Raw genomic sequence first — 57,671 nt, 5'->3', positions numbered from 1 at the left:
GAAAGAAAAGCATCACTCCGCCAAATGCGCATAAAATAAACCAGAATGCAATTTTCAGTTCAAAAGACATTCCTCCTGAAGCGGTGTACCAGATGCCATTAAACAGTTCCCCTGTATTTTGGAGAAAATAATGCATCCCCAAAATGCCACCTGCAGCTACAAAATTGATCATGTAAAAGGCACCCATTGTACGAAGATACTTTTGCATGCTGCCAAATCCAAAAGCCACCAGCAGCATTATGACCGATAATGCCAGTTTGATCAGGAACGTAAATAAAAAGGACAGTTCCGGCACAAACATCATGACCACGTACATTGCGCCGATTCCAGCTGAAGCCATCAACCTCCACCACACCGGACGGATTTTTCTCATCCAAGCGGTGACCATCAGCAGCACAGCATCAATGAACAAATTGGCCAAAAAAATCAAGTCGATATAAACAACCAAGGCTTCACCCGCCCAGCGTTTGCAGGATAGGCTTAAGTATAGTAGTCATGCTGTTCAAAGTCTGTCTAACGGTGGGGACGGTGACCGACTAATTTTGTCGGAAAGAGGAGAAGCACCTGAACTGCAGGATACGGAAAACAGAAAGAAGCCCGCATCTCCAGGGAGAATGCGGGCAGTCTGAATTGAAACTAGTTATCGTTATTATTATTGCGCGAACGGTTACGTAAAAATGTAGGAATGTCTAATTGATCACTGCTTTGAGTGTTACCAAATGGACGCAAGTTAGGAGAGCCTTTTTCCGCCGATTCGGAAGTAGCTGGGTTAGCTGCCGGTTTACGTCCCGGTGCCGGTTGACTTGGCTTGCCTTCAAAGCCAGTGGCAATGACGGTAACCTTGATCTCTTCTTTCAACTCTTCGTCAATGATAGCACCAAAAATCATGTTTACTTCCGGATCGGAAGCCGATGTTACAATTTCAGCTGCCTCATTAACCTCATACAGAGACAGGTTGTTGCCGCCAGTGATGTTCATAATCACACCACGAGCACCTTCAATGGATGTCTCCAACAACGGGCTCATAATCGCCTTGCGTGCAGCTTCAGCCGCACGATTTTCACCAGTTGCTTCGCCAATCCCCATCAAAGCGGAACCACGCTCCGTCATGATCGTCTTAACGTCAGCAAAGTCAAGGTTGATTAGACCCGGTACAGCGATCAAATCTGAAATACCTTGTACCGCCTGACGCAGAACATTGTCCGCTTCACGGAATGCTTCCAACATCGGGGTTTTCTTGTCCACAATTTCAAGCAAGCGGTCATTCGGGATTACAATCAAAGTGTCTACTTTTTCTTTTAATCCCTCAATACCAAGTTCAGCTTGATTGGAGCGCTTACGCCCTTCAAACGTGAACGGTCGGGTTACCACGCCTACAGTCAGCGCGCCGCATTCCTTGGCAATTTCAGCAATGACAGGAGCCGCTCCGGTTCCTGTACCGCCACCCATTCCCGCCGTTACGAATACCATATCCGCACCTTTGAGCGTATTCATAATGAGCTCACGCGACTCTTCAGCCGCTTTTTTACCCACATCTGGGTTAGCGCCGGCACCCAGACCGCGGGTCAGCTTATCGCCAATTTGAAGCTTATGCTCAGACTTCGCTAAATGAAGTGCTTGGGCATCTGTATTGACTGTAATGAACTCCACACCCTGAACACCATTTTCGATCATTCGGTTAACCGCATTGCTGCCGCCGCCTCCGACGCCGATCACTTTAATTTGAGCCAAGCTCTCCATTTCAAAATCAAATTCCAACATACTATTCCATCTCCCCCTCAATGTGCATGGATGGCCCGTCCATGATTGGCATAATTAGCAATGAACGTTATATAAATTCACTGAACATATTTTTTAATCGTTCAATCAACCCCTGCTTTTGCTCACCTTCCGCAACGGGACTACTGCTTTTGGTTCGGTTAGTCGGCTTCTTGGCACTTCCGCCACTGTTGCTAACGCTAGTCGATCTTCCGCGATAGTAACGAATAGCATTATGCAAGATTCCTACTCCGCTCGTGTAGCCCGGATCCCTTACACCGATAAAATCAGGTACGGCGATCCTTACGGAAGCAGCCAGTTCGCTTTGTGCCACCTGAAGTACACCAGGCATGGAGACGGTGCCTCCGGTAAGTATATAACCTCCCGGAAGCTCTGTGTAACCCAAGCGCTTAACTTCCGCCTGAATGAGTTGAAAAATTTCCTGCACTCTCGGCTCAATAATAGCAGCCAAATCCTGCTGGTTAAACTCCTTATCCACATTACTGCCGATACGTGTCACTTTAAAGACGACATCGACTGCCGCATCATCATACCATGCGCAGCCGTATTTAAGCTTTACTTTTTCGGCTTGATCGGTAAGGGTTCTCAGTCCGTAGGCAATATCATTGGTTACAAACTCTCCACCAATCGGAAGTGTTGATGTGGCAACAATCGTTCCTTCCTGGAAAATGGCAACATTCGTAGAACCTGCACCAATATCCACCAGAACTGAACCCATCACCTTTTCATCCTTCGAAAGAGACAATTGTCCGGCTCCAAGAGGCAGCAAGACCAGATCTTTAATCCTCAAGCCAGCTTTCTCAACGCAGCGCAACAGATTATGTATCGGGGTCTTGCCTCCAGTAACAATCGTAGCCTCTACTTCGAGACGAACTCCAATCATACCGCGAGGGTCCTGAATGCCTTCAAGGCCATCTACGACGTACTGCTTGGCTACCACGTCAATAATTTCTCTCTCCGGTGGTACGGCAATAACTTCAGCTGCCTTCAGTACACGCTCAATGTCCTCCTCACCGATTTCACGGTCCTCGTTGGACACAGCTACTACGCCATGACTATTTTGCAGGCCAATATGATTGCCTGAAATCCCCACATACACTTCTGTTATTTGAATACCAACCATGCGTTCTGCGTGATCCACGGCGTTACGGATTGATTGCACGGTTTGATCAATGTCTACAATTGCACCTTTGCGAATCCCTTCCGAGTCGGCAGATCCAACTCCAATAATATTAAAGGTTCCATTATTCATTTCCCCAATAATAGCCCGAACTTTGGATGTACCGATGTCCAAACTAACAATGATGTCATTGTTGCTCAAGTCTGTGGCACCTCCTGACTCCAAAATGAATTTCGTTCTTTAAACACACTCTGTACATATTCAACAAACTCCATGCTTTCCCTCTTTTTTCTACAAATTTTTTAGAAGCCAATTTATGGTTGCAGTCACATAAAAATTTGAAGAAAAAAGAAGGAGGCAAGTCTATTACCCATAAAATCAATTCTAGCATTTTTTCACATCACTGAGTAGTATCTTTTTCTTGGCTCTCTTCACTCGTATCTGGTTTGAACGGAACGTAGGAATCCGCCTCCAACATGGTGATCAAACCTGGATCTTCTGTTTCTAGCACCTGATTCAAATAGCTGATTTTAGAATTCAGTAGAGAAACGGTTGTTATAACCTCAAACTGGGAACGTGTGTACATTTTGATGCGGTCCGGAAAAGAAGGAATCGGCGCAGGAATGATTTCCGAAATATCGGCAGTCCATTCCCCCGGAATGCGTGATAAAGCATCACACAGCTTTGCTTTGTACGGATCATCAGATTTCCATTTGGTCAAAATAGGCTTCTCAACGGCTATTCCGCTACTCCCCACGCCCACGCTTGTCCCATTCGCTAGAATAGCACGAAGGCTCCCGTCACTCTGCAACTCGTAAGCGACCGTAGCAAACTCTTTAATGTGAATAGCAATAATACCCGGAAACTGCTTGTCCACTGTGACTTGCTGTATCGATTGAATTTCCCGCAACTTCTCAGAGATGTCAGATGAACTGACTCCGAAATACTGATCTCCAACAGCCAGACCGCTTCGGTTAAGAAGCTGGTCTCGGGTCGAAAATACATTACCATCAAAACGAATTTCAGAAACCCGACTCAACGAAGAACGGAAAAAGAGAACAGCGAGCAATACGATAAACAACAAAATGAGAAGAATAGCAATCTTTCGGCTTGTTCTTTTTTTCGTTCTGTTCTTTTTAAGAACAGGTATTTGAGCATTTGGCATAGCTTCTCTCCACAAAAGCCCTTTTGTCCCCCCGTTAATGGAGGGACATTACAGGCATTAATTTACGAAATCCAGTTGCTCCGGCACCGGAGACTGACGGCTCATTCGGGCACCCAGTCCCTGAAAAAGACGCTCGATCCGGTCATACCCTCTGTCAATATGATGAACCTGCTCGACAACGGTACGTCCTTGAGCCGCTAGACCCGCTATGACCAGCGCAGCCCCTGCCCGCAGATCGGTAGCCTCTACCGTAGCCCCGTACAGACGTGAAACTCCTCTTATAAAGGCAGCATTTGCATCAACCGTAATATCAGCACCCATTACATTTAGTTCATCCACATGTTTGAATCGGCTTTCGAAGACGGTCTCTTTCATGACACTGAATCCGTCCGCCAAAGAAAGCAGAACCATGACCTGAGATTGCAAATCCGTCGGAAAAGACGGGTAAGGGGAGGTAACGATCCTCTCCACTGCTTTGGGACGACTCATACAACTTACGGTCATTATATCATTCAAGATGCCGACTTGAACACCAGCCCGCCTGAGGACATGAATCAGAGCAGACAAGTGGGATGGATTGCAGTGTGTCAACGACACACTTCCTCGTGTAGCTGCAGCTGCGATCATAACCGTTCCAGCAACTATGCGGTCAGGAATGACCTCATACGTACACGGATTGAGGCAACTGACCCCCGTAATTGTAATCGTGTCGGTTCCAGCACCGATAATGCGGGCTCCCATGGCATTCAAGAAGTTTTGTAAATCCTGAATCTCCGGTTCCCTCGCTGCATTGGTGATCGTTGTTCGTCCTTCAGCCAACGCAGCGGCCATCATAATATTTTCCGTTGCACCTACACTCGGGAAATCCATGTGGATGTCCGAGCCGATCAGCTTGTGGGCTCGAAACGTAATTTGCTCGTCTTTTTCCTCTATCTCTGCGCCAAGAGCTTTTAAGCCCTCTAGGTGAAGATCAATTTTGCGCTCGCCTATGGCACAGCCTCCGGGCTGGTAAATAGAAACTTCTCCATATCTGGCGAGCAGCGGTCCCATCAGAAAGATAGATGAGCGCATTTGCTTCATCAAATCTTCCGGAATTTGGAACGTTCGGACGGACGACGTATCCACGTATACCGTTTCCTCTTCATGTCGGCATGTACAGCCGAGTCTTTCAAGGATGTGCAGCATGACCTTAATGTCTAAAAGATGGGGCACATTCCGAATTTCTACCTTACCTTGTGCAAGTAAGCTCGCTGCAAGAATAGGTAGTGCCGCATTTTTTGCCCCATGGATACGTATGGTGCCTGACAGGGGACGGCCTCCCTCAATCACCAATTTGTCCAATGTATCACCTCCGAGTTTACCGCTCACCCACTACGAAAACCTCCGGAACTAGCTTGATGCCGGTTTGAGATGATATTGTACTTTGAATATGCTTCATTAGGGTAAGCACGTCCTCTGCTGTCGCTTGACCGGTATTTACAATGAAATTGGCATGCTGTACAGATACCTCTGCGCCTCCCGCCTTCAAGCCCTTGAGACCTGCGCTCTCAATAAGACGGGCAGCATAGTCTCCTGGAGGATTGCGGAACACGCTTCCTGCACAAGCTAACTGTAGCGGCTGAGTCAGCCGACGGCGGTCTTTAAAAGCCGCAAGCGCTGCTGAAATTTCCTCGCGGTCGCCCCGCTTCATCCGAAACACTGCCTCTGTCACCATTCCACGTTGCTCATGCAACACGGAGTGACGATAGCTGAAATGCATATTCTCGGCATCGTACACAGCCAATTCCCCTGTATCCAGCACAATCTCAGCGGACTGGAATATTTGTGACACATCAGACCCATGGGCACCGGCGTTCATGTAGACAGCCCCACCGACCGATCCTGGGATACCACCAGCAAATTCAAGACCGGATAGGCCCTGTTTGCTGGCCATAACGCACAGTTTGACCAGTGAAACGCCTCCTCCAGCAACGATCTGTTCATCTTCAAAATGAACATAATCAAATCCTGGTCCCAGCTTGATCACAAGTCCCCGTATCCCTTTGTCAGAGACGAGCATGTTGGAGCCCCGCCCCAACTGCATCCAGGGAATTCCGTGCTCGCTAGCCAGCTTCAAAACTCTTGCCAGCTGCTCTTTGGTATCCGGGATGACAAGTGCATCCGCAGGGCCTCCAATCTTCCATGTCGTATATTTGGACAGCGGCTCATGCTCCAGCACTTTTCCGATATCATGCTCCGCTAATAATGGCATCCATTGCTGCATTGTACTGAAACCTCCTTGTTGCTTGCCCCGCATGGTTATAAGGCTCTCACCTGACAACCGGCAGCCTGAGTGATGGTCACAATCTATAGGGTATCCTATGTAAATACCATCCGGTGTGTGACAACCGCCCAATTCTACGCTGCAAACTACCTTTTACGGGCAAGACGCTCCATTTCTTTTACTAAAATATCCGCTGAGTCAGGCTTGCCAAGCGCAGACGCCGACTCCGCCATGCGACTCCGCCATGCCTTATCCTTCATAATTCCCGCTATAGATTGAAACAGGGCCGGGCCACTCAGTTCCTTTTCTACAATCATGACGGATGCGCCTGCCTTTTCAAGGGTACGAGCATTAGCCTCCTGATGGTTATTCGTCACATTAGGTGATGGGATCAGAATGGACGGAATGCCGAGCGATGTAATCTCTGCCAAGAAGGACGCACCTGCACGATTAACAATTAAAGAAGTACAGGCCAGCACCTCTGGCATATTGTGAATATAGGGAAGCACATGTAGATGATTGGGCAATGAGCCGATCTGATTCCGTATGCTATCCAGCGTTTGCTCGTAATAAGATTCTCCGGTTACATATACAAAATGGACGTCTTTCAGTTGCGAAAGTTGCGGAGCCATTGCAATCATGGCGTCATTAATGGCCTTCGCTCCCCTGCTGCCACCAACCACAAGAACAACTGAGCTGTCCATCGGAACCCCAATCGTAGCAAATCCCCGATCCCGGTTAGCCAAACGAACTGTTGTAGCACGTGGGTTTCCGGTGTACAGTACATTTTTAGCTTTGGGAAAAGCTCCTTCTGAGCCTTCAAAGCTAACAGCCACTGTATCCACATAGCGACTCAGAAATGTATTAGTCAGCCCTGGAATTGCATTTTGCTCATGAATAATGCTGGGAATTCCCAACTTGGAAGCTGCATAAACGACGGGGCCACATACATATCCCCCAGTTCCAATAACGACATCTGGCTTAAATTTCTTTAATAATGCTTTGGATCTGCGAACCCCTTTGAAAAAACGCATGATCGTTTTTATATTTTCCACAGACAAGCTGCGACGAAATCCTGTGATATCAATAGCCTCAAATGGAATTTTTTCCTGAGGAACCAACTTACTTTCGAGTCCTCGTTGACCGCCAATGTATAAAAATTCAGCGTCTGGATCAATCTCTTCGCACTGTCTGGCTACGGCCAACGCCGGATAAATATGCCCTCCGGTGCCGCCGCCGCTCAACACGACGCGCATAAACGTTCACCTCGCATAACGTGATAAATTTAGTAAAATGCCCAGAGCAGTTAGCATTAAGGTCAGAGAAGAACCTCCATAGCTGATTAAGGGCAGTGTTATTCCTGTCACCGGCATTAAACCGATAACGACACCAATATTAATGACGACCTGTACGGCGACCATTGCGACAATACCCACCGCAAGCAAACTACCATAGGTATCCGGAATGGTTATAGCGACACGCATTCCTCTCCACACGAGAACCAAAAAGAGCCCCAGCACCGTCATTCCACCGATAAAGCCAAGCTCCTCCGCCAAAATGGAAAAAATAAAATCAGTCTGCGGCTCAGGAACGTAGCTATATTTTTGTCGACTCATTCCGAGTCCCAAGCCCGCCAGCCCGCCAGGACCAATCGCATATAGCGATTGAATAATTTGATAGCCTGCGCCAAGCGGATCGGACCAAGGGTCCAGAAAAGCTGTGATGCGCTGGAGTCGATAAGGCGCAGCTGCAATCAGTGCAGCAAACCCCGCTGCTCCCGACAGAGCTAGCAGACCGAGATGCTTCATACGCGCGCCTGCCGTAAATACGATGAGCATGGACGCTCCCATCATTACCGTACCTGTGCCCAAATCGGGCTGGAGCATAATAAGCCCAAAAGCCAGTCCCATGAGTCCAAGCGGCGGCAACAGGCCGCGCGTAAAAGAGCTAATATCATAATCAGGACGACTGAGCCAACGAGCGAGAAAAAGAATCATACCCAGCTTCATAAACTCGGAAGGCTGAATGCCGAAAGAGCTAATACCGAGCCAGCTTCGTGCCCCGCCTCTTACTACACCAATGCCGGGAATTAATACGGCAACCAGCAGCGCTAGACAGATCAACAATACGACCTTGGCATATTTCTGCCAGACCCGGTAGTCCGTTCTGGCAGTAAAGTACATCGCTACTAGGCCGAGCCCCGCAAACAGCAATTGTCGCTTAACAAAATAGTAGGAGTCCCCGTACTCGTGAAAAGCGAGGACGGCGCCCGCACTATATACCATAACCATGCCGATGGCTAATAAGCTTACAATACAAACGAAAAGCCATAGATCCGGCGCTGGACGAGACTGCTTCATCAGGAGGCCACCCCTTGCATAAAAGTAGGGGCTTATCCAACCCCCCTACTTACAATTTATGCGCCGCCTCTTTAAAAATACGTCCACGCTCTTCATAGGATCGGAACATATCCCAGCTTGCACAGGCGGGTGAGAGTAATACCACATCTCCCGTCTCAGCAAATTCAGAAGCCTTGTTCACAGCCTCCACGAGCGTAGCGGCGGCATCCTCCCCATTATCGACGACCTTGACATGCTCTATTCCGGCCTGCTTGGCCCGCTCAGCCAGCTTATGCCGTGTCTCACCCAGGAGCACAACGGCTTTCACACCTTCCTGTAAAGAAGGTACGAGCTCTGTATAATCAGAGCCACGATCCAATCCTCCGGCAATGAGTACAATAGGCTGCTTAAAGGAAGATAAGGCCATCATCGTTGCTTTCGAATTGGTTGCTTTGGAATTATTGTAATAAGCTACACCAGCGTGTTCTAAAACATATTCAAGCCGATGTTCTACGCCGCGAAAAGTACTTAATGGTTCCGCCAAATTTGCTGGTTCTGCGCCTGCAGCAATGGCGATTGCGCAGGCAGCAAGAGCATTTTCTACGTTAAAACGACCCGGAAGTCCAATCTCAGCTATGCCTATAATGGGATGCAGCACACCATTTCCATCGCGGTATACGATGCTACGTTCAATATCGTCCGTCACATCCGGTATGTATGGCGGATCAGCAAACAACCCTTCCTGCAAACGTTCTGTCGTAGAGAACGGAAGCAGCTTCGCTTTTATATAGGGTACCAGCTCCCGGCAGACGGGGTCGTCCCAGTTCACCACCGCAGTATCCGCCGCCGTTTGATTGGCAAATAGACGCGCCTTGGATGCAACGTAGTCCTCCATGCCTCCGTGGTAGTCCAAATGGGTCTCTGCTACATTGAGCAGGCAGGCCACAGCGGGCTTGAAATCCTTTGTTCCTTTTAACTGAAAGCTGCTCAGCTCCACAACCATCCACTCATCCGACTTGGCGTCCACAGCCGCCTCACATACGGGCGTACCGATATTACCAGCCACGATTGGATTCATGCCGGATGCCTCCAACAGCTTGCCTACCCAAGTGGTCGTGGTCGTCTTTCCGTTGGAGCCAGTAATTCCGATGATCGGAGCTTTACATAGATGGTAGGCGACCTCAACCTCGGTCACAACCTCAATGCCGAGCTCGACAGCTTTCTGTACGGGAAGGGCCGTATAAGGAATGCCTGGATTTTTGACAACCAGCTTCACTCCAGGATGAATCAACCCCTCTGGGTGACCCCCGCATAAAACGGAAATTCCCAAAGCCTCTAATTCAGAAGCTTCGGGACATTGTTCCCTATCTTTTTTATCATTGACTGTCAGCTTCGCTCCGGCCTGGTGCAGCACCTTGGCAACTTGCACACCGCTTTTGGCCAGACCGATAATGACGACTTCCTGATCTCTGTATGCGTCTGGATGATTCATTAGTCTACAACCCCTTGTTGAGATAAAGTCCGAGTCCTGCCAACAGCAGTCCTACAGCCCAGAATGTAATAACTACGCGCCATTCGGACCAGCCGGACAGCTCGAAATGATGATGAATAGGGCTCATTTTGAAAATACGCTTGCCACGTGTTTTAAAGGAAGCTACCTGCAAGACCACGGACAGCATTTCAATTACGAATACACCGCCGATAATGAGAAACAAAATTTCGCTTTTCGTAACGATGGCAATGGCACCTATGGCGCCGCCGATTCCCAGCGAGCCTGTGTCACCCATAAACACCTTGGCAGGATGAGCATTATATACAAGAAATCCTAGTACAGCGCCGATCATAGCTGCTGAGCATACTGCTGCCGGAAGCGAGGTTGCCTGAATCGCGACAATGGCATAAGCAGCAAAGGCAATGGCACTTGTACCGGACAGCAGCCCGTCCAGCCCATCCGTGAAATTGACAGCGTTGCTAATTGCCAGCATCATGATAATAATGAACGGATAATAGAACCAGCCGCCCCAATCAAATGACCATGACGTTCCAGGGATGCCGATCGCAGTACTATGATCATTGCTAAGCAGAAGCCAGCACATGATCGCGCCAAACAATAATTGTCCAAACAGCTTTTGACGCGCCGTCAGGCCTAACGAGCGTTTGAATACAATTTTGATATAGTCATCCAAAAAGCCGATCAGCCCAAAACCGAGTGTAGCAACCAGCAGAACGTAAAAGTCCGTATTTTTGATAGCTGAAAACTTAAGAAAGGTCAGCGTAAAAGCCACCAGAATCACGATACCGCCCATTGTAGGCGTACCTATCTTTTTAAGATGGCTTTGTGGCCCGTCATCCCGGACCTGCTGGCCAAATTTCATTCGCCGCAGCAGCGGAATGAGCAGTGGAGCGGCAATGACCGCCAGTATAAACGATACGACGATCGTCAGCAGTAATAATTGAATATCCATGGGAGTCTCCCTCTCGTCAACATCAGTTCTGTAGCGGACCGTTTTTCAGCGCATCCACAATTTCTTCTAGTCGCATCCCTCTGGATGCCTTAACCAGCACAATATCATTGGCGTGGAGATGAACCCGCAAATGCTGGATCAACTCTTGCTTATCTGTATAGGCGTGCACGTTAACAGCTGGCATCAACCCTTGCGCGCCCTGTGCAATCGAAGTGCCTAACGCACCGTAGGTAAACAGTACCTCTACGTCGTGCTTTGCCGCGAAAATTCCAATTTCCTCATGGAATTGCTTTTCCTCAGGTCCCAGCTCCAGCATGTCACCAAGTACGGCGACTTTACGTCCATCCGTTTTATACGCAGACAACGTCTGAATTGCAGCCTTCATAGAAGCCGGACTGGCATTATAAGCGTCGTTTAGCACAGTAAGTCCATTAGGACAGTTCACGACCTCAATACGCATGCCCGTCAGTTTTAAAGACGACAACCCTTTACGTATATGGTCTGCATCGACATTGAAATGACGCGCTACCGCCAGTGCTGCCAAACCATTTACAACATTGTGCTGTCCAAGCAAGGGAAGTCGGAAAGCCTCTTTGCCAGATTGGGCTGTTATGAATAAGCTACCTTCTCCATCCGAAGTGATTTCAGTTGGATAGTCATCGTTGCCTGCAGCTAGCCCGAACGTAAATAATTTTAAACCTTCAGGCTTGACCGTTTCAGACTCCGCCAACACTTGTGAAAGCAGTGGTTCATCCCCGTTGTAGATCAGCAAACCACCGGGCTTAAGGCCACTTGTGATTTCCAACTTTGCACGAGCGATTTCCGCACGAGAACCAAGCTGCAGCAAGTGCGATTCGCCTATGTTCGTTATGATAGCTACATCTGGTTGGGCAATATTAGCCAGCAGACGAATCTCTCCACGTCCACTCATGCCCATCTCCAGAATGAGAATATCTGTATCCTGCGGCATGGACAGTACCGTTAAAGGCAAACCGATATGATTGTTATAATTTCCTTCGGTTTTGTGTACTTTAAAAGTCGTGCCCAGCAGAGCGTTTACGATGTCTTTCGTTGTCGTCTTGCCGTTGCTTCCCGTGATCCCAACGACAGAAACGCCAGTTTCGCGTAAGTATGCAGCTGCTAGATGCTGAAGGGCTTCTAACGTATCCTCTACCTCAATAGCGTTCTCAGCCGGAGGTACGCCATGATCCTTTTGCCATAAAAATGCAGCTGCACCTGCCTCACTTACGATCTGCTGCACATAATTATGCCCATCAAATCGTTCGCCCACGAGTGGAACAAACAACCCTTGGCTCTGCGGCCTGCGAGAATCTGTAAAAACGCCTTCGACTATCTGTTCGGCGTCCGCTTCTCCGTGAAGTGTTCCTTCACACATAGATGCAATCTGACCGATTGTTCTTTTCATCACTTGGATAAACCCCTTATCGCTTCTTTGGCTACGATGCGGTCATCGAATTCATGCACCGTTTTTCCGATCAACTGGTAAGTCTCATGACCTTTTCCCGCAATCAATACTACATCGTCAGGGCTTGCCATTTCAACAGCTTTATGAATTGCAGTTCTTCGATCCACGATCAATTCGTATCGTTCTGCGGGTATACCTTCATCAATCAGCCCTTGTTCGATGTCTTTCAAAATCACTTTCGGGTCCTCTGTTCGCGGATTGTCGGAAGTAATAAACGAATGATCACTGTAACGCGCAGCAATTTTCCCCATCAACGGACGTTTCGTACGATCCCGGTCACCGCCGCATCCAAATACACACCATACTTTACCGACCGCAAATTCCTTTACGGTGCGAAGGACATTTTCCAATCCGTCCGGTGTATGGGCATAGTCTACAATAACAGCAAAGGGCTGACCCGCATCTACAGGCTCTACCCGCCCATCTACGCCCGCGATAGACTCTAGACTCCTCTTGATATCCGCCAGCGAAATTCCCTCCAGCAGAGCTGCGGTAATGGCCGCCAGTGCGTTGTACACATTGAACTTGCCCACCATTCGAAGCTCAATATCGGTATCTCCTTTAAAAGTGGACACATGGAAGAAGGTTCCCTTGGCACCAATAGTGATACGAGATGCCTGCACATCAGATTCCTTTTCCACGCCGTATGTAATCACTTGGGCCGCAGTTTGAGCCTGCAAATAGGAAGAAGCCGGATCGTCTGCATTCAGAACAGCATATTTGCTATCTGATGCATCACGCGAGAAAGCATTTCCCAACCTAGAGAACAAAAGTCCTTTTGCAGCACGGTACTCCTCCATTGTGTTGTGGTAGTCCAGGTGGTCCTGCGTCAGGTTTGTAAATATAGCTGTGCGAAAATCAGTTCCCTTGACGCGACCCTGCTCCAACGCATGTGAGGATACTTCCATGACACAGCATTGAACCCCCTGCTCTGCCATATTTCCCAGATAACGTTGAAGTTCCACCGCTTCGGGCGTAGTGCCAGACATTGGATAAGACTGACCACCGTAACGCATTTGAATCGTACCAATCAGTCCGGTGTTCACCCCGGCGTCCTTCATGATCTTTTCAATCAGATAAGTTATCGTTGTTTTACCGTTGGTTCCGGTTATGCCGATCATGCGCATGCGTCGGCTCGGTGAATCAAACATATAATCCGCCAAAACCGCCATGGCATGTCGTGCATCCTTAACTACAAGCTGCGGAACAGGTACATCCAGTTCCCGTTCAACGACCAAAGCTGCCGCTCCGGACGCAATTGCCTGCTCGGCATATTCATGTCCGTCCACTGTAAAACCTGGCAGACACAGAAATAAATCTCCCGGTTGCACTCGACGTGAATCCGCCCCGATTCCTCGGCAATCCACTGTACCGTCACCCACGACACGGGAGACGGCCAGCAGTGAAGCCAATTGTTGAAGCTGCATCTTTCATTCCTCCATTGCTCTCTCGTTATTCATAGTATGGTATAAAATGAACCTATCAATCCCCCATGTAAATACGGATCGTTGATCCCCGCTCCAATCTGGAGCCCGGCTTCGGCGCCTGACTCACGACCGTCTTGCCTGACCCGGATTTTACGAGCATAAAGTTCATATTCATATCTTCGTACAAATCAGCTGCAGTAGCACCTACCAGATCAGGTACCGTTTCGATCGGATTTTCTCCATACTTGTACTCTTTGGCAATTTGATTGGTGCGAGGTGGTATTTTTAAGGCAATCAGCGCGTCCTTTAAAATATTTTGCACGATTGGCGCAGCAACAACCCCGCCGAATTGAATGCCCTTCGGGTTATCGACAGCGGTATAGACGACGATTTGCGGATCATCTGCCGGTGCAAAACCAATAAAGGATACAATATGCTCCGAGGAAGAATAACGCCCGTTAATCACCTTTTGTGCTGTCCCCGTTTTACCTCCCACCCGGTAGCCTTCAATAAAAGCAGGACGACCTGTACCTTTAGCAACGACACTTTCCAGCGCTTCCCTTACCTGTCGGGAGGTGTCCTCTGAAATGACCCTACGTACCAGTTCTGGTTCTACTTTTTCCAGCACTTTTCCGGTTCCCGGCTGAACCCAACCTTTTGTAATGTGAGGCTTGTAAAGATTACCGCCATTGATTGCCGCTGATACAGCCGTAACCTGCTGGATCGGGGTGACAGACACCCCTTGACCAAAAGCGGTCGTCGCCAGTTCTACAGGACCTACCTGAGGTAGCTTGAACAAAATGCCGTTGCCCTCACCAATCATGTCGATCCCCGTTTTGCTGCCGAAGCCAAAATTGCGAATGTACTTGAACAGTGTTTCTTTGCCTAACCGCTGCCCCAATGTTACAAAACCAGGGTTGCAAGAATTCTCCACCACTTGAAGGAAAGTTTGGCTCCCATGTCCGCCTTTCTTCCAGCAACGCAGACGTGCTCCACCGACTTCAATATATCCCGGATCAAAAAAACGGTCATTTTTGAGATTGACCTTCTTTTCTTCCAAGGCAGCCGCCAATGTAATAATTTTAAAAGTAGACCCAGGTTCATATGTCATCCAGATAGGCAGATTTCGATTGTAGATTTCAGGCGCATATTGCTTGTATAGCGCTGGCTCATAGCTTGGTCGTCCAGCCATGCCTAATATTTCACCCGTCTTGGGGTTCATAGCTATAGACAACGCGGACTTCGCCTGAAATTTGACCATGGCTTGGTCAAGCTCCCGCTCCATAATGGACTGCACAGACTTATCAATGGTTAATTGTAAATTCAGTCCATCCTTCGGTTCAATGTATTTTTCGGAAGAACCTGGCATCAGACGACCACCTGCATCTGATAAATATGCAATACTTCCGTCAATTCCCCGAAGCTTACTGTTTTGCTGCTTCTCTACGCCTGTCAGCCCTTGATTATCAATTCCTGTAAACCCAAGAATATGAGCGGCTAGATCACCATAAGGATAATAACGTTTGTTGTCTTCAGCAACAACGATACCCGGCAGCTTCAAATCACGAATTTGCTGCGCTTTCTCCATCGTAATTTTTCGTCCGCCGGGCTGAAGTTTTTGGCTTGCTGTTCGTTTGGTAATCAGCTTGAGCACTTTATCCTCACTCATATCCAGCAAGGGCGCCAGCCTGCGTGCCGTTTCTTCCGGCTTCTTAATCTGTACTGGTATCGCCATGACTGTGGGCGAACTGACATTGTAGGTCAGCGCCGTACCCTGCCGATCCAAAATTTCGCCACGCTTGGCGGCAAATGGAATATTGCGGCGCCACGAATCCTCAGCCTTGGCCGAGAGCTCGCCTCCTTTACCCAATTGAACATAGGCGAGCCGGATCGACAAGGCCGCAAACAGTACAAATAATCCCATTAGCCCCCATACCAGCCTTCGCCGCATGGTCACGTTAGATTTTTTCAAACGCGCTCCCTCCGTTCCTCAAATACTCATGACATGTCTTACCTCATGAATATTCAAAAGAACGAACATTAGAACAAGCTATCAGTTATCCTCGCCTTTAATCTCAGCAGCACTTTTCTCATCTGCAACAGCCGATATTCCTCTCTTAGGAGCTCCCGCATCTGTTCCAGCTTCGGCAGTAGTACCGGATTCGTTTTTATTATCGGCCTCCGTTTTTGTTGCGCTCCCAATCTGGTTAGCTGCAACTCCATTGGTCGAGTCCTGTGTATCCTCCGGTTTCACTCCGGTCACCGTTTCTTTGGCCGGCTGAAGCATCACACTGACGATTCGCTTTCCATTTACCATTTGCGCCTTTTGAGAGACGACATAACCTTCGCCGCTTACCTGCACACCAACCCTCATAAGGGTTAGAACTTGAAGTGTGTCACGCAACGAAACACCTGTAAAATCAGGGATAGTCATGTTGGCACTATCCTCAGTCAGCAAGTAAATGCGTTGTCCGGGTTTCATTTTGACGCCTGCTTCAGGATACTGGCGAACAATTTTGGAGCCTTTGCCTACCGTTTCATAGGCAATCCCCTGTTTGAGCAATGCGTTTTGCGCATCCTTCTTCACCTGACCCGTTAATTGTGGTACCGTTGGCAAATTCACTGTTTTTACAACAGCGCTGCCTGATTTATTCGTTTTAGTTCCCGTTTTTGGAACACCCATATATTGCAACGATTGGGATACGATTTTTTTAAATACAGGCGCTGCTGCTGTACCGCCGCCTACCGATTTGTTAGGTTCGTCCATAACAACCAAAACAGCCATTTTCGGATCATTTACCGGTGCAAAACCTATAAAGGACACGACATCCTTCGAATGGTCATATACTTTTCCAACGACCTTCGTCGCTGTACCTGTTTTACCAGCTACACGATATCCGTCGATATAAGCAAGGCGTCCCGTACCAATTTCCTGGTCAGACACAACCTGCTCCAGATAGCTACTTGTCTGAGCTGCAGATTCCTGAGTAATCACTTGGCGGATTTCCTTTGGCTGAATCGTCTGCACTTCGCCTGTATCTGGGTTTATAATTTCCTTTACCAGATGAGGCTGCATCAGCTTCCCCCCGTTAGCAATTGCCGAGATGGCAGCTACCTGCTGGATTGGCGTCACCTGGACACGTCCGTGTCCATATGAAGCTGTTGCGACCTCGGATTTGTACTGGGTATGGAATGTGATAGCTCCGGTAGACTCACTCGGAAGATCAATACCCGTTTTCACCCCGAAACCAAAGTTATTAATATATTTCTTCAGCCTTTCGCCACCCAACTTATCCAGCCCCAGATGGACAAAGCCGACGTTACTTGAACGCTTGACTCCCTGAAGATAAGTTAACGTTCCCCAGTTACGGCTTACGTCACGAATATCCCAACCTCCGACCCGAATCATACCAGATTGGTAGGATTCATTCGGATTGAATACCTTTTCTTGAACCGCGGCAGCCAAGGTCACAATCTTAAACGTGGAGCCCGGCTCGTAGATGGACTGAGTAGCATTATTACGGAAATTTTCCAAAGGTGTACTCCCATATGTATTGGGATTAAAATTCGGGTAGGTCGCCATACCGAGAACATCCATCGTTTTGGGATCAGCCGCTACCACAGTCATCGTTTTCGGATTGTATTTTGCAATAGCTTCCTGCATGGCATCCTCTATATAATACTGAATCGTATCGTCAATCGTCAGCTTTAAATTTTTACCATTTTGTGCCGGCTCATAGACACTTCCCGATCCTTGAAGAGGAACTCCCTTCCGATCCCGCTGATACAGAAGCTTTCCAGCCGTCCCCGAGAGCTCTTTATTATAATAAGCTTCCAACCCCATACCTGCTGTGCCATCTTTTCTTTGATAGCCAAGAACATGGGAAGCCAGCTTATTTTCTGGATAATAGCGTTTGGATCCTTGAACAGTGTCCACAGCTCCAATTACTTGATACTTATCCTTCAAATACTCTTTGAACGTATCCACTTGTGCCTTGACCTCAGGATCTACCTTCCAGCCTCCATTGCGGATCTCGCGGTTTTTTAAGTAGTTCCCCGCTTTATCCTTTGCAGAAAGATGCCTTCTCAGCTCATCCTCAGGTGTTTTGAGTAATTGGTGTAGCTTAGCTACAACCTCATTCTCCAAATCATACTCCTGAATAATGGTAGGATTGACAACTACCGTATAAGCTGGTGCATCCGTAGCCAATACGTTTCCTTTACGGTCCGTAATGGTTCCACGCTTGGGCTGAATCACCTGATCTTTTTCCACTTGAGTAACTACCAGGTTATGCCAGTACTCCCCGCTCACAACTTGAATCCAAAATACCTTAAGTAGCAGAACAAGAAAAAAGAGGGTAATACATCCCCCTATCAGCAGTGTACGAAGCTTTATTCTTTTGACCATAGCTCAAACCTCTCTGCAAAAAAATGTACGTCAGAGCATAGCTTGATGCTATGCCCTTAACTATTTGGCAGCCTGCTTTTCCACACGAATGGGCTCTCTTGTTGGTTCGATATATCCCTGTTCCTTTGCAGTCGGCACGATCTGATTTTCCAGACGCTCTTTTTGAATCTTCAGTTGGGCGATATTGGTCTGTAATTTGGAAATGTCCTTGCTTGCCGTATTAATCGAATAATTGATTTGATAAATGTGAGCGTACCTGCCAATCAACATACCAGCAATGACAATGCACGCTACAAGTGTCAATAGATACAGCAGCTTTTCTCGAATCGGCAGCTCTCTGCGGCGTGTAACGACTTTGGTGGTCTCACGATACCGTTGTTGCTGAACCTGTTCCTGACGGGCTCTTTCTTTTACAGCCAAATTACCGCGTGTATAAGCCATGTCGCCTCTCCTTCTCCATTAAATTTACAATTTTTCGGCAACTCTCAGCTTCGCTGACCGGGACCGTGGATTAAGCTCCAATTCCTGCTCTGACGCTACAATCGGCTTACGGTTCACCAGCTTCAGATCGCCTATCATTTTGTCCTCCAAAATAGGCAAATCAGATGGATAGATGCTTTTCGCCAAATACTCCTTGAAAATATGCTTGCATATCCGATCCTCCAGAGAATGGAATGTAATGACCGAAATTCTGCCTCCTGGAGCCAGACATCTTATTGCCTGATGCAAAGTATCTTCCAGTGCACCCAACTCATCATTTACAGCAATCCGCAAAGCCTGGAAACTGCGTTTAGCCGGATGTCCCCCGGTTCTGCGTGCCGCAGCCGGAATTCCTTCTTTGATAATATCGACAAGTTCCCCTGTTGTGTGAATAGGCTTGTTCAATCGACGTTCAATCATGATCTTTGCGATCCGCCGTGAAAACTTCTCTTCTCCGTAATGAAACAAAATACGCGCAATCTCTGCTTCCGACCATTCATTGACAATTTCGTAAGCCGTAAGCGAGCTACTCTGATCCATCCGCATATCAAGCGGCGCATCATGATTGTAACTAAATCCCCGTTCCCCCTCATCGAACTGGGGCGAGGACACACCCAGATCGAACAAAATACCCTGGACCTGCGGGACGCCGTCTTTTTCGGGCAATCCCAATTCAGTCAGCTTGTCCTGCAAGTGGCGGAAGTTAGATTTCACTAATGAAATCTTTCCTTCATAGGCTGACAGCTTCTCTCGCGCATTGTTCAATGCCCAGTCGTCCTGATCAAAGGCAATAAGCCTTCCCTCAGGGCCAAGCTGTGATGCAATGACGGAACTGTGTCCTGCCCCTCCCAACGTGCAGTCCACATAAATCCCGTCCTGCCTGATGTTTAGTGCCTGTGTTGCTTCTTCTTTGAGTACGGTAATGTGGTGAAACAAACGGCTGACCTCCTAAATTACAATTCAAAGTTGAAATCAACCAATTTCTCAGCAATGTCATTAAATGCTTCCTCTGATTGGTTGAAATATTGCTCCCAAGTGTGCTTACTCCAAATCTCTACACGGGTGGACACTCCCAATACGACGCACTCTTTAGTAAGCTTGGCGTATTCGCACAAATTCCCCGGTAAATTTACCCTGCCCTGTTTGTCCAATTCGCATTCAGTCGCCCCCGAGAAAAAAAAACGGGTAAACGCCCGCGCATCGGCCTTCATCAGAGGCAGTGCTTTAAGTTTTTTCTCCATGACAGCCCACTCATCCATAGGATACACGAAGAGGCATTGGTCCAGCCCGCGGGTAACCACGAACGAGGCACCGAGAAGTTCACGAAACTTGGCCGGTACAGTAAGCCGACCCTTCTCATCAATGCTATGTTGGAACTCCCCCATAAACATTGGTTTCGTCACCCCTTACCCCATTCTCCCACTTTGGCCCACTTTCCACCACCTAAGCATAATAGATTCGCTTTAAAAAATCAAAGACCTCTTTTTCATTACCAAAAAGTGATAGAAGCTGGATCCATAGCATTATGTCTGTTATTGTAGCCCTGCGTCATAAGATACAAAAAAGCCCCTTATCCCATGAAGCCGGCACCCGACAATATGCATCAGGTTTCGAAACCACACGGAATAAAGGGCTTACTCTCTGTCCATTATGTCAACCTAAACAAACACTTGCATTAAAAACACAACACTTTTGCAGCGAAAATCGTGACGAAAAATCCGCTTACGCGTTCCAGCTGTCCAAATAGATCTTTTGGTCTTCAGTTAACGTGTCAATTTGAATTCCCAGACTATCAAGCTTGAATCGAGCTACCTGCTCATCAATTTCATAAGGTACATTGATAACGGCCTTACCAAGCTCATTATAACGATCATTCACGTATTTCAAGCCAAGCGCCTGAAGCGCAAATGTCGTATCCATAATTTCTGCTGGATGACCATCGGCGGCAGCTAGATTCACAAGGCGTCCTTCTGCCAGCAAATACATTTTACGTCCATCTTTAAAGCGATATTCCTCAATATTACGACGCACCGTACGAATGGATTCGGAACGTTTAGCAAGCTCAGGCTTACTAACCTCCACATCAAAATGCCCTGCGTTACACAGCACAGCCCCATCCTTCATCACATCAAAGTGTTCCCCTGTAATTACAGCCTTGTTACCAGTTACTGTAATAAAGAAATCACCCAGTTTGGCAGCCTCTACCATTGGTAACACATGGAAACCATCCATATGGGCTTCTACAGCCTTGATTGGATCAACCTCGGTTACAACAACGTTGGCTCCCAACCCTTTCGCACGCATTGCAACCCCTTTGCCACACCAGCCATAACCTACCACAACCACTGTACTTCCGGCTACAACCAGATTAGTCGTACGAATAATGCCGTCGAAAGCTGACTGTCCTGTACCATAGCGGTTGTCAAACAAATATTTGCAGTAAGCATCATTAACAGCCACCATCGGAAAGTGAAGTTGCCCTTCTTTTTCCAATGCCTTCAAACGAATAATGCCAGTAGTTGTCTCCTCTGCTCCCCCACGGATCGTAGAAATCAGATCAGGCCGTTCGGATTGCAACAGAGTAACCAAGTCACCACCATCATCTATAATGAGATCCGGCTTTGTTTCCAGTGCCTTGATTTGCAAATTTTTGAATTCTTCTGGGTCCGGATTGTATTTAGCTAATACTGTAACGCCATCTTCAACTAATGCGGCGCAAACATCATCTTGTGTGGACAATGGATTACTACCCGTAATAGTTACCTGCGCTCCACCTGCTTGTACCACTTTAGCCAAATAAGCCGTTTTGGCCTCCAGATGTAGACAGATGGTTACCTTCAAACCAGCAAAAGGCTGTTCTTGCTCGAATTGTTGACGTATACGGTTCAATACCGGCATATGTGCTTCTACCCAATCAATTTTCAAATGACCTTCAGGAGCCAATTTAAGATCGTGAACTATGCTATTTTGCAGAGAATGGGAAGTCATACTTTGTTTCCTCCTTCAAATTGGTTAAATTTTATTCCATGATAAATCCTATATAAAACAACAAATTATACATAAATAACACGATGCGTCCCCGTCAAATCCAATGGTACATTCATAATCGTATCCATCAGACTGAGACCATAACGATTCAGAAAATGATAGATCGTATACGCCCGCTCCTGCGGCTGTCCAAATGGGAAAAGCGACCATTCAATACGATCCCACTGGCGAAGTGCTGTTTCATTTTGTCGAAGCAACGCTTCCTGAACTTTTGCCTCCAGATAGGCGATCTGTGACAGAATCTTATCGCGGTTGGTTTCTCCAAGCCGTAGCAAACCTTTTTCAATCAAACCTGTCTGCTGCACAAGCGGTTCGTACATGCGGACAAAAGCTTCCTTTGCCCCGGAAAACTGATCCTGCATTCCAAGCTGGTCTTGAGTGGCAATCCATTGCTTTTTCCGTTCCTCAAGTCCGTCTCGAACTTGACCAAAACTTAATTCATACTTAAGCATATGCTTCTCCACACCTGACTCTACCAACGTAAAAGACATCCGTGGCAGCAGTATCGGCATCTGCATCTCCAACACCCCGAAAGCATCCCGTGTAATCGCCCAGTAAGCAATCTCTCCTAGACCCAGCACAGATGCCAGCACCGGAAACATTGAATCCTGCATTAGAGGACGAGTTAGCACATTATTACTAAAACGTTCGGGATGTCTATCTATCTCTTCAAGCAGTTCATCCACAGTAAACACCACCAGACCGTGTCGATCTGTGAATAGCCCAGCTTTTTTGAAAAGCAGCAAACGTTCATCTTCATGGATATAAAAGAGATTCGCGCCGCCTTCATGCACATCCGCTTGTAAATGATAGCCATAATCTACGATCCGCGTGGCAGTCGTCCGGTAAGCCTGCTCCAACTCATCATTGTGCTGAACCAGCCGCTTAAAAACGGATGCTTCCAGCTTGCGTAGCGAAGGATCTGCTGAATCCAAAAGTACTAATCCATAGCTGCCGAACAAAAGGCCCAGCAACTTGGCAAAGGCTTCACTCAGTCCATATGAGTCCGTTAATCCGTTCTCAATCATGCGCATTATATCAGCCTTATGTTCTGAATCTGGCAAGCTTTGCTCTATATCCGCTATCGCTTGCTTCCACTCAACAGTATCAACTTTAATCGCACTAACCGAAGAACGGCGTTCTAGTTGCTTATTCAGCTTGATTTTGACGGCTTGTGGGTCATTTGCCATTACGTATGTATGATTGACCTCATCCCAGTCATGATCTTCGCCAGCAATCCAGAAGACGGGGATAACCGGACGTCCAAGCCGTTCCTCAGCTTCTCTCGCTGCCTTAATAATTGTAGCGGCTTTGTAAATGACCAGCATCGGACCTGTGAACAGTCCGCTTTGCTGTCCGCCAGCTACTACTAAGGCATCTGGACTATCCAGACGGTCCAATGAAGCACGAACCGCCTCATGCGAATTGTATTTCTCATTGTATATACGAAGACATGCTACGACATCCTTACGGTTTAATCGCAGATGCCCCGTCTTATCCAGCCACTTCGCCCGTTGGGCATAAGCATCGGCGTGCAGCACATTATACTCATACAAATCGCTTGCGCGTCCCGTACCCTGTATATAATCTTCTGCCAAAGCCGACCCTCCGCGAAGCGTTTCCGGAATTATTTTCATGGGTCTGCCTCCTGTCTCCACCAAAACCTTACTGCTTGATTGTACCGAAAGCCCATGTCCACGTCAAAGCTTCCTACAAAAAAAACCGCCGAATAACTCGGCGGTTGTTGCATAAAACAAGATCAGGCGTAAGGCTCAGCTACAAAATGTCCTTTAGACACTTCGATAAGCGTGGCATTTTCCAGGTTATAAGCCCCTGTCTTATTGCCAGATGCATCATGAATCGGGCCTGCTTGGTCGCCTGGCATAATAATCCGTTTTTTGTTAGCTTCTACTTCTGGATCAGGAAGTGGGATCGCCGACAAAAGCATTTTCGTATAAGGATGGATCGGATTTGCATACAACTCAGCGCTTTCTGCAAGCTCGACCATTCTACCCATATACATTACAGCTACCCGATCACTGATGTGCTTAACCATCGACAGATCATGCGCAATGAACAGATATGTCAGACCCAAACGTTCTTGAAGCTCTTTTAGCAGGTTGACAACCTGAGCCTGGATAGATACGTCAAGAGCTGAAATCGGCTCATCACAAATGATGAATTTAGGATTAACCGCTAGTGCGCGTGCAATACCGATCCGCTGACGTTGACCACCAGAAAACTCATGCGGATAGCGTGTTGCATGGTCAGGGTTCAAACCAACCAGATCAAGTAACTCTTCAATCCGTTTCTTACGTTCTGCACGGCTACCCGCCATATTGTGAATATCCAGCGCCTCACCAATAATATCAGAAACAGTAAAACGCGGGTTCAATGATGCATACGGATCTTGAAAGATCATCTGCATATCACGGCGCATGGCTTTCATTTTACTCGGTGATAATTTGTAAATATCCGTCCCGTTAAAACGTACGCTTCCTGCTGTAGGTTCATACAAGCGCAAAATCGTACGACCCGCTGTAGACTTACCACAGCCGGATTCGCCAACCATACCCAGCGTTTCACCCTCACGAATATAGAAATTCAGGTTGTCCACCGCTTTGAGCACACGGTTTTTGCCAACATTAAAATACTTTTTAAGACCTTCAACCTCAATTAAATTGTTGCTACTCACCATGATCTCACCTCCTATTTCTTCAACTTCGGATCAAGCGCATCACGCAAGCCGTCGCCAAAAAGGTTGAACGCAAGCATAATCAAACTGATCAAACCTGCCGGGAAAAGCATCCGCCACGGGTAATACATCCACCCGGTCAGAGCTGATTCAATCATTGAACCCAGCGATGCCTCCGGATTCGGTACCCCTAACCCGAGGAAGCTCAGGAAAGCTTCGGAAAAAATAGCGGTCGGAACGCTCAACGTCAATGTAACGATGATCGGACCTACTGCATTAGGCAAGAGGTGGCGGAAAAGCAAACGACCTGCTCCAGCACCCATGGAACGGGAAGCAAGTACAAACTCTCTGTTTTTGAGTTGCATCATTTCACCACGTACAATCCACGACATGTTAATCCACCCGGTCACACAAAGCGCAATAATGATTGTAGTGATACTTGGCTCCAGTACAACCAGCAACAGGATCGTAACAAGCAAGTAAGGAATGGAGTACAAGATTTCAGAAAATTTATTCATGATTTCATCAACGCGGCCACCAAAGTAACCCATAATTCCACCATAAATAACACCAATCAGCAAATCAATCAAAGCTGCAGCCAGACCTATCGTCAAGGAAATCCGTGCTCCCATCCATGTACGGACAAACATATCACGTCCAAGATCATCCGTACCGAACCAATGCTCCGCGGAAGGTGGCAGATTCGTGCTGAGTAAATCATTAGAGTAATAATTATAGGGTGACAATATCGGGCCGATTAAAGAAAAAAGCACAATCAGAACTAAAACAATCAAGCTAGTCATTGCAACCTTGTTTTTACGAAGTCGTTCCCAGGCATCGCGCCAAGCAGATAAGCTTTCTCGCTGAATAACTTCAGACTGCTTTTCATCGACACCTATTTTTTGGAAATCTTCCGGTTTCACCTGAAGTTTATCCAAATTCACAGCATTGTCTTTCACAGACATAAAGTTACCCCTCCTTCCCGCCGGACAGCTTAATCCGAGGATCAATAAACCCATACGCGACATCTGTAATAAAACGCGCTAACATAAGCAAAACACCGTAAAAAATCGTTATCCCCATAATCATAGTGTAATCACGGCTTGTGATACTTTCCACAAACACTTTACCAATACCGCCAATCCCGAAAATCCGTTCAATAACCACAGATCCGGTAATAATATTCGCTGTCATTGGACCTACGTAGGTAACAACTGGCAAAATAGCATTCCGCACAACGTGCTTGAACATGATCGTAATGGATTTCAAGCCTTTAGCTTTGGCCGTTTTGATATAATCTGCATGCAGTACTTCTATCATACTGGAACGCGTCAATCGTGCAATAAACGCAATTGGTTGAGCGGACAAAGCCGCAACAGGCAGAACGTAGTCCATTGGGCCCTCAAAACCCATAACATTAAACAATTCCAACTTTTGGGCAAAAAAGAACTGGATTAATGATGCCAAAACGAAGCTGGGAACCGCAATACCTAGAATTGCCAATATCATCGCTACGGTATCAATGAGTCTACGATGGTACAAAGCCGCCAGCATGCCTAGTAAAATACCGACAATAATGGAGACAATAATTGCTACCAGACCTAATTTTAATGATACCATAAAGGTCTGTCCAATAATGTCGCTCACATCTTGATTCAATTTTTTCATAGAAATACCAAAATCACCCGTAACAATATCACCTAAGTATTTAAAATATTGTACATATACAGGCTTATCCAACCCATACTGTTCCATTAATCGGGCTTGAATCTCAGGAGACGTCGCTCTTTCGCTCATAAAAGGGTTACCTGGAATTGCCTTCATCAGAAAGAACGTCGCAGAGATCAGAATGAGCAAAGAAATAAGCATAAATATAAATTTACTGATCAAATAACGCGCCATCGCCCGTTTACACCCCCCATATTTTTTCGACACCATTCGATTCTATAGAAATAGAGTTGGGTTGTCCAATCTACTTATATGCATGGTTAATTTAATCATATTAAGAAGAACCCTCACACACAAAAAAAACGGGATATATATGGCAGTACCCACATATATATCCCGAAGTAACTCTTCAACTTCAGAATCAAGTATCAGCTACTTACTGTGTTATATAAGCTCTTGTAAAATCAATTGCACCACTAAAATCCAAGGCAACGCCTTTTACATTTGGTTTCGTCAAAGAAGTATTAGAGTAGTAATAAATCGGCAGTAAAACCATATCATCCTGAACAAGAAGCTTCTCTGCTTTCGCAAATATTTCCATGCGTTTTCCTGGATCAGTTTCTGTTTTAGCCGCTTTAATCAAACCATCATATTCAGGATTAGAATATCCAGAATTATTGTTGCCATTACCAGTTGTCCAGATATCCAAGAATGTCATCGGATCATTAAAGTCAGCAGACCATCCACCACGAGCAATTTGGAAATTCAACTTGTTACGTGTTTGGATAAATACGCCCCACTCCTGGTTTTGCGTTTTCACATCGATTCCCAGGCTTTTCTTCCACATATCTGCAACTGCCAAAGCAATTTTTTGGTGTCCTTCAGTAGAATTGTAGAGTAGAGTGATTGGAGGGAGTGAAGTTACTCCTTCTTCCTTCATACCTTCTTGAAGCAATTTCTTCGCTTCAGCTACATCTTCTTTGAAATAATCATCTTTATGCTCATTACGGTATTCCTGAGATAAACCTTTAATACCCGGAGGTACAAAGCCGTAAGCAGGAATCTCTCCACCCATCGTTACTCTATCAACAATCGGCTGACGTTGAATCGACATTGCAAATGCTTTACGAATTTTAAGATTATTGAACGGTTTTTCGGTGACGTTAAACAAATAGTAATAGGTGCTTGCTATACCTTTAGCCTGGAATTCATTAGGCATTTCATTTTTCACAGCCATCATTTGGTCTGCAGGAATTTCACCATTTGGTTTACCTGCATAATCAAGTTGTCCACTTCTGTAAGAAGCGAGTTCTGTTGCACCGCTGTTTACAAGGGACATTGTAATTTTCTTCAGTTTAATTTCGTCCTTACCCCAATAATTCTCGCTTTTGGAAACCTCAATCTTTTGACCTGTCTCCCAAGTCGACAATGTGAAAGGCCCGTTAGTGATCATGCTTTCTTTTTTAGTCGCCCATTTATCATTACCTTTAACAGACGGATGCACCGGATAATAGGTGTAGAAAGAAGTCAATCCCAGGAAGTAAGGTGTTGCATGTTCCAGTTCTACCTGTAATGTATGGTCGTCAACTGCTTTGACACCTACATCTTTGAAGTCCGTAACTTTAGTACCTTTAAAAGATTTGGAAGTGCTCAGGTTGTAACCCTCAGCATTTTTGATATAGTACAATTGGTAAGCATATGGAGGTGCAGGAGCCGTGGAAGGATCCAATACCCGTTGCCAAGCAAATACGAAGTCGCTTGCTTTGACTGGGTCGCCATTACTCCATTTTGCAGTATCGCGAAGCTTAAACGTATAGGTTTTGCCGTCATCGGAAATTTTCCAAGATTCAGCTACGCCAGGAATTTCTTTACCATCAGGGCCCATGCGAACAAGACCTTCATACATTGTTTTTAAAACAGTGTTTGCTTGAGTATCTTGAGCCTGTGCCGGATCGAACGTTGGCGGCTCGGATGCAAGGTTAATGCGCAAAATTTGCTTGTCGGCCGGAGCCGGCGTAGTCGAGGTGTTTTCTTGTGCGCCCTTACCATTGGTATCGTTCTTGCTGGAGCCGCAACCTGCGAGCAATGCGCCAACTGCAAGAATGAGTGTCAAAAGGACTAAAAAGCTTTTCCTTTTCATCTAGCGTTTTCCCCCTAGTTCTAAAGTGGTATATGTTTATAGATTATACAACCAGCGGTCAAAAAAATCTACATTACATTTCTTCAAATTAAGCTTTTTTTTCAAAAAAACATGATTAATTCATATTTTTTCACCATTTCATGTCATGTTATATCACATGATGTTGAATATATTCTTAAATATGCCAACAACAGTCAACAAAATATACGCCAATGTCATTGCTATAAAAGTTAATCTCCAGACCGCTCTACATAATCTTTTACCATCAACCTTCCCTTTTATTCGATTTTGAGCTCCTCCAATTAAACCCAAGGCCAGTAATAGGAGCAGTAGAATCAAATAAAAACCGAATCGAGATGTAAAAATGACGTTAAAGAGTGCTGCGACGGAAAATATCAGAAAAAACGTGGTAATATCCATAGAAGTAAGTAACGATTTCTTTTTTTCCATTTTAAGAATGTAGCGACAAACCGCAAACACGATCAAAAACGGAAAAAAGGGAAGAATACTGAAAGTGATAATAGTACCTTGTATAAGACTCAACTGATCACCCCTCTTTTAGCCGCATACCTTCAATTAATTGCCACAATACCTCATGAGTTGGTGCAGTAACCCCAGCCTGATCTGCCATCTGCACCAGTTGTCCGTTAATTGAAGCAACTTCTGTCATGGACTGTGCAAGTACATCAGCTAGCATGGACGAGTGATTTTCTGCCGTTGACCGGCATACATTTATAATTTGCTCCCACCATGCGTTTTCCCAGTGGATACCATGAGCTTCATACACTTGAATGCCTTCATCGTACAACCTGCGCATCATATGTATTCGAATAGGGTGCGAAAGCAGCTCGCCATTACGAACTCGCCATACCGCCGTCAGCGGATTGATTACAGCATTGATCAACAACTTGCGATACATACCGTTCTCGATTTCTTTCGACAAGCAAGCGTCAAATCCTGCTGCAAGCAGCCGATTTAGCACACATTGGTTAAAATTATTGTTCTTCGACTCCTCCCCTTCCTCCGAACAACCTATTTCAGTAACACCCGATCCTGCATGTACAATAGATGCGACTCCCTGCCTCTTGGCTCCTTCAGTCGTCACAGCAGGGTATACCACAGCTTTAGGCCAAGCCTTTCTAATGCGTTCTATATGACCGATTCCATTCTGCAAGCAAACGATTCCTATATCTCTGTCCATTTGAGCTGCAGGCTGGATCTGTTCTAATACTTCCTCAATCGCCCCCTGTTTGGTCATAAGCATTATCCATCGTGCCGGAGCCTGTGAATTTAACCGTTGCCAATCTGCCAATGGCGCTACCTTCAATTTATCTCCAGACATATGTACTGCCACCTGCCCCTCCTTATCAAACACAGTAATTCCTTCATGAGTAATGACGCGTGCTTGTTCAAGTGTACGTGTCCACAGCCTTACTTTCGTACCTGAAGCAGACAACCTCCCCGCAAACAACAATCCTAGCGAACCCGCTCCAATAATATCAATCACCTTTGTATCGTCTCGCTTCCATCTTTTTTTCTACTATATCATATGCACTCTAAAGAAATACAAAAAACGCCAACTACGGCAAAGCGCTAGTTGACGTTTTATTTCAGAATTGCAGAAGTAATCTTGTTACTCAATGCGCTCCAGATTCCCATTGGCATCCATTTTGAATCTGGATTTAAGCTCTTCCTCATCTTCAGTAATTAGAGCCAAGCGCCGAGCCCGGTCCATAATCTGAATCAGAGCTTTATAATCATCATTCACAACACGATAGTCGGTTTGCACCTCATTCACTTCTTTGGACAGCCGGTCATTAATGGAGCGAAGCTGACTCAATTCTTCTTCCTTTTCCCGTAAATCTTTCTCCAGCATCTTAATCTGCCGATTCGTTTCCTGGACGGATCCCTTCCATTGACGCAAGAAACGAATTACTGCATCAATAGATAATGTATCCTCACTCGTACCATCCGTTCTGTACCCACCTTCGACTGTATCAAGCGAGGCAAAAGCCGCAACCTGTGATACACCTACCGGGTTCTGCTTGCGGATATAACTGCGCTTCTGGCGCTGTGCTTTGGCAATGCTAATTGCTTCATCGTAACGTTTGCGCACGCAACTGTTCCAACGAAAGCCGCATGCTGCAGAGGTTCTTCCTATCTTTTGTCCAACCTCCTCAAACGCAGCAAGCTGCGTTCCACCTTCACGGATATGCCGCAATGTCACCTCCGCCAATATCAAGTCATCTTCCACACTCCATGCATCTTGTCTTATTGCAGTCATGCCTCTAGCCCTCCTAACAACATCCTGAAATAACCGTCTTCATGAACCGATCCTGCCGGTATTTGAATAGGGTATAAAAGCTGTTTATTCATTCCTATGCCTCTCGTAGAGTTCATAGAATCTATTTGATACTAAATTGTATTTCCATTTCTGCAAGAACTCATACGTGAACGTAAACAGTTTCGGGTTTCAAGCATGCTCAGACTGCTGTACAATAAAATGAATGGTTAAAGAAACAGAAAGGATCATATACATTACCATGAGTTTTTTTCGGGAATACATAAAAGGGGAAACCAAATGAACAAACGAATAAAAATCACAATCAGCACCCTGCTGAGCACCATTATGTTGCTAACTTTCATATATGTACGTCCTACTCTAGCCGCTCCCTCCCAAGAAGAAAGTCAGATTTTACAAGATAGTCTGTCGATTGTAGAGATAGACCATGAAATTGAGCGAATCAGTCAGGAGCAACAGACTCTTTTGCAGCGCCAGCAGGAACTGCGAAGTAACCTCACCGTTCAGCAAGAGCAAATGACCATACAACGGAAGCGTGCAGGCTCTGTGCTGCGATCTTATTATATGGGGGAAAGGGACAAGCTGTTAAGTGTGGTGCTAGGGGCAAAAAGTATAAGGCAACTTCTCTCTCTGTACGATTACTACTTGTTATTGATTAGTCACGATCAGGATGTGCTTCAAGAATACGAATCCAATTATCAATCTATGCGAAAAACAGAACAACAAGTCATCCAAGCGTCAATGGAATTGGAGACAGTCAAAACAAACTTACTGGCTCAACGCAAACGCATTGTCCTGCTTCAGTCGCGTGTAAATGACGGCGTTAGCGCCAGTAATGACCCGGATACCCTACGCAAGCTAATTGGCGAAATGACAGCTTATTGGGAAAATGTAGGTGTCTACGAGGTAAATAAACACTTTAAAGCATTAGCTCAAGCTATGCAGGATTTACCGCAATTCATTCAACAACAACAAGGTGCCATGGTTACAAATGGAAAAGTCATTACGATAAGCATTCGTGAAGAGGACTTTAACCGTTTTTTAAAGTCAGAAAATGAATTGTTTAATCACTTCAACTTTACATTTGCGCAGGATCAAATTATGGTAGAAGGCCAACAAGGAACGATGAAATTAAGGGTAGAAGGTCACTACACGGTAGAGAATGAACCGAAAAATGCAATTTTATTTCATGTGGATCGATTAGTATTTAATGGTCTGGAACTACCTGATACGACCCGCAACAAGCTGGAAAGGGATTTTGATCTGGGTTTCTACCCACAGCAGCTTATTTCCTATGTCAAAGCCACAGAAGTACGCACTTTAGCAGGAATGCTTGAAGTTAAGCTCGAATTAAACTTTAAATAAGCTTTTGCCCACTTTCATTGTTCTGAACTTTTACGTGTACAAAACAAGAGACCCCGGGATATTCCCGAGGTCTTTATTATTGTAATAACGATAGGACTTTATAGCAAATCAGCTGCCAACTGCGCGAGCTTGGAGCGTTCTCCTTTTTCCAACATAATATGCCCGCTAATCCCTTCTTGCTTAAACCGCTCCACCACATAGGTTAAACCGTTGCTGGCTGCATCCAGATAAGGGTGATCAATCTGCTCCGGGTCTCCCATCAAAATGATCTTGCTTCCCTCACCCACCCGAGACACAATCGTTTTAATCTCATGTCGGGATAAATTCTGCGCCTCATCGACTATAATAAATTGCCCAGGTATCGAACGTCCGCGAATATAAGTAAGTGCCTCCACCTGAATACTGCCCAAGCCCATCAAAATTTTGTCGATATCACCTGATTTTTTGGCATCAAACAGATATTCCAGATTGTCGTAGATTGGTTGCATCCATGGACGAAGCTTTTCATCCTTTTCTCCTGGTAAATAACCAATATCCTTGCCCATAGGAACAACAGGTCGAGCAATCAGCAGTTTCTTGAAGCGATGCTCATCCTCTACTTTAAGCAAACCTGCCGCCAGCGCCAGCAACGTTTTGCCCGTACCCGCTTTTCCTGTAATGGTCACGAGAGGGATATCATCATTAAGCAAAAGCTCCAATGCCATCCTCTGTTGAGCATTGCGCGCGCTGATTCCCCATACTGATTCGTTACTTAAGTACAGCGGCTCTAATCGCTCTGCCTCCTGGTTAACTTTCAGTAATGCTGATTTTCCAGTTCCCATTTCATCTTTCAGAATGACAAATTCATGTGGATACAGTGTATAAGGTAGTTCCAGTGACTTGATTAGTAAAAACCGGTTAGAGTAAAATTCATCTATGATGGACGGGTGCACCTGTATTGCCGAGTATCCGGGGTATAGCTCACTTAAATCGCCTGTTCTATCGGAGAGGTAGTCTTCAGTCAGCAGTCCCAATACATCTGCTTTGATCCTGACCAGCACGTCTTTACTGACCAAAACGACCGAACGCGGCTCAGGCTGCTCCTGCTCTTCCAGATGATAATTCAAGGCGACCGCCAAAATCCGGTTATCGTTCGAAACCTCCCCGAACATCTCCTGAACTTTCAAAAAACTTCGGTGGTTCAACTCAACCTTAAGCCTTCCACCTTGGGGAAGTGGAACGCCACTATGCAGATGGCCCACTTCTCTCAACCCGTCCAACAATCGCGATACATTGCGGGCATTCCGTCCAATCTCATCCGCGTTGCGTTTTTTGGAGTCGATTTCTTCCAGAACTACAGCTGGAATAACAACTTCATGTTCTTTGAAGGTAAAAATGGCTTTCGGATCATGCAGCAGCACATTCGTATCCAGCACAAAAATTTTCTTCATTAAATCCCCTCCAAAGCGGCGTGGACAATCTCGTGTTTCATACCTATACCTATTCACCGGGTACCTAATACTTGCTGATTCCCTGAAAAAAGAACCCCAAAGCAGCATAAAACAACGAAAAGTTGTAAGTGAAGATAGCCTCTGAGCCTGTCCATTTTTGAATTTAGACACAAAAGGCCCAGTGATTGCTCACTGGACCTAGACTTGGTTCACTATAACTTTAGACATACCTCAACCCCCTTATGTTATATAAGAGCTTTACTCGCTGCGAGTATAACATAAGCGGGAAGAAATATACATACTCAGGAATTGGAAGAAGCTGCGGTATTGTCGCTTACTTTTTTAGCTAACTCCTCTTGTAGCGCTTGTTTGGCCAAATCGAGCTGTTGCTCATCAATGTACACATACGGGCTACGCCATGTTCCCGCTACCGGATTGTATTTCACATTTTGCTTGGAAATATTCCAATAGGTTTGTACGATATTCTTCATTTGCTGTGACTCAATATCTGTCATCATATTCTTATCAACCGATTTAATAATTGCACTAAACTTGGTCAAAGCGTTAAAGGATTGCATTTGGTCAATTAGAGAATGAAGCACCTGATTTTGTCGACGATTGCGATCAAAATCGTCAGATTCAGCTGTTCTCGGACGACAATTCGATTTGCGGTAGCGAACAAAATCAAGAGCCTGGTCACCGTTCAAATGCTTGGCTCCAGCTGTCAGATTAATATCGGTACCATCTGCACGGTCACGATAACACATGTTTTTATCAACCGTCACATCTACGCCACCCAAATTATCTACTACATCTCTAAAGCCCTGGAAGTTAATAACCGTCACATAATCGATATCAATGTTTAAATATTTGCCGATCATCTTCTTCATCTGTTCTTCAGCAACTTCACCAGATTCTTTTTCTCTAGCCTTAAACACCGGATAATACTCATTCAACTTGCGAGGTTTATATCCATCCATTTCTAGACGCGTATCGCGCGGTAGGGACACGATGGTAGACGATTTAGTATTGGGGTTCAATGTAGCTACCATAATAACGTCGGACAAATAAGTCGGATGATCAGGGCGGTAATCGGTTCCTAGCAATAAGATAGTCAAAGGCTTAGTTTCTGCCAATTGTGTTTTGGGTACTTCCTTGTTGATCCCCGTATCCAAAACTTCCTCTACCTGATTGTAAAGATAGTAGGTATAACCACCTGCTGCTAAAATACCTATAATGAGCAGAAACAAGACAAACTTCATAAACGATCTGAAAAAGCTTTTTTTCTTTTTCGTTTTTTTCGGTTTGGCGGATTTTTTCCCAGTTTGTGTCCGGGGAGGCAATCCGTTCGAAAGATTACTCATGCTTCAACACCTTTTCCTGCGTTTTGAGAAATATAGCTTTCTCCAAGTTTACAATCCTAAAACACACACAGCGGCGCATCCCGTTCCCGGGCGTCGCCGCTGTGGCCAAAGACCAATCCAATCAATTACATATTTGCTTGTGCTGTTTTACGTTGCTTCTCTGCACGCTCGCGTTCACCTTTGTTCAAAATCTTTTTACGCAAACGGATGGCATTAGGTGTAATTTCGCAATACTCGTCATCATTCAGGTATTCGAGCGCTTGCTCCAAAGAGAAGATTACAGGTGTTTTCAGTTTAACTGTATCGTCTTTTGTTGCTGAACGAACGTTTGTCAGTTGTTTTTCTTTACAAATGTTAACGACGATGTCGTTATCACGTGTGTGCTCTCCAACGATCATACCCTCATAGATTTCAGTACCTGGCTCTAGGAACAAAATACCGCGATCTTCTACGCCCAGCATACCATAAAATGTAGAGCTGCCGTTTTCTGTTGACACGAGTACACCCTGATGACGTCCACCTACTTGACCGCCAACAAATGGTCCATAGCTGTCAAACGCATGGTTCATTACGCCATAACCACGAGTCAAAGTCAGGAAGTTTGTAGTGTAGCCGATCAGACCACGTGCAGGGATCAGGAATTCCAAGCGAACTTGTCCGGTGCCGTTATTAATCATGTTAACCATTTCGGCTTTACGGGAGCCCAAACTTTCCATAACTGCGCCCATGCTTTCTTCCGGAATATCAATAAGGAGACGTTCGATTGGCTCCATTTTCTTACCATCAATTTCCTTGACGATAACTTCCGGTTTGGACACTTGCAGTTCGTAACCTTCACGACGCATGTTTTCAATCAAGATACCCAGATGCAACTCACCACGTCCGGATACAATAAAGGCGTCCGGGCTATCCGTTTCATCAACACGTAAGCTGACGTCCGTTTCGAGTTCTTTCAGAAGACGCTCACGCAATTTACGGGATGTTACCCACTTACCATCGCGACCTGCGAATGGGCTGTTGTTAACCAAGAAGGTCATTTGCAGTGTCGGCTCATCAATCTTCAGTACAGGCAGCGCTTCAGGATGGTTTGGATCAGCAATGGTTTCACCAATGTTGATATCTTTAATTCCCGCAATCGCTACAATGTCACCAGCGCCCGCTTGATCCGTTTCAATACGTTTCAGGCCTTGGAAGCCGAACAGCTTCTCAATACGCGCCGATTTACTACTACCATCACGTTGCATAACTGTGACTGCTTGCCCCTGCTTGATGATACCGCGGTTTACACGACCTACTGCAATTCGGCCAAGGTATTCGTTATAATCCATCAGTGTTACGAGGAATTGAAGAGGCTCATCTACATTCTCAGTTGGAGCCGGAATATGCTCTACAACTGTTTCGTACAATGCTTGCATGTTATCGTCTTGCTTTTCAGCATCCATGCTGGATGTTCCGTTCAGCGCCGAAGCGTACACAACAGGGAATTCCAGTTGCTCATCATTCGCACCCAGCTCGATGAACAGATCCAGTACTTCGTCAATAACTTCTGCCGGACGAGCCGCCGGACGGTCAATTTTGTTCACTACAACGATAGGCGTCAGATTTTGTTCCAGCGCTTTACGCAGTACGAATTTCGTTTGCGGCATGCAACCTTCGTAAGCATCTACGACAAGCAAAACACCGTCAACCATTTTCATAATCCGTTCCACTTCGCCACCAAAGTCGGCGTGTCCTGGTGTATCTACAATGTTAATCAGATAATCTTTGTAAGTGATAGCTGTATTTTTAGCCAAAATCGTAATACCGCGTTCACGCTCCAGATCGTTGGAGTCCATGGCGCGCTCCTGAACAGCCTCGTGTTCTCTAAATGTTCCGGACTGTTGAAGCAGCTTGTCGACAAGCGTCGTTTTTCCGTGGTCGACGTGGGCAATAATCGCAATATTGCGAATGTTTTCTCTAGCATGCATGGTTTGTATCCATATCCTTTCCGTATATCAAAATAGTGTCTCTATCCTGAAGCAGTGCTGATTCAAGGCTAACAATCGTTCTTTAGGCCCACTCCCTGCCAGCCTTCTATATGTTTCAGGCTTTGTACAGACAGCTTCTCTCTCCGATTCGCGTGAAAACCTTAAAATAAGCGTCAGAAATCATTCCGACGCTCTTATCATATCCATTATATTATAGTTGAAATATGTCATAAAGCAAGACATTATTGCCTGTTCCGTAATTTACCGCCATAAAATCTCATTGCTTGTCGTTTACCATTTGCGTTTGCCACGGTTGTTTACGACCAACCAGATTCCAGCGCCGATCAGTAAAACTGCAATAACATATATGATACCCGTTCTTAACAGGGTAATGACCAATAAAAACACCGATACCAAGCCCAATATCACGCCCCCCGTATATACATTACGAGAAAGCGAAATATCATTAATGGCGTACTCCCATAATCCAACCGCCACACCTAGAAGTAACAAAGGCCATAAATAGGCCATTAAATTCCAGCCCCAAATATTGCAGAGCAAAAATAAGAAGCCATAAACCGATAAAATCCCTGCTGGCAGCAACATAAAGGGTGAAACTTTACGCTTCATGTACATTGCATGCAGTACGATTCCAGGTATTAAAAACAGCAAAGGCCAAAAGTTTCGTCCCAAGAAGGAGAACGTCCCCAGTTTCCCCAACAAAATAATCAGTCCTACGGCAACAATGCCCACTCCGATCATACGCTCTTTTCCGGAATTCATCGTGGTCTCCTTTGTTTGCTGAATTTGTTTTTAGGTCGCTTAATGTGATTGTTTTTAAGTATATTTTAGCCGATGTTTTCCAAAAAAACTACGTTCAAATATGATGAGCACGTAGCTGACGATATATTCCTGCAATCACAACTGCTGAGGCTAAGAGTCCTGGTAACCATGCATGTATAAGCTCTCCCGTACCTGCTAACCATACACCCAATCGGGGATCACGCAGTAGCATTTCTCCTGCCGTAAAAGCCAGGATTGCAGATCCGAGCAAAACAAGTACAGGGAACCGGTGAAGCCAGATCGCAATTACGTTGCTGCCCCAGACAACTATCGGAATGCTAATTGCAATACCAATGACAATAATGGCGATATCCCCATCTGCTAGTGCTGCAATAGCTAATACGTTATCTAGACTCATCACAAAGTCCGCTACCAGAATCACCTGTATAGCCTTCCATATGGTTGTTTCTGCTCTGACTCCTACATGATCCTCACTCTCATAAAGCAGCTTAAACGCAATCCATAACAGAAGTAGACCACCTGCCGCCTGAATAAAGGGTATGCCCAGCAAAATGACAGCTACAAAAGTCAAAACACAGCGCAGGAGGACTGCACCGACTGCCCCCCACCATATAGCTTGACTCCGCTGCCTTGCAGGCAAATTTTTGCTCGCCATGGCTATAACAACCGCATTATCACCGCTTAACACCAAATTAATCATTAATATTTTCAACAGCAAAATGATATGCTCCATGTGTACAAACACCCCCATCCTACTTGTATGCGAAATAGGACGAGGCTATGCTTATAAGCTTTGTCAAATAAGTCATCCTTTATTAAAAAATGATGTCAAATTCGTTGAGTAAAGACCTTGAAATCAATAACAAACAGCCATATAATGAATCGTATTTCCGGAAAACGGGTATTAAAATAAACACATACAACGATTTTAGGATGTTTAATCAGGGAGATGAGAACGATTGATATGTCCGGACTTCAGTTCTTTTGGCTACTGCTTAATGTGATATTTATTGATCTTCTGCTCGCAGGGGATAATGCGATTGTAATTGGACTTGCCGCCAGAAAGCTGCCTCCTGCAACGCAAAAAAAAGCGATACTGTACGGCACCGGTGGTGCCCTGCTTATTCGCATAGCAGCCACCATTGTGGTACTCTGGCTGCTTCAAGTACCGTGGTTGTTACTCATCGGGGGGATTATGTTAGTCTGGATTGCGTATAAGTTGCTCGTAGACCAGGAGGACCATACCGAAGTCAAAGCGGGAACAACATTATGGGGTGCTATCCGCACGATTGTTGTAGCCGATGCGGCTATGGGTCTGGACAATGTGATTGCTGTTGCTGGCGCTGCCCAGCAGCATTTGCTACTTGTAGTGCTGGGCCTGTTAATCAGCGTGCCAATCGTGGTATGGGGAAGCACTCTTTTTATCAAACTGATCAATAAATTCCCCTGGATTATCTATTTGGGATCGGCTGTACTTGGTTATACGGCCTCTAATATGATTACTGAAGAACGTAAGCTGGAACCTTACTTTACCGAGCACCCTGCGCTGCGTATCTTGTTTATTGCTACAGTTATGGCTGGTATTTTGCTCACGGGATATCTTCAAAATCGCAAAGCAATGTCCAGTCGAGAAAAAGCTGTTTAAAATGCTTCAAAAACTGTTTTAACTAAAATCAAAAAAGGCAGACCCCATAATAACAGTGGGTCTGCCTTTTTGTTTAAAACCAATCTTCCTGTATAACTTCCTCATTACGCCCCTCTATAGCTCCGCCTGACTCCAGGACAAGCGTTTCCGTTGCAGCCACAGCCTGTTCAATCAAGGCATTTAAATCCCGAATAGAGGCTTCAATCTTTTGAACAACCCACAAATTTGGATTGGTCGTTGGGGATTTAGGAACAAACAATGTGCAGCAATCTTCATATGGAAGGATGGATAAATCGTAGGTGCCAATTTGCTTAGCGATTTCCGTGATCTCCTGCTTATCCATCATGACGAGAGGTCGCAGCAATGGTAATTCTGTTGAACGGCCAATCACATTCATGCTGGATAACGTTTGACTAGCAACTTGACCCAGACTGTCACCCGTCACGAGTGCCAGCGCTCCTTCACGCTCAGCCAGCATCGTTGCAATTCGCAGCATAGACCGTCTCATTAGCGTTATAATCAGATTGTCCTGTCCAGTGCGCGTAAAGGCCGTCTGCACCTCTGTAAACGGTACAAGGTGGATTTTGATCCGCCCTGCATAGCCTGCTAATACCCTTGCCAATTCAATGACCTTTTCTTTCGCACGCTCACTTGTAAACGGATAGCTATAAAAATGTACACATTCAATTTCCAGTCCTCTACGCATGGAAGACCATCCTGCTACCGGGCTGTCGATTCCACCAGACAGCAGCAGCATAGCTTTACCGTTCGTTCCTAACGGAAAGCCCCCTACAGCCATAATAACATCGCTGAATATATAGGCCGCCTGCTCTCTGACCTCCACACGCAACTCAATATCTGGTTGATGCACATCGACCCTCAACGCTTGAAACTCTCGCAAAATAGGAGAACCAATTAAATGGTTCATCTCTTGTGAGGAATGAGCAAACTCCTTCCACACTCTGCGGGCATTTACCTTGAAAGTCGTTCCCTCGGCCACATTCAGCTCACGCATCAAAGCTACAGCGGTCTCAATTATAGCACCCAGCTCGACAGGAGCCATTTTGACAGGACTTATTGTCGTGATGCCAAACACTTTTTGTAACACTTGAATGATCTGTTCATAAGGCTCTCCTCCGAGTACCACATAAATCCGTCCAAATTCCTTCCGCAAAGAAGCGCCGGGAAACGGCTTGAGCAGCAGCTTCACGTGATTCAGTACTGCCTTTTCAAAACGAGTCCGATTCTTCCCTTTTAATGTAAATTCACCGAAGCGAAGTAACAGCATATCATAGTGCATTTTAACGTTTCCACCTTTCAAGGGATTCCAGCTTGGCTACAGCCTGTTGCAGTGCAAGTATAAGCTCGTCAATATCCTGTTCCGTATGCTCGTCACCGAAGCTGATACGAATGCCGCCAGATGCTTCTGCCTCATTGCGGCCCATCGCCTGCAGCACCCGGCTGGGCTCGGCCAACTTCGAAGAACAAGCCGATTTGGTGGATACGACCACACCTAGTTGCTCCAGCGTATGCAGCAGCACCTCGGCCTTCATACCCGGATACGAAAAGTGGACAATATGCGGTGCTTCCTCCCCGCTGTTTAGCCGCAGTTGAGGGATTGTCTGCACTTCTGCGACCACCCGTTCTCTCCACTCGGTCATACGTCGTGCTGTTTCTGCTTGTCGTTCGCCCGCTAGTCGTACCGCTTTGGACATACCAACAAGCAGTGGCACATTTTCCGTACCTGCACGAAAACCCTGCTCCTGAGAGCCGCCACTATGCAGTGGGAAAACCTCTACACCTTCCCGAACGAATAGTAGTCCAGCACCTTTAGGTCCACGCAGCTTATGCGCAGAGAGGCTGTACAGATCAGCCTGCCAGCCCCGGATATCAACCGGCAGCTTTCCAAACCCTTGTACACCGTCAATATGAAATAGAATACGGGGGAACTGTTTCTTCAGCGCAGCTCCGATATCATGCACCGGTTGCACCCTTCCCGTCTCATTATTGACATGCATAATACTGACTAAAATCGTATCTTTACGGACAGCGGCACAAACCTGTTCGGCGCTCACATGCCCTTCTGCATCGACAGGTAAAAATGTAACCTCAAAACCCAGATTTGTCAGTTGTCTGCAAGCTTCATACACAGACGGGTGTTCTGTCGATACAGTAACAATATGCTTGCCTCTGGTCTGATACTGCAAAGCTACTCCCTTAATAGCAAGATTGTTGCTTTCCGTTGCCCCAGATGTGAAGACAATCTCTGATGGATACACTCCCAAAGCCGCAGCACATACTTCGCGCGAACGCTTAAGCAACTTATCCGCATCCTCTCCATACCGATGCATCGAAGATGGATTGCCATAGTGGCGTCTCATGATCTCAGCAACGGTTGTAATCACCTCTTCAAAAGGCGGAGTTGTCGCCGCATAATCAAAATATTTCATTAAACTCCCCTTTCTGCCCTACAACTGCTGCAACAAAAAAAGACCAAAACAGGGAAAGGCCGCTACATTATAGCGACACCCTTTCCCCATATTGACCCTGTTCTGCGGACCTAATCTAATTGAAATTACACACTTTTTTCGTTATAAGCTATAGGGCTTAGATCGTATATTTTTCACGTGCATTTTGAATCTTGTTAATATATCTTTGCGTTTCCAGCGGAAGCTTATCTAGTACAGACATTAACTGTTCATCACTACTTACACCAAGCCGCTGCACCCGTCCGGGACCTGCATTATATGCAGCCAGCGCCATATTTTCTTGTCCGTTAAAACGTTTAATCTGATAAGACAAATAACGAACTCCAGCATCAATATTTTGTCCAGGATCATACGGGTCACTGACTCCCAGACCTTGAGCCGTAGCATCCATAAGTTGCATAAGCCCTTTGGCCCCGGCCGAAGAAGTGACCGACGGATTGAATGAAGATTCCGTATCAATAACTGCTTTAATCAACGCTACTGGAACGCCGTATTTCTGACTAGCCTCGTTAATCATATCATCATATGCCGTAGGTGTTGTAGGCCCGTCTGTTGCTGTGCTGGAAGGAGCGGGATACAATGACGAAGCCGTTCCCCTCGAAGGTCCCAATTGAAGCCAAAGCAAACCATTTTCGTCTCTGGTAACATCACTTGAATTTTCTCGAGTCACAGCACCATCTGTTTCCAACTGACCTACTTGTTCCAGTAATCCGGAAAAAGCGTCCGTTGTCCCCGTCTGGGTTGTAGCACTCATATTATTTAACAGCTGCATGTCTAACATGGACTTGGACACGCGCGGATCAATTTGCATGTGGTGTTCCCAACTTTCTATAGTTGTTATATCCCAAATAGCTTGTCGTTACTGCTATGATACAACTTTTTACTATGTACTTCCATACCTTTTAATGAAAAAAAGCTCCGTTTCTGTCGAAAAGACAGCGGAGCTTTATAGATCAGCTTAAATGTAATTATATCACTAAGATGATTTTTCTCGGATATACAAAAGAAAACTGTACTTTTTCCTCCAGCAAGGTCAGCGAACGAACGGGATAAAAGCAAAATAACTCAATGTCGCCAGCGCCCCAAGACCAATCGACCAAATGCCGGTCGTTTTGCTGCCATTCACATAAGCAAAAAAGCCTAAAACTGCAGCAATAGGCCCCAGTACTATGGACCACATAAACAATGAGGCAATTCCCGCAGCCAGACCAACATAGCCAGAAATACGACCACTATTGTTTATAACTTGCTCTTCACCCTTGACCTCATGTCGAGTCACAACTGAGCCGGGAGCAACCTCTGCTGCATATTCCTCACGATCATTACGGCGCTTGGCAGATCGTTCATGAATGTGACGGGGGTAATCTACACGTTTGCGGCTAACATGCTCTTCATTCTGATGCTTGTCGTTTTCATGATCTTCCATAATAAACTGCACCTCCAAATGCAAAATGAATCGCGTAATAAAATTTACACGGACTTCGGTTTAAAAGTGTGGCAACAGGTTGCGGCTGACGTGTCGGCCTTATCACGTTCTTCTGAACTGAAGCTTTCCCCCGCATATTCTTCTTTAAATTTCTTTCCGGCATGACCATCAACTTCAATCATGATCAAATCTGCCTTGCACAAGTTGTTTTCTCCCCAATAATGACAATTGGCTACGCTACACTTAACGATTGGCTTGGCCTCTTGGCTCATGATCATCACCTCGGATTCATTGTCCCCCCGCTATCCCGCACCTATGCGTTTATGGTATATGGCAGTTGGTGACATACGAAAAAAGCCGCTTCCTTCACCTCCTCCAAAATGGCAGGAAGCAAGTAGAAAACGGCTTGCTTGTCTTGTTTTAGTTTTTGATTAGAAATGATCTTCCCCGTTGAATGCTTTATGCATGAGTACGGCGAGTCTGCATCCGGCGCTGAGTCAAATAGTCACTTTCATAATAAGTCAGATCATCACGCAATTCTTCAAAATTTTTCGTAATGTCCATGATCACTTCGCGAGCGGCTGGCACTGGCGTTTTACGGAAGCGGATAGCATCTTGTCCCGTATACGCATAGCGTCCATCCTCTGCGTAAGATTCATTTTTGGGATAAAAAAAGCTGTTCACGCAGTCATGGTAAACGTTATACAATGCCTTTTCCGCAAAATCGACGTCAAAATTGGCACGGCGTAAAGCCACACCCAACTTTTCATAAGATACTTCGGAAAAAACAAGGACATGACGGAGATCCGACAAAAAGCCTTTGTAAAAGAGCACGGACTCCTCATTGCCATCTGCAGCCAGTTGCGGCAGAGCATGCTCATTGAGGAATGTTTCCACCCGTTTCACGGCAGTTTTCAGTCTCTCCTGCGCCGACTCACATAATTTTTGTACGTTGACTGCTGACATCAAGGCAGCTCCCCCTTATTTGTTGCTTGTTCATCAATTTGGTTACCCGAAAATAGTCCCCTCTAACCGAAAGAGCTGTAATTTTCAGTATTTATCCTACCACAAATAAGCATTGAAAGGTATAAAAACATGCCAACCTCCTCACGCTAAACCATAAATTTATGAATTCTCAAGGAGGACGGTCCCATGTCTCGGCGAAAATGGTTAAAACCCCTGCTAGGAGCAGCTGCCGGGGTGCTTCTCATCACACTGATGCTGCCTTCCCGTGATCACCGCCATACACCGCAGCCCGAATATACGGCCAAGATGGTGCCACAGCAAGAGAAGCAACTCAAAAAAGGAATGTTGGCTTTGGACCTGTCCGCTACGGATACCCTCACACGCATGGATGCAAGGCAGGATATTCAGTACGTGATGCGGGAACTTGATGGTAAAACTGCTGATCAGAAAAGGGAATTTACCCGCACGCTACAGCAATCGCACAGTCATCTTCATACGTTACAGTGGATTCACACAAGCGACGGGAATACGAACACCTACACGGGCAGCAAAGCACAAACTCGTCTGCTCAGTCATCCTCAAATTAAAAGCAGCTTGGCTGCGGCTCGCCGTTCCGTCATGCAAAATAAATCCTACGAATCTGCTGCATTTCAGGCTGAAGGCGGTAAATATTTTGTCATGGCAGAACCATCGGCTGACGGAACATGCGGCGTTGCTGCTCTGGTCAGTCAGCAAGTATTGCGTGACGTGGAGAAGCATCAGCGGAAAAATTTGCGTTTGATTCCCTATCCAAAAGAAGGCAGCTACAAAATCGAATCCGTACATCCCGACACATTGCACGATATTACTGTCAAGACGGGCCACGACAACGAAAATGCAAGCCATTATTTTGAAAATGAAATTGTCGTTCGCTTCCATCATAATCCTGATTCACGACAACTGCAGGAAATTGCAGCAGATTTACACTGTGCGCCAGGCCGCAAGCTTGGTTATACCTATGTATTTCATTCGGATAAGATGAACTTTAAGGAGCTAAAGCAATATTTTTCAAGAAAGTGGAACCCGCTTTATACGGAACCTCACTATATGTATCTAACCAATGAGAGCACACCTATCAAAGCGGACAGCTCTATTCCCAATGATTTGCTCTTTTCCCGCTATCAATGGAATCTGCCGGCAACTGAAACCAACCGAGGTTGGAAATTAAGCAAAGGCAGCAAGGACGTAATTGTCGCTGTCGTAGATACGGGAGTAGATTTGAATCACCCCGACCTAAAAGGTCAAATCCTTTCAGGTCATAACGTGGTAAACCCGTCTGAAAAGCCTTATGATGACGTCGGTCATGGAACGCACGTCGCCGGCATCATTTCTGCCCTCGTGAATAATGGTGAGGGGGTCGCTGGCATGACATGGTACAACAAAGTCATGCCGATCAAGGTACTTGACCAATCCGGCTCCGGCACGACTTACTCGGTTGCAGAAGGTATTATCTGGGCAGCTGATCACGGTGCCAAGGTCATCAATTTGAGTCTGGGCAATTACGCACAAGCTGAATTTTTGCATGATGCGATCAAATACGCCTATGAAAAAGATGTCGTATTAATCGCAGCCACAGGCAATGACAATACGGAACGACCTGGCTATCCAGCAGCGTATCCTGAAGTGTTTGCCGTTTCCGCTACAGATTCTTCTATGCACCGTGCATCCTTTTCTAACTATGGAGATTATGTAGACGTCATGGCTCCAGGTGCAAGTATTGCCAGTACGTACCCAGGGAATCAATATGCTGCACTGTCGGGCACTTCAATGGCCAGTCCCCATGTATCAGCACTTGCTGCCCTGATTCGATCCGTTAACCCCGATCTGACCAACAAAGAGGTTATGGATTTAATGAGAAGCAGCGTAATTGACTTGGGCACACCAGGGCATGACAAATATTTCGGATATGGTCAAATTGACGTGTATAAAGCGTTGAAAGCAGCACAACGTCCATATGTTCCTTTGCAATTCTATCCACAGCATTTAAGTGACAAGTTAAAATCTATTTTAAAGAAACTGGAAACGTAAGATTCCTTATTGGAAAAAAGCAGCCATGTTGCTCCATGGCTGCTTTTTTGGGCTTTATTAACGCTTGGAACTGCTGCGAACAGGACGCTTGCTATGACTGCGAGTATGACAGCAAGGTTCTCCAGGATCCTTTATACTCACCGGAAATACGTGATGTGGTACAGGTACAATGTGCGTCTGATTAACAATTTCAATTGGATGAACCACAGGCACGACTTGTGGGAAAAATTGATGATTTACAAATTGGATCGGCGGGCACACGATCGGGTCGTAAGGGCAATGACTCATAATGTGCAACTCCTTTCGGTGAATTAGTACAGCATATTAAGAAGGCATGTGCTGTGCTTGGATGTTTACCCCCTAATACAAATATCCCTTATAAAATAGGCTTCCGTTCAACAATGACCGAATGATCAAGCAGTTCGCCCAACAAACGGCACAGTTTGTGAAGACCTGTTATAAGTGTTTCCTTGTCCACATACGAAAAAGAAATACGGATATGATTACTGTCCATACCACCTGCATAGCACACTGCACCAGGTAAAAAGGAAACGCCTTCTCGGTCAGCCAGCCGCTCCAATTCTGGAATATCAACATTAGGAGGAAGCTTAATCCACACATTTAAGCCGCCTTCGGGAGCATACCAGCTAACCTCTGGCGGAGCATAGCGCTGGAGCGTATACAATGCGACTGTCAACCGATCCCGCATTTGTTCCCGCAACCAGACAAGATGTCGATCAAGACGGTTCCTGATAAAGGGCAATAGCGCTTTTTGCGTTAATAGAGGGCTCCCCAAATCCGTAGTAGACTTGGCAGCCACCAAACGATCCATTACACTGCCAGTGGCCGCTACACAAGCTATACGGCAGCCGGGAGCAACGGTTTTGCTAAAGCTTTTGATATATATCACATGTCCGGATTGATCATGTGCCTTGATAGAGAGTGGCGGCTTTGTTTTATAGTAGAGGTCAGAAAATGGATCATCCTCAACAATGAGGCAATGATAACTTTGAGCTAGATCCAATAATTGTGTGCGTCTGGCCGTCGTTAAAGTTACTCCGGTAGGATTATGAAAGGTGGGTATCGTGTAGATCAGTTTTGGGGGATGAGTATCACAAAGACGCGTGAGGATATCGATCCGCATGCCCTGCTCATCCATCGGAATCATAATTACTTTGGCACCACGACTGGTAAATACATCAATGGCCCCCGTATATGTAGGAGCCTCCATGTAGACAACATCTCCAGAACCAACAAAAGTACGTGCCACCAGGTCAATGCCCTGTTGGGCACCACTGGTCACGAGCAGCTGTTCTGCAACAGTGCATAGGCCACGTTCGTTCAGGTGATCTACAAACACTTCCCTCAGCGCTAAATCACCTTCAAAAGTACCGTATGCTGCCATTGCATCAGGATTTCCAGAGGATAGACGTTGAGTATCAGCGATGATTTCGCGTGTAGGAAGAAGCTCCGGTTGAATTGCTGCTATATGAAAAGAATAGGGAACCTGTCTGCTATGGTTAAAGTTTCTCCATAACTGTGCGCGTGGCAAATAATCGATCAGCGACATTTGCCATGACAAATCCTGCGCTCCCTCACGTTGAACAGCTACCGAAGGCTCTGCTACATAGCAACCTTTTCCCTGTGTACAGGTAACCAGATTAATAGACTCCAGCTCAGCATATGCCTTGCTTACAGTTACGGGACTTACCGCAAGCAAACTGGACAAATGACGGACAGAGGGAAGCTTTGTGCCCTGAGGCAACAGTCCAGACTGGATGCGATCTGCTAATGTTTTGGCAATCTGTAAATATAATTTAACACTGCTATTGCGGCTGAGATCAATATGCATCGGAACCGTCCCCTCCAAAAATCAACTGTTACATTTAGACGTTTACTGTTATACTTCATTATCGATATAATACAACAAATTTCATAGTACAGTATAGAACACAGGAGATGATTGGATTGGAACACAAATTTTCGGGTATGGCTCGTACTCAGGGCTCGTCCATGGTAAGGGACATTTTAAAGCTGACACAGGGAACAGATGTGTTATCTCTGGCAGGCGGCCTTCCTGCCGATGCCTTTTTCCCCATCGAAGCTGTTGCTAAAGCCTATGAGCAGGTATTTCGCCTCGGCGGTACTACCGCTCTTCAATACGGCCTAACCGAGGGCTACATTCCTCTACGGGAACGTCTTGCAGCAATCATGTCATCCCAAGGCATCTCCGTCACCAGAGATAACATCATCATGACGACGGGCTCACAGCAGACCATTGATCTGGTTTCGCGTGTATTGCTCGATCCGCAGGATACTGTATTGGTGGAGTCCCCTACTTATTTGGCAGCTCTTCAGGTATTTAATTCCTATGGTGCCAACATTGTAAGTGTAGATACAGACTCTAACGGTATGCGATTAGAAGATCTTGAAGCCAAGATCAAAAAACATCAGCCTAAATTCGTGTATGTCATCCCAACCTTCTCCAACCCGGCAGGAAGTGTTTGGAGTATGGAACGAAGAACAGGCGTTGTTGAAATATGCCGTAAATACGGCACTTTGATTTTTGAAGATGATCCTTACGGACGTCTTAAATTTGACGAAAACCTTAACTTTCCATCCCTTTTCTCAATCGATCAACAGCTAGGTGGAGACGGTCATGTGATGTACACTTCTACATTCTCCAAAACCGTCGCTCCTGGTGTTCGATCTGGTTGGCTGGTAGCTAATCAAGCGATTGTCGTTAAAGTCGCCAATGCCAAACAATCTGCCGATCTGCACTCCAGCAGTATTGATCAACGTGCTTTGAATGAGTTATTGGACTTTTTTGACTTGGACGGACATATTCGTACTGTGTCTGCTGAGTACCATACTCGTATGCTACGTCTCACGTCGCTGATGAAAGAACGCCAATGGGAAGGAATCACCTGGAATGATGCACTTGGCGGTATGTTTATGTGGGTTACTTTACCCGAGGGATTCCGTTCTGATCGGTTGCTGCAACTCGCAATTCAGGAAGGAGTGGCATTTGTGCCTGGACAAGTCTTCTATGCTGACCTAAGTGGCAGCAACCATATGCGAATCAACTTCACGCATACGGATCCTTCCTTGCTTCCAAAAGCAGTTGACCGATTGGATCGGGCACTGAAGATGTACACAGAGGAAAGTGTTGTAAACAGCGTGCGATGATGGAGTTGGCAGGACACGTACGTGAGGCCGCTTCACGAATCATTTGATTTTACGATCGCTGTTCCCTCTGATTCGTTTGGAATTTGAATAGCATGTTGGAATCTGGGACAAAGATGTACGCCTCGCCTCTGTAGATTCAAATGCGTTTGCTACGCTGACTACGTGCCTCATTCTCGAACGGTTTTACGGTAGAGAAGTAAAAATTAGGATGAAAGCCCACAGTAATTATGCTGGGGGCTTCATTCTAAGAATGCACTATATCTGCGTAAGTACGGTATGTTAAAAAGGGTGTGCCATCATTCCCACAGGAATATGACACACCCTTTTTAATTCAATAAATACATTTGGATTAAAGGCTTTCATGCAAACAGGTCATTTACAAAAGTTAAATTCATACTTTTTAAGGTGTTGCAGTGGGGAAAGTTTTCCGTAAGCCGGGTTCTGTGCTATTCGTGGTACAGACGGGAACTACCCTCCCACTACAAGCGACAATCATCTATCTAGGCCGAACATTGCTATCCAGCTCCAGCGACCAACCTAGACACGCCTCGGGCTAAGGCTGCTTCGCGAAGAAGCTGTGTCCCATTAGGTCTTGCTCCAGATGGGGTTTACCAGGAACGAAGTCACCAGCGTTCCTCGGGGTCTCTTACACCTCGGTTCCATCCTTGCCTGTGCCGCAAGCGGCCATCGGCGGTCCATTTCTGTGGCACTATCCTTCAACTCGCGCTGACTGGACGTTATCCAGCATCCTGCCCTATGGAGCCCGGACTTTCCTCTCGCGGCTTACGCCACCAGCGATTGTCTGTCAAACTTTCCGAACAACATTACATAGTATACAGGGAACGCGCGCATGATACAACCCTGAAAATATTGTAAAACGTATAGATCTCTGTTTACTTGCCCAAATAAAACGGATGTACCTTTCTCTGCAATGAATCATCCGCCACATAATAAGCAGACCTTCCCACGTATAGCGGGATAGAAAGCTTACTAAAATCAGGAACGTCCTCATCTAGGAACAGTTCATCATCTCGGTAGGTCTGCTGTATTTCACCGACGATCCAATCATGATCTCCATAGGTATGAATATCCACGACTTTACACTCATAAGCAAGATAAGCCTCCAGCAATATAGGCACATTGACTGAAATTCCATCCTCATATGCAATGCCAAACTGCTGAAACTTATCTACATCTTTACCACTAAAGGTACCTACAGCCTGAATCCATTCCGATCTGTGCGCAGGCAGAAACTGAATACCAAAGCCTCCGCTTTTCTCGATCAGTCCGTGAGAATATGTTTCCTTCCTCAGTGAAATGCCATACATGCCCGGTGATGATCCGATATAGGTATGCCAGCCTGAGGCCATTACATTATTTTCCCCCTCATAGCGGGAAGTAACAACAGCGACCATACCTGGATAGGCATGAATTGCAGAATCAGCTATCAGCGTCCGCATAGAACCTCTCCCTACGAAAAAAATAATAGAGCATCTTCATTTTCTCATAGATGTTGAGATTTTACAAAAATTGAAAAGGTTCGGTTTCTACCTGAGATACATGTACTTCCGTTGAATAACGACCTTCTACCAAGCGTTTGCGCATCCATTCTGCGGTTTTAGGCTTCATAATCTTTTCAGCATTATGTCCAGGGTCAATAATAGCAATCCCCGCCATCAGGGCATCGTGAGCCGTGTGATAGTCAATATCCCCTGTGACCAATACATCAGCACCTTTGAAAAGCGACTTATTCACATAGCGGCTGCCTGAGCCCCCAAGCACGGCTGCCTTTTTGATCATACGGTCCAAGTCGCCCACCACACGTACATGCTCCACGTTGAGGCCATTTTTCACAACATCGACAAACTCCCGTAGCGTGCGAGTTTCCTTAAGCTTGCCCACCCGTCCCAAACCAAAGGAACGGCCCTGCAAATCCATGTGATACAGGTCATAAGCCACCTCTTCATAAGGATGAGCCTTCAGCATCGCTTGAACAACTTTATTGCGTACACCCTGCGGTACAATGGTCTCAATACGAACCTCTTCACTACGTTCCATTTTACCCTGCTCACCCAAAAACGGCTGTGTGCCTTCACCCGGCACAAAAGTTCCATAGCCGTCAATGTTAAAGCTGCAATGGCTGTAGTTGCCGATATGTCCAGCTCCCGCCCCCAGTATGGCATCCAGTACCCGTTGATGATGTGTTTTGGGTACGAAAACAACAAGCTTGAATAATTGCTCGGTGTGAACATCCTCAAGCGTACCTTCACTTTGAATACCCAGTGCTTCTGCCATCCAGTCATTCATGCCGTCCTCAGCTGTATCCAGATTCGTATGACTGATGTAGACAGCAATATCATTCTTGATCAGTTTTTCATACAATCTACCCGCAGGCTGATCTGTGTTCAAAGCTTTAAGTGGGCGGAATATAATCGCATGATGCGCAATAATGAGGTCAGCTTTTATGCGGAGTGCCTCTTCGACAACCTCATCATTAACATCTAGGGCTACTAATATGCTTTTGATTTCCTTTTGCAGACTACCCAGCTGAAGCCCGATTCTATCGTCCGGAACTGCCAAGTATTTCGGAGCCAGCTGCTCCATATAGCTAATTACTGTCTGTCCTTTGGCAAACATGCAAGTACCTCCTCTAGCTGTTCAATTTGCTTGCGCAATTGCTCCCGCTTATGCTGTGCGGATTCCTGATCTGATCGTGCCACTTGTGCCAGCACATCCTCAAGCTTGCGAATCTCCAATTTCCATTTATAAAAAAAGATTTCATTCGGTGCTTTGACCAATAGTGGTCCGAGTTGCATCAACAAATCCGGTGTCAGTACCAGCGAACTATCGGGAATTTTCCATGGTTGATACAGCGCATCCTGTTTCAGTGGGCTTACCGAATCAGGTACTGCCGTCAGAATCTCATATATTTTCCCGTCTTCTTCCATAATATGTTCACTTGTTAGTACCCATTGATGTTCGATGAGCCAACGGCGTAAGATATCCTCTCCTACGTTAGGCTGTAGAACAAGTTGTTTCACTGAAACAAGCTTGTCTTTCCCTTGCTCTAAAATGGTAGCGATCAAGGCACCACCCATCCCGGCTATCGTAATAACATCAACTTCATCGACCTTAATTACAGCCAAGCCATCTCCCTTTCTAACCGCAATGCGATCCGTGAGACCTGCTTCGGCCACCTGCTTTTGAGCCGCACGCAACGGTCCATCATTGACTTCACCCGCCACAGCTTGCGGTACTCTGCCACTACGCACTGCGGCCACGGGGAGTAGTCCATGATCCGAGCCAATATCCGCAAGTCTGCTCCCGGCAGGTATTTGTTCCATAATATATTGTAATCGTTGAGAAAGTTTCATAACGTCACCCACGTAATCCATTTTTTTCGAGTCCAAAATAAAATTCCAACAACAAATGCCAACTTCAGTATGCTGTAAAACACCACATCTCCCGCCGCTTGATGGCGCAGGATAAACGTGTCTGCTTCAGCCATGAATGCTAGTGTCATGCCTATAGCGAAATAAACCAAAGCGAGACGCGGAAAGCGGCGATGTACCCACCAGCTTAACCAGATCAACAATACTGCGTGCAAAATCCAAAATGCCTCAAGCATCACTAAAGTTGCTGTAGGCCAGTAGCGGCCTATAAGGATCGCGTACACTAAAAGTAGCCCAGCAATGCCACAGTAATGAAGCAAGCTGATCCGCAAAGTTAATCCCACAAGACACCATACCACACCGCATAGGCCTACGAGCAAAAGAAACCAAACCTTAGCTTCACCTTGATGGAGCTGAATGATCCATACACCCGAACCCAACATAATCGCACTGCCTAAAGTGCTCAACATCGCACTCATACTCTTTTCAGAAGACCGCCAAAATGCGGCCACTCCATAGCAAATCGTAGTAACTGCACTCGCCGAGAATATTTGCATTGCCAACGGAAAAGCGGTAAAATAAAAACCGATCAAACAAATGCAGGAAATAATGACAAAACCAAGAAGCCAGGCGATCCCATGCCCGTGTCTAAGATATGTAAGCAGCCCGGTGTTGTTACGGTTCTGGCTCTGCGTCGGATCTTCGTCCTCCCGATACAGGTTAGACAAAAAATCGCAATATTGCTCAGGGAGCAGCCGACTTCGCCGCCAATGCTCAATTTCATGTAACAGTATTGCCCGCTTTTTCTCCTGGTCCAAGCTTCTTCCCCTCCACCAAGACTGCCATGAGATAAAAAAAGACCTCCTGCGCGCTTCAAGCCGCAGAAGGTCCGCAATGTAACGCTTCTATTCGAGGAAATCCTTCAGTCGCTTACTGCGGCTTGGATGGCGCAACTTACGTAGCGCTTTGGCCTCAATCTGACGAATACGTTCACGTGTAACACCAAACACTTTACCCACTTCTTCAAGGGTTCTGGTTCTTCCGTCGTCCAAACCAAAGCGGAGACGCAAAACATTCTCTTCCCGTTCGGTTAACGTATCCAGTACATCCTCGAGCTGTTCCTTCAGAAGTTCATAGGCAGCCGCATCTGCAGGCGCCAACGCTTCTTGATCCTCAATGAAATCCCCCAGATGTGAGTCATCCTCTTCACCAATTGGTGTTTCCAATGAAACCGGTTCTTGGGCAATTTTCATAATTTCCCGTACTTTTTCCACGCTCAGCTCCATTTCGGCAGCCACTTCCTCGGGCGTAGGTTCGCGCCCCAGCTCTTGCAACAGTTGACGCGATACGCGAATCAGCTTGTTGATCGTTTCCACCATATGCACCGGAATACGAATCGTTCTCGCCTGATCGGCTATCGCGCGCGTAATGGCCTGACGAATCCACCAGGTTGCATAGGTACTGAATTTAAAGCCTTTTTCGTAATCAAATTTTTCTACTGCCTTAATCAAACCCATATTACCTTCCTGAATCAGATCCAGGAAAAGCATTCCGCGACCAACATAACGTTTGGCAATACTTACAACCAGACGCAAGTTCGCTTCTGCCAACCGGCGCTTAGCTTCTTCATCGCCGTTATTGATCCGTTTGGCAAGCTCCACCTCATCATCAGCAGAAAGCAACGGTACACGACCGATTTCTTTCAAGTACATCCGGACTGGATCATTAATTTTAATACCGGGAGGCAGGCTCAGATCGTCATCGAAATTAAAATCATCCCCATCATTGTTTTCCGGGTCGTCATTTTGACGCAATCTGGTAACTTCTTCGTCGTTGTCATTCACAACCTCAATCCCCAAGTCACCCAGCTGCTCATAAAACTCATCCATTTGCTCGGGGTCCTGATCAAACGGCGATAGTTTTTCCATGATATCTTTGTAGTTCAGAGAAGAACTTTTTTTACCCAACTCAATCAGTTGATCTTTAACCTGATCCAGTGTTAGTTCCGTCTCCAGTTCAGTATGCTGATCATTCGCCATCTTTCGACTCCCTCCTCCCTAGAAACATCCGACCTCTGTGTGTTCATTGTCTCTCTAGGGCTATAATCTCACTTGCAATTTGTGCTGCGCGCAGAAAGTCACCTAAGCGCTCAGCGGCTCTCATTTCTTCCCTCTTCAAATCCAGTTGCTCCTGCAATGGAAATTTTCGCACTTGATGAATATAATCATCCAAAATGTGCGGTGCCCATACGCCTGGAGCATCCATCATCATGATCGAACTTACGTTCTTCTCCAGTCGGTCGTCTTGCAAAGATGAAATAAAACGGCTTGTATCCGGTAACTTCCCTTGCGCGTAATAGGCATATAGATAAGCAGCAATTGCTGCATGATCCTCAATATTAAAGGCGTCGCCCAGATGCTTTTCTACATACTCTGCAGCTTCTAAATCCTGCATCATCCAGTGAAGCAGTCTGCGTTCAGCCACATGGTAAGCCGGCAACAGATTAGGTGTGGAGACCTGCCCTTTTTTATGCCTACCATTATTCCACCCATTTTCGTTATTATCCCCAAAGTTCTGTTTTTTTTGCAGGGATTGACGCAGTAAATTGCATTCTTGCTTCAAGGTTTCAAAATCCACCTTGACTTCGGCTGACACTTCGCGCAGATACACTTCCCGCTCGGTCGGGGATGACAGAGGTGCAATGACATTTAATGCTTCGCGGGAATACGCGATTCTTCCTTCTTCCTCTTGCAGTATATGGTTTTTTTTCAGATATATAAGCTTAAATTTCACCGTTGAAACAGCACTTTCGATAATTTGGCGCTGGAATCGTTCGCCGCCGTATTGCCGGATAAAATCATCCGGGTCCATACCGTCACTGACCAGCGCTACTTTCACGTGAAGCCCCGCATTTTCCAACAGCGGAAAATTTTTAAGCGCAGCAGCTTGTCCTGCCCGGTCACCATCATAACAAATAATGACCTCGTCGCACAGTCCTTTTAACATCGTAGCATGGTGCTCTGTTAGAGCAGTGCCCATGGCGGCCACCCCATTTTGTACGCCAGCTTCCCATGCCGAGATGACATCACCGTAGCCTTCAAAAAGAACACTTTGGCGAAGCTTGCGAATTGAGGTTTTAGCATGATGGAGATTGTACAGCGTTCGGCTCTTATTGAATAGCTTGGTCTCCGGTGAATTCAAATACTTCGGCTGTCCCTCACCAAGTATACGGCCTGCAAAGGCAATGACTTTTCCGTTGCGATTCCAAATGGGAAACATGATACGATCTCTGAATCGATCCACATATCCATCACCCTCATGCCGGGGAGAAATAAGCCCTCCCTTTTCCATCTCCACGGGATCAAAAGAACGCTTATCCAGAAACTGAACGATCGTATCCCATCGGTTGGGTGCATAGCCAATTTGAAATTGATCAATGATCTTGTCACTGAATCCTCGTGAGCGCAAGTATTCCATAGCTGGTTTGCCGTGCTCCGTATTTTTAAGCAAAAAATGGTACATCTTAGAAGTTAACTCATACGCTTGCAACAGCCTGTCCAACTCAGGATGCTGATGCGATGAATCACGTCCCTGCCATTCGCCGAGCGGGATATGACTTTCTTCTGCCATTGTCCTGACAGCTTCGGGAAAGGATAGTCCTTCGATTTCCATCATAAACTTGATGGCATTGCCTCCCGCGCCGCAGCCGTAGCAGTAAAAAATCTGACGATCCGGTGTCACGGTGAATGAAGGGGTTTTTTCGGAATGAAAAGGACAGAGGCCTTTCATATATTTCCCCTGCTTGGTCAAATGCACGTACTTGCTTACCGTATCTACAATATCATGATGTTGTAAAACTGACTCAATGATATCGTCCGGTATGTTACCTTGTCCGGCACTCATATTAACCACCTTCATCTCTTTAGCACGTAAATATAATTCGATACCGTTACTCATTCTCCTGCAAGCGAAGTAAAAGTTTTGTCAGTTTATGTTGAAAAACTTCACGATCCTCTAATGAAAACGGTTTAGGGCCTTTTCCATAACGTCCCTTTTTCCGTTCTTTGGCAGAAGTATGACGTCGGTCAAGCATGAAATCTATCGAATCGTTTCGATACATAGCTCCGCGAAAAGACATCACTTCACAACCTTTTGCCAAGGCAAGTGCAGCAAGACCATAATCATTGGTGGTTACAATATCTCCGCGGCGGATATGATTGGCAATATAGAGATCGGCACTTTGGTCGCTTCGGTCTACTTTAACGACGCTTACACCTTTGCTGCCCTGAATGAGATGATCATATGAAGATACCATAATAACCTCAATATGAAAACGGGAAGCTATCTCCGCAATTTCACTTTTAACAGGACAAGCGTCCCCGTCAACAACGATCCTCACACCCAGTAAAGTTCCGGTTCCCCCCATAAGCATCCCCCATCCGCATTCGAGTAAAATACGGAACGGCTGCAAGATTACTCTTACACCGTTCCGTATATTTATACCCATTTTTTCAAGTTGTTCATACTACCACAACTGACGTTTAAACTACAAGCTTGGAAAAATCGGCAAAACACTTCAGTTCTGAGTCAATAACAGCCAGCAATGCCAAACGATTATTACGAACAGCGTCATCCTCAGCCATAACCATAACGGAATCAAAGAACGCCGTTACCGCAGGGGTAATGGATGAAGCTAGCGCTAACGCCCGTGTCGCATCACCTTCCTGTAAAGCTACGCTGTAAGATTCATAAGCGCTATACCATGCTTCGTAAAGCGTTTTT

51 protein-coding genes and 1 other RNA gene (2 of these 52 cut by a window edge) are annotated in these 57,671 nt (G+C 46.0%); 4 read left to right on the top strand and 48 right to left on the bottom strand.

Going from position 1 to position 57,671, the window contains the following annotated elements; genetic code table 11:
• The 26 genes from spoIIGA to JOD82_RS14150 all read right to left on the bottom strand — a co-directional run.
• Positions 1-448, bottom strand: the 5' end (the start) of a protein-coding gene (gene spoIIGA / locus JOD82_RS14275) for a sigma-E processing peptidase SpoIIGA (protein ID WP_209949510.1). It extends 539 nt beyond the left edge of the window; only the first 448 of its 987 coding nucleotides appear in the window; the start codon lies at positions 446-448; its stop codon lies off the left edge, out of view.
• 188 nt (positions 449-636) lie between these two features.
• Positions 637-1,761, bottom strand: coding sequence for a cell division protein FtsZ (gene ftsZ, locus JOD82_RS14270; protein WP_013311084.1), 1,125 nt, complete (start codon positions 1,759-1,761; stop codon positions 637-639).
• Between the two features lie 67 nt (positions 1,762-1,828).
• Positions 1,829-3,100: a cell division protein FtsA gene (gene ftsA, locus JOD82_RS14265; protein WP_039272246.1), complete on the bottom strand. Its 1,272-nt coding sequence runs from the start codon at positions 3,098-3,100 to the stop codon at positions 1,829-1,831.
• A 199-nt stretch (positions 3,101-3,299) separates the two neighbouring features.
• Positions 3,300-4,064, bottom strand: coding sequence for a cell division protein FtsQ/DivIB (locus tag JOD82_RS14260; RefSeq protein WP_069010282.1), 765 nt, complete (start codon positions 4,062-4,064; stop codon positions 3,300-3,302).
• A gap of 57 nt (positions 4,065-4,121) precedes the next feature.
• On the bottom strand, positions 4,122-5,432 hold the full coding sequence (gene murA, locus JOD82_RS14255; RefSeq protein ID WP_176715673.1) for a UDP-N-acetylglucosamine 1-carboxyvinyltransferase: 1,311 nt from the start codon (positions 5,430-5,432) through the stop codon (positions 4,122-4,124).
• Positions 5,422-6,327 (bottom strand): UDP-N-acetylmuramate dehydrogenase, encoded by a 906-nt coding sequence (murB, locus tag JOD82_RS14250; RefSeq protein WP_029517752.1) that lies wholly within the window; start codon positions 6,325-6,327, stop codon positions 5,422-5,424. The genes murA and murB overlap by 11 nt, the downstream gene beginning before the upstream one ends.
• Positions 6,328-6,473: 146 nt before the next feature.
• Complete coding sequence (gene murG / locus JOD82_RS14245) at positions 6,474-7,583, bottom strand: undecaprenyldiphospho-muramoylpentapeptide beta-N-acetylglucosaminyltransferase (protein WP_039272248.1); 1,110 nt, start codon at positions 7,581-7,583, stop codon at positions 6,474-6,476.
• A gap of 6 nt (positions 7,584-7,589) precedes the next feature.
• Entirely contained in the window at positions 7,590-8,687 is a 1,098-nt protein-coding gene (gene spoVE / locus JOD82_RS14240; RefSeq protein ID WP_029517754.1) for a stage V sporulation protein E, read from the bottom strand.
• Positions 8,688-8,736: 49 nt separating this feature from the next.
• The gene (murD, locus tag JOD82_RS14235; protein ID WP_209949508.1) at positions 8,737-10,158 is read right to left on the bottom strand and encodes a UDP-N-acetylmuramoyl-L-alanine--D-glutamate ligase; all 1,422 of its coding nucleotides are present in this window, start codon (positions 10,156-10,158) and stop codon (positions 8,737-8,739) included.
• Positions 10,159-10,162: 4 nt separating this feature from the next.
• Positions 10,163-11,131 carry a phospho-N-acetylmuramoyl-pentapeptide-transferase gene (gene mraY, locus JOD82_RS14230; protein WP_013311092.1) on the bottom strand — a complete coding sequence of 323 codons (969 nt, stop codon included), beginning with the start codon at positions 11,129-11,131 and terminating at the stop codon, positions 10,163-10,165.
• A 22-nt stretch (positions 11,132-11,153) separates the two neighbouring features.
• Entirely contained in the window at positions 11,154-12,557 is a 1,404-nt protein-coding gene (locus JOD82_RS14225; protein WP_069010280.1) for a UDP-N-acetylmuramoyl-tripeptide--D-alanyl-D-alanine ligase, read from the bottom strand.
• Positions 12,557-14,044, bottom strand: a complete 1,488-nt coding sequence (locus JOD82_RS14220) for a UDP-N-acetylmuramoyl-L-alanyl-D-glutamate--2,6-diaminopimelate ligase (RefSeq protein WP_069010279.1) — start codon at positions 14,042-14,044, stop codon at positions 12,557-12,559. The genes JOD82_RS14225 and JOD82_RS14220 overlap by 1 nt, the downstream gene beginning before the upstream one ends.
• Positions 14,045-14,099: 55 nt before the next feature.
• The gene (locus tag JOD82_RS14215; RefSeq protein ID WP_025721601.1) at positions 14,100-16,016 is read right to left on the bottom strand and encodes a stage V sporulation protein D; all 1,917 of its coding nucleotides are present in this window, start codon (positions 16,014-16,016) and stop codon (positions 14,100-14,102) included.
• 81 nt (positions 16,017-16,097) lie between these two features.
• Entirely contained in the window at positions 16,098-18,452 is a 2,355-nt protein-coding gene (locus tag JOD82_RS14210) for a penicillin-binding transpeptidase domain-containing protein (RefSeq protein WP_069010278.1), read from the bottom strand.
• 60 nt (positions 18,453-18,512) lie between these two features.
• Positions 18,513-18,893 carry a type VI secretion system membrane subunit TssM gene (locus tag JOD82_RS14205; protein WP_029517759.1) on the bottom strand — a complete coding sequence of 127 codons (381 nt, stop codon included), beginning with the start codon at positions 18,891-18,893 and terminating at the stop codon, positions 18,513-18,515.
• A gap of 24 nt (positions 18,894-18,917) precedes the next feature.
• On the bottom strand, positions 18,918-19,868 hold the full coding sequence (gene rsmH / locus JOD82_RS14200) for a 16S rRNA (cytosine(1402)-N(4))-methyltransferase RsmH (protein ID WP_023989455.1): 951 nt from the start codon (positions 19,866-19,868) through the stop codon (positions 18,918-18,920).
• 17 nt (positions 19,869-19,885) lie between these two features.
• Complete coding sequence (mraZ, locus tag JOD82_RS14195; RefSeq protein ID WP_013311099.1) at positions 19,886-20,323, bottom strand: division/cell wall cluster transcriptional repressor MraZ; 438 nt, start codon at positions 20,321-20,323, stop codon at positions 19,886-19,888.
• A 331-nt stretch (positions 20,324-20,654) separates the two neighbouring features.
• Positions 20,655-21,920 carry an adenosylhomocysteinase gene (locus JOD82_RS14190; RefSeq protein ID WP_013311100.1) on the bottom strand — a complete coding sequence of 422 codons (1,266 nt, stop codon included), beginning with the start codon at positions 21,918-21,920 and terminating at the stop codon, positions 20,655-20,657.
• A 65-nt stretch (positions 21,921-21,985) separates the two neighbouring features.
• A complete protein-coding gene (gene bshC, locus JOD82_RS14185; RefSeq protein WP_029517760.1) occupies positions 21,986-23,617 on the bottom strand; it encodes a bacillithiol biosynthesis cysteine-adding enzyme BshC in 1,632 nt (543 codons plus the stop codon).
• A 122-nt stretch (positions 23,618-23,739) separates the two neighbouring features.
• Positions 23,740-24,678, bottom strand: coding sequence for an ABC transporter ATP-binding protein (locus tag JOD82_RS14180; protein WP_029517761.1), 939 nt, complete (start codon positions 24,676-24,678; stop codon positions 23,740-23,742).
• A gap of 11 nt (positions 24,679-24,689) precedes the next feature.
• Positions 24,690-25,640 carry an ABC transporter permease gene (locus tag JOD82_RS14175; RefSeq protein ID WP_029517762.1) on the bottom strand — a complete coding sequence of 317 codons (951 nt, stop codon included), beginning with the start codon at positions 25,638-25,640 and terminating at the stop codon, positions 24,690-24,692.
• A 4-nt stretch (positions 25,641-25,644) separates the two neighbouring features.
• Positions 25,645-26,577, bottom strand: a complete 933-nt coding sequence (locus tag JOD82_RS14170; protein WP_029517763.1) for an ABC transporter permease — start codon at positions 26,575-26,577, stop codon at positions 25,645-25,647.
• A 202-nt stretch (positions 26,578-26,779) separates the two neighbouring features.
• Complete coding sequence (locus JOD82_RS14165; protein ID WP_029517764.1) at positions 26,780-28,483, bottom strand: peptide ABC transporter substrate-binding protein; 1,704 nt, start codon at positions 28,481-28,483, stop codon at positions 26,780-26,782.
• Positions 28,484-28,636: 153 nt separating this feature from the next.
• On the bottom strand, positions 28,637-29,026 hold the full coding sequence (locus tag JOD82_RS14160; RefSeq protein ID WP_013311106.1) for a DUF3397 domain-containing protein: 390 nt from the start codon (positions 29,024-29,026) through the stop codon (positions 28,637-28,639).
• A gap of 4 nt (positions 29,027-29,030) precedes the next feature.
• A complete protein-coding gene (locus tag JOD82_RS14155; RefSeq protein WP_069010277.1) occupies positions 29,031-29,990 on the bottom strand; it encodes a ketopantoate reductase family protein in 960 nt (319 codons plus the stop codon).
• Between the two features lie 126 nt (positions 29,991-30,116).
• Positions 30,117-30,767: an RsfA family transcriptional regulator gene (locus JOD82_RS14150; RefSeq protein WP_029517765.1), complete on the bottom strand. Its 651-nt coding sequence runs from the start codon at positions 30,765-30,767 to the stop codon at positions 30,117-30,119.
• Positions 30,768-31,064: 297 nt separating this feature from the next.
• Here JOD82_RS14150 and JOD82_RS14145 point away from each other — a divergent pair, with 297 nt between their 5' ends.
• Entirely contained in the window at positions 31,065-32,150 is a 1,086-nt protein-coding gene (locus JOD82_RS14145) for a coiled-coil domain-containing protein (RefSeq protein ID WP_029517766.1), read from the top strand.
• Positions 32,151-32,248: 98 nt separating this feature from the next.
• Here the strand turns inward: JOD82_RS14145 and JOD82_RS14140 are convergent, their stop codons facing one another.
• From JOD82_RS14140 to JOD82_RS14120, 5 genes are all read right to left on the bottom strand, one after another.
• Positions 32,249-33,580, bottom strand: a complete 1,332-nt coding sequence (locus tag JOD82_RS14140) for a PhoH family protein (protein ID WP_029517767.1) — start codon at positions 33,578-33,580, stop codon at positions 32,249-32,251.
• Between the two features lie 302 nt (positions 33,581-33,882).
• A complete protein-coding gene (locus JOD82_RS14135) occupies positions 33,883-34,944 on the bottom strand; it encodes an LCP family protein (RefSeq protein WP_029517768.1) in 1,062 nt (353 codons plus the stop codon).
• A 125-nt stretch (positions 34,945-35,069) separates the two neighbouring features.
• The gene (gene typA, locus JOD82_RS14130; protein ID WP_029517769.1) at positions 35,070-36,911 is read right to left on the bottom strand and encodes a translational GTPase TypA; all 1,842 of its coding nucleotides are present in this window, start codon (positions 36,909-36,911) and stop codon (positions 35,070-35,072) included.
• A 291-nt stretch (positions 36,912-37,202) separates the two neighbouring features.
• Entirely contained in the window at positions 37,203-37,694 is a 492-nt protein-coding gene (locus JOD82_RS14125; RefSeq protein WP_029517770.1) for a LiaF transmembrane domain-containing protein, read from the bottom strand.
• A gap of 94 nt (positions 37,695-37,788) precedes the next feature.
• Positions 37,789-38,448 carry a TerC family protein gene (locus tag JOD82_RS14120; protein WP_029517771.1) on the bottom strand — a complete coding sequence of 220 codons (660 nt, stop codon included), beginning with the start codon at positions 38,446-38,448 and terminating at the stop codon, positions 37,789-37,791.
• Between the two features lie 216 nt (positions 38,449-38,664).
• Between JOD82_RS14120 and JOD82_RS14115 the strand changes: the two genes are divergently transcribed.
• Positions 38,665-39,360: a TerC family protein gene (locus JOD82_RS14115; protein ID WP_069010274.1), complete on the top strand. Its 696-nt coding sequence runs from the start codon at positions 38,665-38,667 to the stop codon at positions 39,358-39,360.
• Between the two features lie 73 nt (positions 39,361-39,433).
• Here the strand turns inward: JOD82_RS14115 and thiI are convergent, their stop codons facing one another.
• The 6 genes from thiI to JOD82_RS14085 all read right to left on the bottom strand — a co-directional run bounded on the left by thiI (position 39,434) and on the right by JOD82_RS14085 (position 44,241).
• Complete coding sequence (gene thiI / locus JOD82_RS14110) at positions 39,434-40,660, bottom strand: tRNA uracil 4-sulfurtransferase ThiI (protein WP_209949506.1); 1,227 nt, start codon at positions 40,658-40,660, stop codon at positions 39,434-39,436.
• A 1-nt stretch (position 40,661) separates the two neighbouring features.
• Complete coding sequence (locus JOD82_RS14105; RefSeq protein WP_209949504.1) at positions 40,662-41,810, bottom strand: cysteine desulfurase family protein; 1,149 nt, start codon at positions 41,808-41,810, stop codon at positions 40,662-40,664.
• A 157-nt stretch (positions 41,811-41,967) separates the two neighbouring features.
• Positions 41,968-42,660 carry a lytic transglycosylase domain-containing protein gene (locus tag JOD82_RS14100; RefSeq protein ID WP_029517775.1) on the bottom strand — a complete coding sequence of 231 codons (693 nt, stop codon included), beginning with the start codon at positions 42,658-42,660 and terminating at the stop codon, positions 41,968-41,970.
• Positions 42,661-42,882: 222 nt separating this feature from the next.
• A complete protein-coding gene (locus tag JOD82_RS14095) occupies positions 42,883-43,275 on the bottom strand; it encodes a hypothetical protein (protein ID WP_029517776.1) in 393 nt (130 codons plus the stop codon).
• Positions 43,276-43,319: 44 nt separating this feature from the next.
• Entirely contained in the window at positions 43,320-43,547 is a 228-nt protein-coding gene (locus tag JOD82_RS14090; protein WP_029517777.1) for a DUF1540 domain-containing protein, read from the bottom strand.
• Between the two features lie 187 nt (positions 43,548-43,734).
• The gene (locus JOD82_RS14085) at positions 43,735-44,241 is read right to left on the bottom strand and encodes a YpuI family protein (protein WP_029517778.1); all 507 of its coding nucleotides are present in this window, start codon (positions 44,239-44,241) and stop codon (positions 43,735-43,737) included.
• 186 nt (positions 44,242-44,427) lie between these two features.
• Between JOD82_RS14085 and JOD82_RS14080 the strand changes: the two genes are divergently transcribed.
• Positions 44,428-46,308 carry a S8 family peptidase gene (locus JOD82_RS14080; RefSeq protein WP_209949502.1) on the top strand — a complete coding sequence of 627 codons (1,881 nt, stop codon included), beginning with the start codon at positions 44,428-44,430 and terminating at the stop codon, positions 46,306-46,308.
• 57 nt (positions 46,309-46,365) lie between these two features.
• Here the strand turns inward: JOD82_RS14080 and JOD82_RS14075 are convergent, their stop codons facing one another.
• Entirely contained in the window at positions 46,366-46,596 is a 231-nt protein-coding gene (locus JOD82_RS14075) for a hypothetical protein (RefSeq protein WP_080658632.1), read from the bottom strand.
• A gap of 88 nt (positions 46,597-46,684) precedes the next feature.
• On the bottom strand, positions 46,685-48,160 hold the full coding sequence (gene pdxR, locus JOD82_RS14070; RefSeq protein ID WP_029517780.1) for a MocR-like pyridoxine biosynthesis transcription factor PdxR: 1,476 nt from the start codon (positions 48,158-48,160) through the stop codon (positions 46,685-46,687).
• Between the two features lie 116 nt (positions 48,161-48,276).
• On the opposite strand from pdxR, the gene JOD82_RS14065 reads away from it, so the two are divergent.
• On the top strand, positions 48,277-49,497 hold the full coding sequence (locus JOD82_RS14065; RefSeq protein WP_029517781.1) for an aminotransferase-like domain-containing protein: 1,221 nt from the start codon (positions 48,277-48,279) through the stop codon (positions 49,495-49,497).
• A gap of 415 nt (positions 49,498-49,912) precedes the next feature.
• Here the strand turns inward: JOD82_RS14065 and rnpB are convergent.
• From rnpB to glyS, 9 genes are all read right to left on the bottom strand, one after another.
• Positions 49,913-50,311, bottom strand: an RNA gene (gene rnpB / locus JOD82_RS14060) — RNase P RNA component class A.
• Positions 50,312-50,390: 79 nt separating this feature from the next.
• Positions 50,391-50,957: a flavin reductase family protein gene (locus JOD82_RS14055; RefSeq protein WP_029517782.1), complete on the bottom strand. Its 567-nt coding sequence runs from the start codon at positions 50,955-50,957 to the stop codon at positions 50,391-50,393.
• 61 nt (positions 50,958-51,018) lie between these two features.
• Positions 51,019-52,134, bottom strand: a complete 1,116-nt coding sequence (locus JOD82_RS14050) for a Nif3-like dinuclear metal center hexameric protein (RefSeq protein WP_165149059.1) — start codon at positions 52,132-52,134, stop codon at positions 51,019-51,021.
• A complete protein-coding gene (locus JOD82_RS14045; protein ID WP_029517784.1) occupies positions 52,110-52,871 on the bottom strand; it encodes a tRNA (adenine(22)-N(1))-methyltransferase in 762 nt (253 codons plus the stop codon). Before JOD82_RS14045 ends, JOD82_RS14050 begins: the two co-directional genes overlap by 25 nt.
• On the bottom strand, positions 52,868-53,707 hold the full coding sequence (locus JOD82_RS14040) for a hypothetical protein (RefSeq protein ID WP_209949500.1): 840 nt from the start codon (positions 53,705-53,707) through the stop codon (positions 52,868-52,870). The genes JOD82_RS14045 and JOD82_RS14040 overlap by 4 nt, the downstream gene beginning before the upstream one ends.
• Before the next feature lie 87 nt (positions 53,708-53,794).
• The gene (gene rpoD, locus JOD82_RS14035) at positions 53,795-54,928 is read right to left on the bottom strand and encodes an RNA polymerase sigma factor RpoD (RefSeq protein WP_007431230.1); all 1,134 of its coding nucleotides are present in this window, start codon (positions 54,926-54,928) and stop codon (positions 53,795-53,797) included.
• A 43-nt stretch (positions 54,929-54,971) separates the two neighbouring features.
• Positions 54,972-56,846 carry a DNA primase gene (gene dnaG / locus JOD82_RS14030; RefSeq protein ID WP_029517786.1) on the bottom strand — a complete coding sequence of 625 codons (1,875 nt, stop codon included), beginning with the start codon at positions 56,844-56,846 and terminating at the stop codon, positions 54,972-54,974.
• Complete coding sequence (locus JOD82_RS14025) at positions 56,839-57,315, bottom strand: YaiI/YqxD family protein (RefSeq protein ID WP_029517787.1); 477 nt, start codon at positions 57,313-57,315, stop codon at positions 56,839-56,841. Before JOD82_RS14025 ends, dnaG begins: the two co-directional genes overlap by 8 nt.
• A 115-nt stretch (positions 57,316-57,430) precedes the next feature.
• Positions 57,431-57,671, bottom strand: partial view of a glycine--tRNA ligase subunit beta gene (glyS, locus tag JOD82_RS14020; protein ID WP_209949498.1) — the end only. 1,835 nt of this gene lie beyond the right edge of the window; the window shows 241 of its 2,076 coding nt (coding positions 1,836-2,076); the start codon falls outside the window, past its right edge; the stop codon is at positions 57,431-57,433.

Source organism: Paenibacillus sp. 1182 (assembly GCF_017833915.1).
Taxonomy (GTDB): Bacteria; Bacillota; Bacilli; order Paenibacillales; family Paenibacillaceae; genus Paenibacillus; species Paenibacillus polymyxa_D.
The sequence above is the reverse complement of the archived record's forward strand: the minus strand, read 5'-3'. Positions and strand labels throughout refer to the sequence as shown.

Bases quoted from the DNA above. Each gene is read 5' to 3' on its own strand.
- JOD82_RS14025 (WP_029517787.1), bottom strand. From the start codon at position 57,315: ATGGGGGGAACCGGAACTTTACTGGGTGTGAGGATCGTTGTTGACGGG.
- JOD82_RS14125 (WP_029517770.1), bottom strand. From the start codon at position 37,694: ATGAATTCCGGAAAAGAGCGTATGATCGGAGTGGGCATTGTTGCCGTA.
- JOD82_RS14190 (WP_013311100.1), bottom strand. From the start codon at position 21,920: ATGACTTCCCATTCTCTGCAAAATAGCATAGTTCACGATCTTAAATTG.
- murD (WP_209949508.1), bottom strand. From the start codon at position 10,158: ATGAATCATCCAGACGCATACAGAGATCAGGAAGTCGTCATTATCGGT.
- murG (WP_039272248.1), bottom strand. From the start codon at position 7,583: ATGCGCGTCGTGTTGAGCGGCGGCGGCACCGGAGGGCATATTTATCCG.
- JOD82_RS14100 (WP_029517775.1), bottom strand. From the start codon at position 42,660: ATGCAAATTGATCCGCGCGTGTCCAAGTCCATGTTAGACATGCAGCTG.
- bshC (WP_029517760.1), bottom strand. From the start codon at position 23,617: ATGAAAATAATTCCGGAAACGCTTCGCGGAGGGTCGGCTTTGGCAGAA.
- JOD82_RS14135 (WP_029517768.1), bottom strand. From the start codon at position 34,944: ATGAGTAATCTTTCGAACGGATTGCCTCCCCGGACACAAACTGGGAAA.
- typA (WP_029517769.1), bottom strand. From the start codon at position 36,911: ATGCATGCTAGAGAAAACATTCGCAATATTGCGATTATTGCCCACGTC.
- spoVE (WP_029517754.1), bottom strand. From the start codon at position 8,687: ATGAAGCAGTCTCGTCCAGCGCCGGATCTATGGCTTTTCGTTTGTATT.
- thiI (WP_209949506.1), bottom strand. From the start codon at position 40,660: ATGCACTATGATATGCTGTTACTTCGCTTCGGTGAATTTACATTAAAA.
- JOD82_RS14105 (WP_209949504.1), bottom strand. From the start codon at position 41,810: ATGAAATATTTTGATTATGCGGCGACAACTCCGCCTTTTGAAGAGGTG.
- JOD82_RS14260 (WP_069010282.1), bottom strand. From the start codon at position 4,064: ATGCCAAATGCTCAAATACCTGTTCTTAAAAAGAACAGAACGAAAAAA.
- JOD82_RS14115 (WP_069010274.1), top strand. From the start codon at position 38,665: ATGAGAACGATTGATATGTCCGGACTTCAGTTCTTTTGGCTACTGCTT.
- JOD82_RS14225 (WP_069010280.1), bottom strand. From the start codon at position 12,557: ATGAAAAGAACAATCGGTCAGATTGCATCTATGTGTGAAGGAACACTT.
- dnaG (WP_029517786.1), bottom strand. From the start codon at position 56,846: ATGAGTAACGGTATCGAATTATATTTACGTGCTAAAGAGATGAAGGTG.
- JOD82_RS14150 (WP_029517765.1), bottom strand. From the start codon at position 30,767: ATGACTGCAATAAGACAAGATGCATGGAGTGTGGAAGATGACTTGATA.
- JOD82_RS14210 (WP_069010278.1), bottom strand. From the start codon at position 18,452: ATGGTCAAAAGAATAAAGCTTCGTACACTGCTGATAGGGGGATGTATT.
- JOD82_RS14085 (WP_029517778.1), bottom strand. From the start codon at position 44,241: ATGTCAGCAGTCAACGTACAAAAATTATGTGAGTCGGCGCAGGAGAGA.
- rpoD (WP_007431230.1), bottom strand. From the start codon at position 54,928: ATGGCGAATGATCAGCATACTGAACTGGAGACGGAACTAACACTGGAT.
- JOD82_RS14205 (WP_029517759.1), bottom strand. From the start codon at position 18,893: ATGGCTTATACACGCGGTAATTTGGCTGTAAAAGAAAGAGCCCGTCAG.
- JOD82_RS14075 (WP_080658632.1), bottom strand. From the start codon at position 46,596: ATGAGTCATTGCCCTTACGACCCGATCGTGTGCCCGCCGATCCAATTT.
- JOD82_RS14090 (WP_029517777.1), bottom strand. From the start codon at position 43,547: ATGAGCCAAGAGGCCAAGCCAATCGTTAAGTGTAGCGTAGCCAATTGT.
- JOD82_RS14180 (WP_029517761.1), bottom strand. From the start codon at position 24,678: ATGGTGAGTAGCAACAATTTAATTGAGGTTGAAGGTCTTAAAAAGTAT.
- JOD82_RS14045 (WP_029517784.1), bottom strand. From the start codon at position 52,871: ATGAAACTTTCTCAACGATTACAATATATTATGGAACAAATACCTGCC.
- JOD82_RS14175 (WP_029517762.1), bottom strand. From the start codon at position 25,640: ATGTCTGTGAAAGACAATGCTGTGAATTTGGATAAACTTCAGGTGAAA.
- JOD82_RS14140 (WP_029517767.1), bottom strand. From the start codon at position 33,580: ATGAAGAAAATTTTTGTGCTGGATACGAATGTGCTGCTGCATGATCCG.
- JOD82_RS14050 (WP_165149059.1), bottom strand. From the start codon at position 52,134: ATGTTTGCCAAAGGACAGACAGTAATTAGCTATATGGAGCAGCTGGCT.
- JOD82_RS14165 (WP_029517764.1), bottom strand. From the start codon at position 28,483: ATGAAAAGGAAAAGCTTTTTAGTCCTTTTGACACTCATTCTTGCAGTT.
- JOD82_RS14145 (WP_029517766.1), top strand. From the start codon at position 31,065: ATGAACAAACGAATAAAAATCACAATCAGCACCCTGCTGAGCACCATT.
- JOD82_RS14120 (WP_029517771.1), bottom strand. From the start codon at position 38,448: ATGGAGCATATCATTTTGCTGTTGAAAATATTAATGATTAATTTGGTG.
- JOD82_RS14080 (WP_209949502.1), top strand. From the start codon at position 44,428: ATGTCTCGGCGAAAATGGTTAAAACCCCTGCTAGGAGCAGCTGCCGGG.
- JOD82_RS14170 (WP_029517763.1), bottom strand. From the start codon at position 26,577: ATGGCGCGTTATTTGATCAGTAAATTTATATTTATGCTTATTTCTTTG.
- mraY (WP_013311092.1), bottom strand. From the start codon at position 11,131: ATGGATATTCAATTATTACTGCTGACGATCGTCGTATCGTTTATACTG.
- murB (WP_029517752.1), bottom strand. From the start codon at position 6,327: ATGCAGCAATGGATGCCATTATTAGCGGAGCATGATATCGGAAAAGTG.
- JOD82_RS14095 (WP_029517776.1), bottom strand. From the start codon at position 43,275: ATGGAAGATCATGAAAACGACAAGCATCAGAATGAAGAGCATGTTAGC.
- ftsZ (WP_013311084.1), bottom strand. From the start codon at position 1,761: ATGTTGGAATTTGATTTTGAAATGGAGAGCTTGGCTCAAATTAAAGTG.
- JOD82_RS14055 (WP_029517782.1), bottom strand. From the start codon at position 50,957: ATGCGGACGCTGATAGCTGATTCTGCAATTCATGCCTATCCAGGTATG.
- JOD82_RS14220 (WP_069010279.1), bottom strand. From the start codon at position 14,044: ATGCAGCTTCAACAATTGGCTTCACTGCTGGCCGTCTCCCGTGTCGTG.
- pdxR (WP_029517780.1), bottom strand. From the start codon at position 48,160: ATGCATATTGATCTCAGCCGCAATAGCAGTGTTAAATTATATTTACAG.
- mraZ (WP_013311099.1), bottom strand. From the start codon at position 20,323: ATGTTTATGGGGGAGTTCCAACATAGCATTGATGAGAAGGGTCGGCTT.